Origin of the sequence: Vibrio superstes, from assembly GCF_003569005.1 — a bacterium.
Lineage (GTDB): Bacteria > Pseudomonadota > Gammaproteobacteria > Enterobacterales > Vibrionaceae > Vibrio > Vibrio superstes.
In genome coordinates, this window is sequence record NZ_BCUR01000004.1 from 782,110 (window position 1) to 839,780 (window position 57,671).

The 57,671-nt window shown below is 44.7% G+C and carries 43 protein-coding genes and 2 pseudogenes (1 of these 45 running past the window's edge); 33 read left to right on the forward strand and 12 right to left on the reverse strand.

What is annotated here, in order from left to right:
• The first annotated feature begins 134 nt into the window (after nt 1-134).
• The 5 genes from D5I41_RS11650 to D5I41_RS11670 all read left to right on the forward strand — a co-directional run bounded on the left by D5I41_RS11650 (nt 135) and on the right by D5I41_RS11670 (nt 7,820).
• Complete coding sequence (locus D5I41_RS11650; protein ID WP_119009917.1) at nt 135-2,789, forward strand: beta-N-acetylhexosaminidase; 2,655 nt, start codon at nt 135-137, stop codon at nt 2,787-2,789.
• 1,441 nt (nt 2,790-4,230) lie between these two features.
• Nucleotides 4,231-5,352, forward strand: coding sequence for a porin (locus D5I41_RS11655; RefSeq protein ID WP_119009918.1), 1,122 nt, complete (start codon nt 4,231-4,233; stop codon nt 5,350-5,352).
• A 64-nt stretch (nt 5,353-5,416) separates the two neighbouring features.
• Nucleotides 5,417-6,040, forward strand: a complete 624-nt coding sequence (locus D5I41_RS11660; RefSeq protein WP_119009919.1) for a YccT family protein — start codon at nt 5,417-5,419, stop codon at nt 6,038-6,040.
• Between the two features lie 103 nt (nt 6,041-6,143).
• Nucleotides 6,144-6,515 carry a DUF2799 domain-containing protein gene (locus D5I41_RS11665; RefSeq protein WP_017027453.1) on the forward strand — a complete coding sequence of 124 codons (372 nt, stop codon included), beginning with the start codon at nt 6,144-6,146 and terminating at the stop codon, nt 6,513-6,515.
• A 612-nt stretch (nt 6,516-7,127) separates the two neighbouring features.
• The gene (locus D5I41_RS11670) at nt 7,128-7,820 is read left to right on the forward strand and encodes an oligogalacturonate-specific porin KdgM family protein (RefSeq protein WP_119009920.1); all 693 of its coding nucleotides are present in this window, start codon (nt 7,128-7,130) and stop codon (nt 7,818-7,820) included.
• Between the two features lie 105 nt (nt 7,821-7,925).
• On the opposite strand, the gene D5I41_RS11675 is transcribed toward D5I41_RS11670, so the two are convergent.
• Nucleotides 7,926-8,750, reverse strand: coding sequence for a DUF2797 domain-containing protein (locus D5I41_RS11675; RefSeq protein ID WP_119009921.1), 825 nt, complete (start codon nt 8,748-8,750; stop codon nt 7,926-7,928).
• Between the two features lie 643 nt (nt 8,751-9,393).
• On the opposite strand from D5I41_RS11675, the gene gltX reads away from it, so the two are divergent.
• From gltX to D5I41_RS11695, 3 genes are all read left to right on the forward strand, one after another.
• Complete coding sequence (gene gltX, locus D5I41_RS11680; RefSeq protein WP_119009922.1) at nt 9,394-10,821, forward strand: glutamate--tRNA ligase; 1,428 nt, start codon at nt 9,394-9,396, stop codon at nt 10,819-10,821.
• A 105-nt stretch (nt 10,822-10,926) separates the two neighbouring features.
• Nucleotides 10,927-16,326 (forward strand): ATP-binding protein, encoded by a 5,400-nt coding sequence (locus tag D5I41_RS11685; RefSeq protein WP_235868905.1) that lies wholly within the window; start codon nt 10,927-10,929, stop codon nt 16,324-16,326.
• Nucleotides 16,327-16,598: 272 nt separating this feature from the next.
• Entirely contained in the window at nt 16,599-17,657 is a 1,059-nt protein-coding gene (locus tag D5I41_RS11695; protein WP_119009923.1) for an HD-GYP domain-containing protein, read from the forward strand.
• A 3-nt stretch (nt 17,658-17,660) separates the two neighbouring features.
• Here the strand turns inward: D5I41_RS11695 and D5I41_RS11700 are convergent, their stop codons facing one another.
• Nucleotides 17,661-19,064 (reverse strand): sensor domain-containing diguanylate cyclase, encoded by a 1,404-nt coding sequence (locus tag D5I41_RS11700; protein ID WP_119009924.1) that lies wholly within the window; start codon nt 19,062-19,064, stop codon nt 17,661-17,663.
• Nucleotides 19,065-19,579: 515 nt separating this feature from the next.
• Between D5I41_RS11700 and tig the strand changes: the two genes are divergently transcribed.
• The 7 genes from tig to D5I41_RS11735 all read left to right on the forward strand — a co-directional run bounded on the left by tig (nt 19,580) and on the right by D5I41_RS11735 (nt 28,477).
• Nucleotides 19,580-20,881 carry a trigger factor gene (tig, locus tag D5I41_RS11705; protein ID WP_119009925.1) on the forward strand — a complete coding sequence of 434 codons (1,302 nt, stop codon included), beginning with the start codon at nt 19,580-19,582 and terminating at the stop codon, nt 20,879-20,881.
• Nucleotides 20,882-20,991: 110 nt separating this feature from the next.
• Nucleotides 20,992-21,615 carry an ATP-dependent Clp endopeptidase proteolytic subunit ClpP gene (clpP, locus tag D5I41_RS11710; protein ID WP_119009926.1) on the forward strand — a complete coding sequence of 208 codons (624 nt, stop codon included), beginning with the start codon at nt 20,992-20,994 and terminating at the stop codon, nt 21,613-21,615.
• 67 nt (nt 21,616-21,682) lie between these two features.
• Nucleotides 21,683-22,960: an ATP-dependent protease ATP-binding subunit ClpX gene (clpX, locus tag D5I41_RS11715; RefSeq protein WP_017027462.1), complete on the forward strand. Its 1,278-nt coding sequence runs from the start codon at nt 21,683-21,685 to the stop codon at nt 22,958-22,960.
• A 235-nt stretch (nt 22,961-23,195) separates the two neighbouring features.
• Nucleotides 23,196-25,541 (forward strand): endopeptidase La, encoded by a 2,346-nt coding sequence (gene lon, locus D5I41_RS11720; RefSeq protein ID WP_119009927.1) that lies wholly within the window; start codon nt 23,196-23,198, stop codon nt 25,539-25,541.
• Nucleotides 25,542-25,736: 195 nt separating this feature from the next.
• Nucleotides 25,737-26,009 carry a non-specific DNA-binding protein Hbs gene (gene hbs, locus D5I41_RS11725; RefSeq protein WP_017027464.1) on the forward strand — a complete coding sequence of 91 codons (273 nt, stop codon included), beginning with the start codon at nt 25,737-25,739 and terminating at the stop codon, nt 26,007-26,009.
• A 159-nt stretch (nt 26,010-26,168) separates the two neighbouring features.
• Complete coding sequence (gene ppiD / locus D5I41_RS11730; RefSeq protein ID WP_119009928.1) at nt 26,169-28,025, forward strand: peptidylprolyl isomerase; 1,857 nt, start codon at nt 26,169-26,171, stop codon at nt 28,023-28,025.
• A gap of 146 nt (nt 28,026-28,171) precedes the next feature.
• The gene (locus D5I41_RS11735; protein ID WP_119009929.1) at nt 28,172-28,477 is read left to right on the forward strand and encodes a ComEA family DNA-binding protein; all 306 of its coding nucleotides are present in this window, start codon (nt 28,172-28,174) and stop codon (nt 28,475-28,477) included.
• Nucleotides 28,478-28,502: 25 nt separating this feature from the next.
• On the opposite strand, the gene rrtA is transcribed toward D5I41_RS11735, so the two are convergent.
• Nucleotides 28,503-29,039: a rhombosortase gene (rrtA, locus tag D5I41_RS11740; RefSeq protein WP_235868906.1), complete on the reverse strand. Its 537-nt coding sequence runs from the start codon at nt 29,037-29,039 to the stop codon at nt 28,503-28,505.
• A 6-nt stretch (nt 29,040-29,045) separates the two neighbouring features.
• On the opposite strand from rrtA, the gene D5I41_RS11745 reads away from it, so the two are divergent.
• Nucleotides 29,046-29,660, forward strand: coding sequence for a tRNA-uridine aminocarboxypropyltransferase (locus D5I41_RS11745; protein WP_119009931.1), 615 nt, complete (start codon nt 29,046-29,048; stop codon nt 29,658-29,660).
• 9 nt (nt 29,661-29,669) lie between these two features.
• Here D5I41_RS11745 and D5I41_RS11750 read toward each other — a convergent pair whose 3' ends face one another.
• Genes D5I41_RS11750 through D5I41_RS11760 form a run of 3 tightly spaced genes read right to left on the reverse strand, consistent with a single transcriptional unit; the run spans nt 29,670 to nt 32,864 of the window.
• Nucleotides 29,670-30,983, reverse strand: a complete 1,314-nt coding sequence (locus D5I41_RS11750) for an anti-phage deoxyguanosine triphosphatase (protein ID WP_119009932.1) — start codon at nt 30,981-30,983, stop codon at nt 29,670-29,672.
• A 22-nt stretch (nt 30,984-31,005) separates the two neighbouring features.
• Nucleotides 31,006-31,593, reverse strand: a complete 588-nt coding sequence (gene yfbR, locus D5I41_RS11755; protein WP_017027470.1) for a 5'-deoxynucleotidase — start codon at nt 31,591-31,593, stop codon at nt 31,006-31,008.
• Between the two features lie 56 nt (nt 31,594-31,649).
• The gene (locus tag D5I41_RS11760) at nt 31,650-32,864 is read right to left on the reverse strand and encodes a pyridoxal phosphate-dependent aminotransferase (protein WP_119009933.1); all 1,215 of its coding nucleotides are present in this window, start codon (nt 32,862-32,864) and stop codon (nt 31,650-31,652) included.
• Nucleotides 32,865-33,092: 228 nt separating this feature from the next.
• On the opposite strand from D5I41_RS11760, the gene D5I41_RS11765 reads away from it, so the two are divergent.
• From D5I41_RS11765 to D5I41_RS11790, 6 genes are all read left to right on the forward strand, one after another.
• Complete coding sequence (locus D5I41_RS11765; RefSeq protein WP_119009934.1) at nt 33,093-34,397, forward strand: isochorismate synthase; 1,305 nt, start codon at nt 33,093-33,095, stop codon at nt 34,395-34,397.
• Nucleotides 34,394-36,097: a 2-succinyl-5-enolpyruvyl-6-hydroxy-3-cyclohexene-1-carboxylic-acid synthase gene (gene menD, locus D5I41_RS11770; RefSeq protein ID WP_119009935.1), complete on the forward strand. Its 1,704-nt coding sequence runs from the start codon at nt 34,394-34,396 to the stop codon at nt 36,095-36,097. The genes D5I41_RS11765 and menD overlap by 4 nt, the downstream gene beginning before the upstream one ends.
• Before the next feature lie 18 nt (nt 36,098-36,115).
• A complete protein-coding gene (menH, locus tag D5I41_RS11775) occupies nt 36,116-36,913 on the forward strand; it encodes a 2-succinyl-6-hydroxy-2,4-cyclohexadiene-1-carboxylate synthase (protein WP_235868908.1) in 798 nt (265 codons plus the stop codon).
• Nucleotides 36,914-36,962: 49 nt separating this feature from the next.
• Nucleotides 36,963-37,958, forward strand: coding sequence for an o-succinylbenzoate synthase (gene menC / locus D5I41_RS11780; protein WP_119009937.1), 996 nt, complete (start codon nt 36,963-36,965; stop codon nt 37,956-37,958).
• Nucleotides 37,959-37,968: 10 nt separating this feature from the next.
• A complete protein-coding gene (gene menE, locus D5I41_RS11785; protein ID WP_235868909.1) occupies nt 37,969-39,396 on the forward strand; it encodes an o-succinylbenzoate--CoA ligase in 1,428 nt (475 codons plus the stop codon).
• A 129-nt stretch (nt 39,397-39,525) separates the two neighbouring features.
• On the forward strand, nt 39,526-39,726 hold the full coding sequence (locus tag D5I41_RS11790) for a hypothetical protein (protein WP_119009939.1): 201 nt from the start codon (nt 39,526-39,528) through the stop codon (nt 39,724-39,726).
• A gap of 3 nt (nt 39,727-39,729) precedes the next feature.
• Here D5I41_RS11790 and D5I41_RS11795 read toward each other — a convergent pair whose 3' ends face one another.
• A complete protein-coding gene (locus D5I41_RS11795) occupies nt 39,730-40,653 on the reverse strand; it encodes a YeiH family protein (protein ID WP_065598415.1) in 924 nt (307 codons plus the stop codon).
• 243 nt (nt 40,654-40,896) lie between these two features.
• Here D5I41_RS11795 and D5I41_RS21640 point away from each other — a divergent pair.
• The 4 genes and pseudogenes from D5I41_RS21640 to D5I41_RS11810 all read left to right on the forward strand — a co-directional run.
• Nucleotides 40,897-41,277: pseudogene (locus D5I41_RS21640) on the forward strand (Tim44 domain-containing protein); the annotation flags it as partial.
• Nucleotides 41,278-41,322: 45 nt separating this feature from the next.
• Nucleotides 41,323-41,772: pseudogene (locus D5I41_RS21645) on the forward strand (Tim44 domain-containing protein); the annotation flags it as partial.
• A 288-nt stretch (nt 41,773-42,060) separates the two neighbouring features.
• Complete coding sequence (locus D5I41_RS11805) at nt 42,061-42,303, forward strand: GlsB/YeaQ/YmgE family stress response membrane protein (RefSeq protein WP_119009941.1); 243 nt, start codon at nt 42,061-42,063, stop codon at nt 42,301-42,303.
• A gap of 92 nt (nt 42,304-42,395) precedes the next feature.
• Complete coding sequence (locus tag D5I41_RS11810) at nt 42,396-42,689, forward strand: YkgJ family cysteine cluster protein (RefSeq protein WP_119009942.1); 294 nt, start codon at nt 42,396-42,398, stop codon at nt 42,687-42,689.
• A 59-nt stretch (nt 42,690-42,748) separates the two neighbouring features.
• Here D5I41_RS11810 and pta read toward each other — a convergent pair whose 3' ends face one another.
• A complete protein-coding gene (gene pta, locus D5I41_RS11815; protein WP_119009943.1) occupies nt 42,749-44,881 on the reverse strand; it encodes a phosphate acetyltransferase in 2,133 nt (710 codons plus the stop codon).
• A 94-nt stretch (nt 44,882-44,975) separates the two neighbouring features.
• The gene (locus D5I41_RS11820; protein WP_119009944.1) at nt 44,976-46,172 is read right to left on the reverse strand and encodes an acetate kinase; all 1,197 of its coding nucleotides are present in this window, start codon (nt 46,170-46,172) and stop codon (nt 44,976-44,978) included.
• 331 nt (nt 46,173-46,503) lie between these two features.
• On the opposite strand from D5I41_RS11820, the gene yfbV reads away from it, so the two are divergent.
• The 5 genes from yfbV (at nt 46,504) to malZ (ending at nt 52,135) form a co-directional block, all read left to right on the forward strand.
• Nucleotides 46,504-46,956 carry a terminus macrodomain insulation protein YfbV gene (yfbV, locus tag D5I41_RS11825; RefSeq protein ID WP_026012921.1) on the forward strand — a complete coding sequence of 151 codons (453 nt, stop codon included), beginning with the start codon at nt 46,504-46,506 and terminating at the stop codon, nt 46,954-46,956.
• 310 nt (nt 46,957-47,266) lie between these two features.
• Nucleotides 47,267-48,232, forward strand: coding sequence for an ABC transporter substrate-binding protein (locus D5I41_RS11830; RefSeq protein WP_119009945.1), 966 nt, complete (start codon nt 47,267-47,269; stop codon nt 48,230-48,232).
• Nucleotides 48,233-48,461: 229 nt separating this feature from the next.
• Nucleotides 48,462-49,379: an ABC transporter permease gene (locus tag D5I41_RS11835; protein WP_119009946.1), complete on the forward strand. Its 918-nt coding sequence runs from the start codon at nt 48,462-48,464 to the stop codon at nt 49,377-49,379.
• A complete protein-coding gene (locus tag D5I41_RS11840; protein ID WP_119009947.1) occupies nt 49,376-50,170 on the forward strand; it encodes an ABC transporter ATP-binding protein in 795 nt (264 codons plus the stop codon). Before D5I41_RS11835 ends, D5I41_RS11840 begins: the two co-directional genes overlap by 4 nt.
• Before the next feature lie 123 nt (nt 50,171-50,293).
• Nucleotides 50,294-52,135, forward strand: coding sequence for a maltodextrin glucosidase (malZ, locus tag D5I41_RS11845; protein ID WP_119009948.1), 1,842 nt, complete (start codon nt 50,294-50,296; stop codon nt 52,133-52,135).
• A gap of 87 nt (nt 52,136-52,222) precedes the next feature.
• Here malZ and dusC read toward each other — a convergent pair whose 3' ends face one another.
• The gene (dusC, locus tag D5I41_RS11850; protein ID WP_119009949.1) at nt 52,223-53,179 is read right to left on the reverse strand and encodes a tRNA dihydrouridine(16) synthase DusC; all 957 of its coding nucleotides are present in this window, start codon (nt 53,177-53,179) and stop codon (nt 52,223-52,225) included.
• A 143-nt stretch (nt 53,180-53,322) separates the two neighbouring features.
• Here dusC and D5I41_RS11855 point away from each other — a divergent pair, with 143 nt between their 5' ends.
• Complete coding sequence (locus D5I41_RS11855) at nt 53,323-53,925, forward strand: YecA family protein (protein ID WP_119009950.1); 603 nt, start codon at nt 53,323-53,325, stop codon at nt 53,923-53,925.
• Between the two features lie 176 nt (nt 53,926-54,101).
• Here the strand turns inward: D5I41_RS11855 and dsbB are convergent, their stop codons facing one another.
• Together dsbB and nhaB are read right to left on the reverse strand one after the other, a co-directional pair.
• On the reverse strand, nt 54,102-54,626 hold the full coding sequence (gene dsbB, locus D5I41_RS11860; protein ID WP_119009951.1) for a disulfide bond formation protein DsbB: 525 nt from the start codon (nt 54,624-54,626) through the stop codon (nt 54,102-54,104).
• A 141-nt stretch (nt 54,627-54,767) separates the two neighbouring features.
• Nucleotides 54,768-56,363 (reverse strand): Na(+)/H(+) antiporter NhaB, encoded by a 1,596-nt coding sequence (gene nhaB / locus D5I41_RS11865; RefSeq protein ID WP_017027980.1) that lies wholly within the window; start codon nt 56,361-56,363, stop codon nt 54,768-54,770.
• A 636-nt stretch (nt 56,364-56,999) separates the two neighbouring features.
• Between nhaB and fadR the strand changes: the two genes are divergently transcribed.
• Nucleotides 57,000-57,671 carry the 5' portion of a fatty acid metabolism transcriptional regulator FadR gene (fadR, locus tag D5I41_RS11870; protein ID WP_119009952.1) on the forward strand. 168 nt of this gene lie beyond the right edge of the window, so 672 of the gene's 840 nt are visible here — the first part of the coding sequence; its start codon is at nt 57,000-57,002; its stop codon lies off the right edge, out of view.

Genomic DNA, 57,671 nt, shown 5'->3' on the forward strand with positions numbered 1-57,671 from the left:
GTATTTATTTCGGGTTTTACTCATATTTGTCCTTGATTCACTAAATTTGCAATGCGAATTAACTCGTTTTAGATTATATGCAGACCTACTCATTAGCTGATTTAGAAAAATTAAAATACCAATAGGGACTTATCATGTTGAAAAAGAGTTTGATTGCTACCTCTGTAATAACGGTACTGGCTGGGTGTTCTTCAATGCAGGATTCATCACAGACTACAGTGGACCAACTCGCTAACAATCTGGATATTAAATACCAAGTAATGACCAATCATGGTGCTGAAGATGGCTTAAAATGTCAGGACTTAGGTGCAGAATGGGCTTCATGTAACCAAGTTAAAATGACTTTGGTTAACGAGGGTGAAGCTGTTGATTCAAAAGACTGGGCTATTTATTTCCATAGCATTCGTTTAGTTCTTGAGATTGATAGCGATCAATTCAAAATCACTCGTGTAACAGGCGACCTACATAAATTAGAACCAACAGATAAATTTGATGGTTTTGAAGCTGGTGAGAAAACGGAAATATTGCTGACTAGCGAATACTGGCAGTTATTTGAAACTGATTTCTTCCCTGGCGCATTTGTGACTGCTGATGGCGCTGAACCAAAGAAAATCGTTTCTTTAGATACTGAAGATGTTTCAAGTTTTGTTAGCGGTTTAGAAGGTGACAACCTTAAGCGTCACAGTGGTGATAACAACATCATTGCTACAGCGGCTTCGCGTTTTGATAAGAACAGTGACGTGGCACGCGAAGACGTAACAGCTGCAATCATTCCTTCTCCTTCCCTTACCCAAGTTGGCGAGGGTTCAATTGATATCTCTAAAGGATTGAAACTCGAAGGAACGGCTTTTGAAGCGGATCAACTGGGTGCTCTTCAAGAACGCGCTAAATTACTAGGTGTTAACCTAGAGGGCGAAACGCCAGTTAGTGTCGCTATTGCACCTACTGAGTTTGATAAAGAATTCGCAAAAACGGGTGCGTATACTCTAGATATAAATGATAAAGGTATCGCAATTAAAGCGTTCGACCAAGCTGGCGCATTCTATGCAATGCAATCAGTGTATGCGCTAGTAGATATCCAAAACCCAACAGAATTACCACAGTTAATGATTAAAGATGCGCCGCGTTTTGATTACCGTGGTGTTATGGTTGATGTGGGTCGTAACTTCCACTCAAAAGAAGCTATTCTTGCGACCATTGAGCAGTTATCTGCATACAAGATGAATAAGCTACACCTTCACTTGAGCGATGATGAAGGTTGGAGACTTGAGATCCCAGGTCTTCCTGAGTTGACAGACATTGGTTCAAAACGTTGTTTTGATATGGAAGAAGAAACGTGTCTAATGCCTCAACTAGGTTCTGGTCCATATTCAGATAACAATGGTTCTGGCTTCTTTAGCCGTGCTGACTACATCGAAATCTTACGTTTCGCTAAAGCAAATAATGTAGAAGTTATTCCTGAAATTGACATGCCAGCTCACGCAAGAGCTGCGGTTATGTCAATGGAAGCTCGTTACAACCGACTTAGTGAAGCTGGTGATGAACAAGCTGCCAACGAGTACCGTTTGACCGATCCACAAGATACATCAAACGTAACCACAATCCAGTTTTACGATAAGCACAGCTTTATCAATCCATGTATGGACTCATCAGCTCGCTTTGTAGATAAAGTGATCTCTGAGGTTGCAGCAATGCACGCGGAAGCAGGCGCACCGTTAACTACTTGGCACTTCGGTGGTGATGAAGCGAAGAACATCAAACTAGGTGCTGGCTTCCAAGATCTTTCTGCTGAAGAAAAAGTAGCATGGAAAGGTAATATTGAGCTAGACAAACAAGATATGCCATTTGAGCAATCGCCACAATGTCAGGCATTGGTTGCTGACGGCACTGTGAGTGACTTCGGACACCTTCCAAGTCACTTTGCAGAAGAAGTGTCTAAGCTGGTTGCAAAGAACGGTATTGCAAACTTCCAAGCTTGGGAAGATGGTTTGAAGTCAGCTGAAGGCGCACAGTCTTTCGCGACAGAAACAACCCGTGTTAACTTCTGGGAAACATTGTACTGGGGCGGTGCTGCTAGCATCTATGAGTGGGCAAACAAAGGCTATGATGTAATTGCATCGAACCCTGATTATGTCTACATGGATTTCCCATACGAAGTTGATGCTAAGGAGCGCGGCTACTACTGGGCAACGCGAGCAACTGATACACGTAAGATGTTTGCTTTTGCACCAGAAAACATGCCTCAAAACGCCGAAACTTCTGTCGACCGCGATGGCAACGGATTTACGGCCAAAGGTGAAGTTGAAGCTAAGAAACCATTCCTTGGTTTGTCAGCTCAACTTTGGTCTGAAACTGTACGCACTGATGAGCAGTACGAGTACATGGTATTCCCACGTGTAGTTGCCGCTGCTGAGCGTGCATGGCACGCAGCTAGCTGGGAAAATGAATACCAAGCAGGCGTTGAGTACTCTCTAGAAACTGATCTTGTAGATAAAGATGCACTTCTTGCAGATTGGACTCGTTTTGCCAATGTAATGGGTCAACGTGAATTGGCTAAGCTTGAAAAAGCGGGCATTGATTACCGTTTGCCAGTACCAGGAGCTGAGGTTGTTGATGGCAAGCTTGCTATGAACGTTCAATTTCCAGGTGTAGAACTGCAATACTCAGTAGATGGTGAAAACTGGGTGACCTATCAAGACGAGCAACGTCCATCAGTTTCTGGTGACGTATGGATTAAATCAGTATCCGCTAGCGGTGAAAGGGAGAGTCGAGTAACACAAGTTAAGTAAACTACGTAGGGTTTGTTTATTTCCTCTTGGCCAGCACTAGATGCTGGCCCTTTTTTTGCCTCGAATTAAGTACGCATATTTGAGATTCAATGCCAATAGTGATGCTAGCCATCAGTCGCCACTTGCAGTGGCTGTTGTTTTTAGTCTCTAGCGACTTAAGGGGGGGACATCCTGCATTAGCCCTGTCTACTCTTTCCTTTCTACACAATTAACATAAGACACGTTATTGCTGGAGTCTCTTATCGGCAATCTTATGGGGTGTTTAGATCCCCGACCGGAATGCCGGCCCAGAAAACCACTCGGGGATGACAGAGTCTAGAAATACTGATTTAGCTAAAGCATTGATATGAATTCGAAATTCACAATCTAGGGACTCTAATAGATGCTTGCTGGCCCAAGTACAAAACTCACCAAAACCCGTCATACTCGAGTGCTCCTATCGAGTATCTGCTATTGTTGGTATCCCACAATGCCACGCCGAGATCTCAGATAGGGGCTTTAAGATATATGTGCGACCCAAGTACAAAATTCACCGAACCCCATCATACTCGAGTGCTCCTATCGAGTATCTACTATTGTTGGTATCCCACAATATCACTTCGAGATCTCCGATAGGGGCTCTAAGGTATGTGTGCGACCCAAGTACAAAACTCCCCGAAACCCGTCATACTCGAGCGCTCTTATCTAGCATCTACCATTGTTGGTATCCCACAATGTCATTCCGAGATCTCCGATAGGGACTCTAAGAGATGTTTGCTGGCCCAAGTACAAAATTCACCGAAACTCGTCATACTCGAGCGTTCCTATCGAGTATCTACTATTTTTACACCCCGCAATGCAGCTCAAGCTCAGGGATCATTACTTCAAAACAAAGCTGAGCGAGAGAGTATCCGCTGCAGTTCTTGGCCAAATCTTATAACCACTCTCTTTTATTAAGCTTTCTTGAGCGAAAGTACGCCTATTTTTACCTTCACATCCCTACCAATATACTCAACTTAATTCACATTCTTAATTTAGATTGTGTGGTTTGCCGTTAAAAATGATTTAACGGGAGGTTTGTAATCTCTATATGCAGTTCTTTCAATTGCTTAGCTTAAACTTAGATCACATTTCCTGTGATTATTTTGAACTTCTGTAAATTGAAATCTAAATCCAGTATGACCCACTTCAACTTTTCCTCGTAATTCAGAGCTGAAAGTCGTCTTATTGTGACGACTTTTTTCTTTATTGATTGAATTTGACGATTTTGACGTTACATAACCTACTGAAAGTATTGAGTTAATTATCTTTAGGTTTTTTGATAGTGAACTTGCTCAAACAAATCCCTCACACTTATTTCGTGTTTGAAAAAATCTGCAAGAATTATCCCAGTAAACAAAAACGGCACCGGAAGTGCTGATTACTCAAATAAAATAATTTATAAAATACAAGGGGTTCCTTCATGTCTCTGTTCAAAAAGTCTTTAGTAGCGGTCGCGTTATCCAGTCTTTCACTAAGTGGCGCAGCACTAGCTGCGGGTATCCAAGGTGAGAATGCCGCAGAAAAATTTTTAACAAAGAGTGATTTTTCATATGAGGTATACGGCATCATCGCTTTGCAAGCAGCATACCGTGATTACGATAGTGGTGATTCAGCTACAGACGACAACTTAAGTGGCATGCAGTTGAACAACGAGTCCCGTATTGGTTTTCGTGGCAAGAAGCAATTCAAGAACTTTGGTCCAACATTCTTGTGGCAAATTGAAGGTGGTTATGTAGATCCAAGCTTTGGCGGTTCAGGTGCTGGTCTTGGTGAGCGTGATACCTTCGTTGGTTTTGAAAGTGAAGGCATGGGTCAAGTTCGTTTAGGTCGTGTTTTGACTCCTATTTACGAACTGATTGACTGGCCAGCATCTAACCCTGGTTTGGGTGATGTATACGACTGGGGTGGTTCAATTGGTGGTGCAAAATACCAAGACCGTCAATCAAACACGATCCGCTGGGATACTCCCAAATATTTTGATGCGTTATCTTTTGACCTAGCGGTTGGTGCGGGTGATGAGGCTGCACTTGGTGCAGGTGATGATTACTGGTTTGGCGGTGCTGCGCACTACAACGTGGGGCCTTTCCAATTTGACCTAGCGTATGAGCGAAATGATAACTTCAAATCGGAAGGTGCAGTGTGGACGAACGATACTTACCTAGCTGGCATTCAAGCATGGTTTGAGAATGGTATTTCATTCTTTGCTCAGTACAAACACATGGAAGCCTCTACAGATCAAGGCACAGATGAGACACAAGGCGCTATGTCTACAGGCCTTATCTACACCACGGGTGATTGGCAGTACAAGCTAGCTTATGCAATGAACTTCGAGCTTGAGCGTGATGGACAAACTATCGACAACTCAGACGATAACGTAATCTCTGGTCAGATTCTGTACTTTGTTGACCCATCAGCTGTTCTGTACGCACGTGCACGTACTCTAGACTTTGGTGATAAAGTTGTTGCAACGGATAGTACAGACCTTCGTTGGAAGTCTGATGACTTCATGGAATTCTCAGTAGGTGTTGAATACTACTTCTAATTCAGTCAATTTAATAAGGGCGCCTCGCGCCCTTTTTGTATTTAAATTTATAGGAATTATTTTTATGAAAAAGTCTTGTTTAGCCCTGGTGACTGGCCTTTTAATCAGCTCTACCGCATTTGCTGACAGCTTGCTTTCTTTTCAAACTGAGATAGTTCCTCAGGTCGTTAATAATAAAGCGGTCGATAACGGTATCTTTACCGATATTGACCAAATTAAAATCGCTGCAGGTAGTAACCAAATTGGCGTAACTGTCGGTCAAATTGTATTTGAAGACGCTAAACGTCGTAAATTTGATTCAAGCCTGATGCTGATGACGTTTAAAGCTGACGATGAAGACAGTTACCAGTTATCTTACAAAAAGATGCGAACAATGGAAGAAGCCAATAAGTTCGATAAATCTCCAGAGTTTACTTTGACAGATGGTTCGGGTGAGGCAATAGACTTTGAATTAGTGGTGTTACCAAAAAGTGGTTTTCAAGGCTTCAACGACTATGAAAAACAAGTGGTTTCGTACAATAAATTAGTCAATAGTGGCACAACTTCAGCAACGGCAGTTGCAGCGGTTTCTGCAGCACCAACCACTGATGGCACTGAGGTATCTGAGGGCATTAAGGCTCAGTTCTCTAATCTTTCTCGAGATGAGCAACAGCAGTTCATGCAATGGGCGATGCAGAATCTTAAATAGAAAAAGTTCTTTCTCGTCTGAAATTTAATCTGCAGTTTCTCTTTCTACCGTATAGAGGGTGGTCAATGGGTAGACATCACTTTGGTGATTGAGAGAGGAACTTATGAGATTACTATTAACCGCTGTATTTGCCAGTCTATTGACAGCATGTGCAGCGACGCCATCTAACTCTTCTTGGCAAGAGATCGGGTATAAGCAAGGTGCTAAAGGGTTGCCGATGCAAACCACTGCCAATCTAGAGCAACGCTTTGACCTTGATATGGTGAAAGAGGGTGAATACACCGAATACCTTGCTGGCTTTGAACAAGGTAAGCAGAAGTTTTGTAACCCAGTTCAAGCGTACGAGTACGGAACGTGGGGCAATAGATATAAAGGGCAATGCAGCGGACTCCCGGAAGAAGCATTGATCGCTGAGCAGATGAAATTAGGTTACGAAAGATACATATTTAGTGATAGCGAAGGCTATTACCCTTAACGTTACCTCAAATTTTTAAGGCTCCTTGGTACTTTTCATGTTGAGTATCTAGGGGCTTTATTTTTCCCGTGAAAATACTCTGTATTTCTATCCAATCTAACACCCTATCAATTTTTATAAGCAGTAAAAGTACGGCCACTTTGCGTGACTTTCGTCACTTTTTTCTGTTTTTGTCCAGATTGTTGCTTCAATTTATCTAAATCTACTTTGATTCAAGTCCCACTCAACCTATCCATATTCGATAGTTATCGTGATCATAGTCACCTTTTGTATTTGTTGTTGAATTCTCTATAAAATTTACATTTTAATTAAGTTGTTGTTTTTATTGATTTAATTAACTTTTATTTTTTTTATAAGACAAGTTGATGTGATATATGTCGCACTGCTGATAGCTTTATTTTTCTTTGCGAATTAACTCAAGCAGGATGCATCCAAGTCATGGAGACATTGTAGCTACTGAAAACGAGTTCGAATTCGAATCCGAAAGTGCAGTACTACTGAAGCTGAAAAGGATTTGCTCTTGGTTCTAGAAGGGTTGCCAAGAAAATCATTAGAAGAGCTTGTGAATTGAAGCTCTCAATAAATTCTAGTTTGACAAATGTAGGTATAAACATGAAAAAAGTTATCGGGTTAAGTGCACTGGCATTGGCTGTTTCTTCTCCAGCATTCGCATCTTCTTACGTTACAGGTAATGTTCAGTTTCACGATGACGGTCGTATCCACGGCTCAAAATCAACTTCGACACTAGAAGCGGGGCATACTTTTGAAAACAGTTTAGGCGGCCTGACTCTTTACACTGAGTTTGACGGCATTCAGCTTGGTGAGATTGTTACTGAAAATGGTGGTGCAGGTAATACTACTCCAGCTATCACTGTTGGTGGTGAGCAAGCATTTAACCTAACCGATCACCTGTGGGTTGCGGCAGGTTACCAGCACTTGATTTCTGCGGGTGACTCTATTCAGTACCGCCCATTAATTAAGATTGGCTACAACTTCGATAACGGCCTTTCTATAAGCAACCGTACTCGTGCTCATATTGATGCAACGGATGCAGACGCTGATACTGATTACCGCATGGATAACCGCATTGCTTATGACTTTGCAGACATGGACCTTGCTCTAAGTTACAACAACGTTTACATGATTGAAGGCGAGACAATGGATCACGAGATCCGTGCAACCTGGACACGCAACGGTGTTCAGCCTTACTTCGAGTTCCGTAGCCAAGCAAATGGTCTTGATAATGCGCAAGGCGATAGCCTAGTAAACAATGCCTTCGTATTTGGTGCCTCTTACGGTTTCTAAGCTTATTTCCTCGTAGGGCGTTTACCTTTTTTGCCCAGTAAACACACCGAAGGGTGTTAATTGTTTGATTTGCCGAGCTGGATTGTCAGCTCGGCTTTTTTGTTTTTAATACTCGGCGGTGATCTCGTAGGAAGTGAATTTACGCAGGTTAATTACGCCGGTATCAAAGTATAAGTATTGGCCTTTGATGCCGAGTAGAGTGCCGCCTAAACGTGGTGTTTTATCAAAGTTCAAGGAGCTGATCTTGGTTGGGTATTCGGTTACTGGGTAGTCGATCTCAACAACGTCAGCGTCTAGACGTTCAATAGCGTCTGCGCCGAATCTAAGCTGAAGTTCTGATAGCTTTTCTTCTATCTGAGGAATCAACTCTTGCGATCTCTGCTTTAGGTCTATGTTGTCTGCTTTGCCTTTGAGCATGTTGCGCCAGTTGGTCTTATCCGAAATAAACGCTTTTAATGCCGTTTCAACCAAACCCGATTGAAGGCGAGAGCTGACTTTGAAAATCGGTAGGGCTTGATTGGCTCCCTGGTCTATCCAGCGCGTAGGTATTTGTGTATGACGAGTAATCCCTACTTTGATAGCTGTAGTGTTTGCCAAATAGACGTAGTGGGGTACAAAGCAGTTATCCTCGCCCCATTGCGGCTCCCGGCAGGTGCCTTTATCAAAATGACAGGTTTCTGGTTTCATTATGCACATGTCGCATTTGGCAAGCTTGGTCATGCAAGGGTAGCAAAACCCTTGTGAATAACTTTTCTTGGTTTTCTTGCCACACTCTTGGCAATGGATGTTGCCCGAATGCTCTAAAGTGAGCTGCTTACCAATCAAAGGCATAAGATCAAGCAACTGATCATCTAGTGGTAATTGATAGGTGACTTGTCCATCTTGTAGAGTGGAGGTCATCTTGCGGATATGGCCAGTTATTTGAGTCATGCTTTGCGTATTCCTTTGTATTTCGCAACCGTTCGCTAGGGTCAACAGACTCTAGTATACCTAACAAAATTGTGACTGTGCTCGTAAAGTTGTTAATAGCGAAAAGAGGGGTTTTAGTTGCTGATTTAGTTACTCTTTGTTGCTTTTACTTACGCATTACAGTTGTAACTTACCTCTCAAAAGTGTGATGTGCGTCATCTTTAACCTATAAATATTGCAATGTGTCATAATACTGCAACATTAATGTTGTTAAGGGGCGTTAGATGGCGCATATTGAAAGGGTGTTAAACATTATCAAGGAAAGCTTATGCATCACCCATCTATGATTGAACATTCTGAATTTGGTCTTATCAGCCGTATCGCTCTATTTTCATTGGCTTCACTGATCTGCGTAGTAAGTTTCATATTATGAATACTCTAAGCTAGGGGAGTATCTGCAAAGCTACATCGGTTATACCAAATACTCCCCGCCCCCGCGTCATTTCACTATCTTAAATTTCACTCTAAATTACCTTACTTAAGGCTTACTCAGCCCCTCTTTAACTAGTTTCAGCTGGATCTCGTTGTACATTTGTACTTCGGTGCTAAAATAGCGACAAATTTTACGCTTATCCAAGCGACTGGACTGTTAAAGGTAAATTCAATGACGGTAAAAACTCGTTTTGCCCCAAGCCCAACTGGCTTCCTACACGTAGGCGGTGCTCGTACTGCACTTTATTCTTGGCTTTACGCAAAAAACCAAGGCGGTGAATTTGTACTGCGTATCGAAGACACCGACCTAGAACGTAACTCTCAAGAAGCAGTAGACGCTATCCTTGAAGGGATGCAGTGGATGGGACTGGATTGGGATGAAGGTCCGTACTTCCAATCTAAACGATTTGACCGCTACAACGAGTGTATCGACCAACTACTAGTAGAAGACAAAGCGTACAAATGCTATGCGTCTAAAGAGTTGCTTGAAGAGATTCGCGCTGACCAAGAAGCTAATAAAGAAGCACCTCGCTACGATGCTAATCACCCTAAAGTTGTTGCAGCAAATGCGGCAGCTAAAGACGGTGACGATTATGTAGTGCGCTTCCGTAACCCGAAAGAGGGTAGCGTAGTATTTGAAGACCAGATCCGTGGTCGCATTGAGATTGGTAATGACCAGATGGATGACCTTATCATTCGTCGTACCGATGGCGCGCCTACATACAACTTTGTGGTTGTAGTGGATGACTGGGATATGGGTATCACTCACGTAGTTCGTGGTGAAGACCATATCAACAATACGCCTCGTCAGATTAACATCTACAAAGCATTAAATGCTCCAGTTCCAACCTTTGCACACTGTGCAATGATCTTGGGTGACGATGGTGCAAAACTGTCTAAGCGTCATGGCGCTGTATCAGTAATGCAATACCGCGATGAAGGTTACTTGCCGAATGCACTAAACAACTACCTAGTTCGTCTAGGTTGGTCTCACGGCGACCAAGAGATCTTCTCAAAAGAAGAGATGATTGAGTTCTTTAGCCTGAATGCTATCTCTAAATCAGCCTCTGCGTTCAATACTGACAAGCTGTTGTGGCTAAACAACCACTACATCAAGACTTCAGAGCCTGAGTACGTTGCTAAGCACCTACAATGGCATTTGGATCAACAAAACCTGAACATAGACAACGGTCCTGCAATCACTGAAGTGATCAAACTAGTCGGTGAGCGTTGCAACACGCTTGTTGAACTCGCTGAGCAAGTTCGCTACTTCTATGAAGACTTTAGCGAGTTTGAAGCGGGTGCAGCGAAGAAGCATCTGCGCGGCGTAGCAAAAGGCCCTCTAGAGTTGGCACTGGCTAAAGCTGAAGCACTGACCGATTGGTCTACTGACTCGATCAAAGATGGCGTAATCAAAGCCGTTTGTGACGAGCTAGAGATCGGCATGGGTAAAATCGGTATGCCACTTCGTGTTGCTGTAACAGGTGGTGGTCAATCCCCTTCTGTAGATGCAGTAATGGAGTTGATTGGTAAAGAGCGCGTTATTGCTCGTATCAAACTGGCACTTGAGTTTATTGCTCAACGCGAAGCAAACGCATAACTAACGTTTCTTATTTAAGCTTATAGTTATTCAAACCGCTAACTTTCAGTAAGTTAGCGGTTTTTTTGTATTATAGTTATGGGAATGTTCTGATGACTCTCGGGTGTGTCCTTGATAACCGTTCTATTCCAATCTGTAAACTCAATAAAGCTTGCGTGTTCGCTGATGCTTTGGGCCGTCTTGTCATCTGGAGCATTGGCCGAGATTGAGTTTACCGAAGATGAACAAGCTTGGCTTAGAGAAGGTCAACGAATTAGAGTTGCGGTATTCGATAGCCATTATCCGTTTATTTACCTTAACGATCGCGGTGACTATGCCGGTATCGTTAAGGATTATCTACAATACATAGAAAAATCGACCGATATTGATTTTATAGAAGTTCCTATATTGACCTTGCAAGAGGGCTATGATGGTATTCAGAGTGGCAAAATCGATCTCTATCCAATGACCTTCAATTTTCAGGGTTCTAAACTCAACCTAGCTTATTCCGCTCCTTATCTTCCATACCACTACTTTGTTTTCACCAACTTTGATCACGCATTATCTTTAGAGATTGACCCAAACAAAATGGATCCCATTAAGCTTGCCGTCATTAAAGGAGGAGCGATTGACCGATTCCTTATGACTCGAGACTTCTCACTAGATATTCAATACTTTGAAAGTGACAGAGAAGCATTGAAAGCGTTAGATAGTGGTGAGGTGGAAGGGTTTGTTGGTGAAAAGGTCTCATCTCAGAGGATAGTGAAAGGACTTAATCTTAAAAATGTTAAGTCCTTTAGACCAGCGAGAGAACTTTATGGGTTGAGGTTACAGATGGCCACTCATCCTGATTCAAAGCAACTGCAGTCTGTCATCGATAAGTCATTGAAGAGTATGCCCTATGACATTCAAAATGGCATCATGGCTCATTGGTATGATAATGAACCCTATAAGAACGAATTAAGTGGCTATACCTACTTTAATCGGACTCCCTATATGTTCGTTCCAGAATCTGCAGTGGGTTTAGAGTTCTCGATCTTACAACATCTCTTTGAATCAATGGGTTATGAGATAGGAACCTTGTTGCAGGGTGATCCAAACTTCAATTATTCCGAAAAGCTAACCTCTGATGATTTAGATTTTGTGACGACACAAGTTTTGAGTAATTCACCTGATGAAACGCTGAATAAAGATAACCTTTTCTACTCCGAACCTTATCTATATCAAGAATACCGTTTGGTCTCTCGGGTCGGAGAGAAGATAGATTTAACACAGGGAAATCAGAAAACAATTGGTACTGTGCTAGGTGTTGATGACATTGCTACGGTGCATGCTGCTAGACAACTGAAAGAGCGATTTGGACGAGAAGTAGATAACAAGTATTTAAAACTCGAGCGTGGTTTAGGTGCCTTGGAAGTCGGCAAGGTAGATTACCTACTAGTGGACTCTCGAGAGTTGGCAGTGTTCTTGAGTAAGGTGGTGAAAATACCGCAGATTAATTCTACTCACGACCACAAAACTCGTTTTTTTGTTCCTTTAAGAATAGGGTTTCGAGGTCCTATTCTTCGCGACAAATTTAACGCAGAGCTTGCTGTATTTAAGCGAAGTGCTAAGTCACGGCGCTTAGAGAAGTTCTATGAAAATGCCGTATTTCAAGCCAAAGCGCAGAGTGCAGCTTTGTTAACGGAGATTGTGGCGTACTTGGTCTCAGTTGAGCGGGTACAGTTGCTGGAGAGAGTGTTTGAAGCCTTTAATTTCTCAGATAGCTTTGAGGCGATTAACCTTCAAATAGGTGACAACCCTAATCAGGTGAGGAACTTTATAAGCACTAACGGGCAACTACGAAAAGTTGATGCATTTAGCCGACAAGGACTTATTTCTATAAGGCAGCCCTTGATTCAAGGGCAGGGCATAGAGCAAACAATTCTCGGTGAGTTAACCATCTATTCTGAGTTGGGTAACAGCGCCTCATTCAATAAAAATTACATCCCTCCCTTGAGTATATTTGAAGGCTTTAGTGTCATTGACTACGAGAGCATTAGAAATATCTATGAACGCGCAGATTTGCATGTCTTCACCCTAAACCTGACCGAGCAAGAGCTAAACTGGATAAAAGAAAACCCGGTAGTCTCCATAGGTATTGATCCTACAGCCTTACCTTATGAGGGCGTGGAGAACGGTGAATACATAGGTATTGTTGCTGATGTATTGAAAGATATGAGCTCTAAGGTAGGGATACAGTTTGAACCTGTGCTGGTGGATTCTTGGCAAGAAACGGTTGATGAAATAGAACAGCGGAAAATACCCATGGTGTCCGCTGCCATGGAAAACAAAAGCATGTTCTATGACTACGTTACGACTTTACCCCTATTTACAGACCAATTGGCTGTCGCAGGTCGAAGTGGATTAGATTATGGGCAGGGCTTGGGCAATATGGGCGGCAAGCGTATTGGCGTTCAGCGTGGTGCCTCTAACACGCCTATATTGATGGATAACTACCCTGAGATAGAGTGGATTCCAGTAGATAGTTCAGCGGTTGGTTTAGACATGCTAGCCCATGAAAAACTCGATGGTTATGTAGACACAACGTATGTGATCAACTACATCTTTAATCAACATTCCTACCGTAATTTGTCGATTGTCGATCGCTTAGACTATACGGTGACACCTACCTTTCATATCCTGAAAAATGAGCCGATATTAACCTCGATTGTGACCAAGGCTGTGCGGTCAATCAGTGCGAGTCAGAAGCAAAAGATAATTAATAACTGGGCATCAAGTCATGTAGTTGAAAAAGTAGACTATCGAATGGTCATACTTGTCTCTGGCTTTTCATTGATAGTCTTGTTGGTGTTTTATGTTTCCAACAGAAAACTGAAGAAGCAAATAGAGGCGACAACAAAGGCTCAACAAGAAGCGTTGGCCAGCCGCAATCAACTGTTCGACATTCTGAACACCTCAAGTATCGCCGCCATCATAGTGCAAAGAGAGAGAATTGTTTATTCAAACAATCGAGCCTTAGAGCAATTTAAACTGAGTAGCGATGACTCGTATGGGTATTTTATTTCGCGGATATATGCTGACACGGTTGATAGAGAAAGTGTGTATAAACAACTTGAATCAAGTGGCAAGGTAGTGGATCGCGAGATGGTATTTCAGCGTGATGATGATACACAGTTTACGGCTTTGTGTAGCTATTACTTGATTGATTATAGGGGAGAACCCGCGGTCTTATTTTGGAGTTATGATATCTCAGAAATTAAGAACCTGAATAAAGATCTTGCAGACGCGACTATAGCCGCCAATATCGCAAACCAAACCAAGAGTGACTTCTTGGCAAATATGAGTCATGAAATACGCACACCAATGAATGCAATTATCGGTATGTCGTATTTAGCATTGGAAGAGAACCTAAACAGAAAGGCTCGTAACTACATTGGTAAAGTACACCAATCAGCTCAATCTTTACTCTTGATCATCAATGATATTCTCGATATATCAAAGATTGAATCAGGTAAACTCGAGCTAGAACAACGTCCATTTTCATTGAGAGAAACTCTGAGAGATATCGCCAATGTTTTGGGCTTCAGAATCGCTGAAAAAAATGTAGACTTCATTTTTAATATCGACCGAATGACCCCCAGAATGGTGATTGGCGATGAGCTTAGGTTGTCCCAAGTGTTAATTAACCTCGGAAGTAACGCTTCTAAGTTTACAGATAAGGGAGAGATATTGATCGGGCTTAAAGCGCATCCTGTGGCGGAGGATGAAAGGTTTTATCGCTACCATTTCTATGTGCAAGATACCGGTATTGGTATCGCGGCAGACAAGCTAGACAAGCTATTCGAATCCTTCCAGCAAGCAGATGCATCAACAACGCGTGAATATGGTGGTACCGGACTAGGGCTTAGTATTAGTAAGCAGATCATTGAATTGATGGGGGGGCGATTCTGGGTAGAAAGTGAATTAAATGTCGGAAGTACGTTCCATTTTGAGATTCAGTTAGAGGTCGCACCAGAGGATCACCTACTCCATGAGCAGATGCAGCAGAATATAAATCTATGGCAAGACATGCCATTCTTTGTTCTCGAACCCTCAAATAAGGGCGTTGATGCATTAAATACGGCCTTAGCGGATATCAATATCGAGCCGATGGTTTTTGACAACTACACTGGTTTAATGGACGCAGTGCGACGAAGTACGTCTGATTTAGAGCCATTGTTCTATCTGTCAGACTTTGCTCTCTCTAGTGACCCCTCGGTATTTCAACATCAATTGCGACAGCTAAAAGACATTGGCCGAGTGATTCTAAGTAGCGCCAATGAAGATAGGGTTACCCTAGCCAAAGAAGAGAAGATTGAAATATTGCCTCGGCCTTGGCTGCCCTATGAGTTTATTCGTCAGATCAGTGGCCTAAATGGCGATGAAAATACGCCTTCAGCAGATGACGCTATCGACCATGCAGAGTTGTTGCGTGGTTTGAGAGTATTGTTAGCTGAGGATAATGAGTTAAATCAAGAGTTGGTGCTTGGTTTGCTCGCTCCGTTCCACCTTGAAGTCGACGTGGTTGAAAACGGCTTTCTTGCGGTAGAAAAAGCCAAGTCTGAAAACTACACCATTATTTTAATGGATATCCAAATGCCTGTGCTTGGTGGGTATCAGGCTACGGAACAAATCAGGCAGTTTGATAAGACTACGCCCATTGTTGCTATGACCGCGAATGCCATGGTCGGAGATGAGGAGAAGGCGACGGCGGTCGGCATGGACGATTACTTGGCTAAACCGATTGAGGTGCCTCGTCTTATGCAAGTCCTAGTGGATGCCGCACAAAAATCACGAGGGGATTCCTCTGCCTCACTGCTGGCATTACAGACCTCAATGCCATCGGTTGAGCATGACGATGCGCAGCTGTTTTTAGTTGAACGAGGCTTACAGACCTGCAATCAGAATAGAGATCTTTTTTTACGGTTGATTGATAAGTACCTTGCCAACTCTTCAAGTCGTGTCGAAGATTTTATTGCTGCTCATGATGGCGGTGATTGGGAGGTTGCGATGCGAGAAATTCATACTCTTAAAGGGACATCGGCAAGCATAGGCGCAATGCTATTGAACCAACTCTGTGTTCACTATGAACAACACCTACACTCAGAGAATAAAGAATTGACTAGTCTACAAATAGCACGCTTACGTTCGCTTACTCAGGAAACCCAGCAGGCAATTCAGACGTACCTAGACAATAGCCAGCGAGCAGAAATAAAAGGCTCAGAGAATGAACAAGCGATCGTTCAGCCAGATGGCAATAAGAAAAGTAATCAAGAGCTCGTTCCTGCCTTGAAGGAACTAAAAAATTTGCTAGAGGACTATGATATTCAGGCTTTAGAGGGACTGCAGGCACTTAGAGTGCAAAGCTTACAGCCTGAACTATCTGCATTACTTGATACGATTGAGGGAGCACTCTCTAACTATCAGTTCGATGAAGCTTTACATGCGATGAATACCTGGCTTGAACACAATGAAAATAACTAGGGTCTGTTGATCTTTTGAGTTTATTTTTGTAGCGATTTGTTGGGTATTTAAACAAGGCAGTCACTTTTAGGTGTGGTGGTTCCACATGAAAAGGGACTAACGCCGTAGAAATGCCCAACAAACGCTACCCGAAGGGCTCGGCTAGAAACCATTTACTCGTCGTTGAGCGTCTTTTGCTTAGATGACTAGGCGGCAAGCCCCTCGCCTTGATTAAATGGTTTCTAGTCGAGCAAAATTTAATCGCAAAAGGTCAACAGACCCTAGGGATAAAAATGCATACTGACACAATGGTAACGATCTCAGAGCAAGATAAACCCCTATTGTTGATTGTTGATGATACGCCGGAAAACATTGATGTATTGGTCGGCTTGCTTAAAAACGACTATCGAATTCGAGTTGCGACCACTGGTGCACTGGCCCTTAAATTGGCACAGTTAAATCCGCTACCCGATCTCATTTTGCTCGATATCATGATGCCAGAGATTGATGGTTTTGAGGTGTGTCGTAGATTGAAGGAGCAAAGCCACACTCAGCCTATTCCTATTATTTTTGTTACCGCCAAAATCAGTGCCGATGACGAAATAAAAGGACTCCAACTAGGGGCGGTGGACTACATAGGAAAACCTATCGTTCCTCCTATCGCCAAGCAAAGAATTGAAACACACTTGGCATTGTCAGATCAAAATAAGCAGTTGTACCTAAAGGTAGAAGAACAAACAAAGGTCATAAAGCAGACTAACGTTGAGTTGCTTAAGAGACTAGGAAGGGCCGCGGAATACAAGGATAACGAAACCGGTATGCATGTTTTGCGCATGGCGAATTATGCCTATGTTTTAGCGAAGTCGTGCGGTATGCCTGATGAACATGCTGATATTTTAAAAGAAGCGGCACCAATGCATGACATAGGAAAGATCGGCATACCTGATGGTATTTTACTGAAGAAGGGAAAATTAGACCCTGAAGAGTGGGAGGTAATGCGTACTCATGTGCAAATCGGTGTAGACATTCTAGGTGATAGTGAAGATTCTAAGCTGATGGAAATGGCTCGTATCGTTGCCTTAACTCATCACGAAAAATGGGATGGTACAGGTTACCCAAATGGCTTGGAAGGAGAGCATATTCCTTTAGTTGGACGCATCTGCGCTATTGCTGATGTATTTGATGCCTTGACCTCCATTAGGCCTTATAAAAAAGCTTGGTCTGTGGAAGAGGCACTACAGTTTTTGGGTGAGCAAAAGAATAAGCACTTTGATGCTACGCTGGTGGATCTGTTTTTAAGCCAAGAGCCTAAAATACGGGAGATCATGCGCAAATATGCTGAGCCTGATTAGGTCCTAGTGATTACTGTTTTTGTCGAGCGCATTGATAGTCTCTATTTCCGCTCGACGAAGGCCCTTAAGCTGTCGCTTGAGGGCCTTGTTTTTATACATATTAATGTCTGCTTCAGACAGCAAGTGATCAAAAGTGATGCTCTTATCATGGTACAAGCTATAACCAATGCTGACTTTGATATTGACGAAGGCACCTTGCACCAGATATTGACCTTGCTCAACTCTAGATTGGATGGAATGTACCAATTGCGCTAACTCTTCTTCGTTCTTAATTCGAGAAACAATAATAAGGAATTCATCGCCGCCCACACGGGCAATCGTATCGTTGGCGCGGACACTTTTTCGTAATCGCTTAGCAACTTGTTTCAATATTAGGTCGCCACTGGCATGACCGTAGTTATCATTGATCTGCTTAAAACCATCAAGGTCTATATTCATCAAGGCAAATCGTGTCCCCGAATGCTTAGCGTTGCCTATGATATTTTTGAGGGTGTAAATAAAGTAGCGACGGTTTGGAAGGCCTGTCAATTCATCTTGCATAGAGCGCTGCCTAGCTTGCAGGTAAAGCATTGAGATGATGGCAAACATGGCGAGAATGATGGACAGTATTAAATAGCCGTACCATCTGACCGGGTTTATTAGGTACCAAAAGGCTGGATTGGCATCCGGCTTTTCAGCAATGAACACCTCCCAATCACCGTAGTTAATTTCAACATCATTCACCAGCAGTGGCTTCTTAATCGCCTGCAGATCACCAAACACTTGTGTAGGGTCTTCTTTGTGCCTTACAGCAATAGAATAAACGCTATCCAATAAGTGAGAGTCTTCTACGACTTTCTGTATGTTAACCAACAGAAGAATGTGTCCTTGGTAAGTGCGACTGCCGATATCTCCTGCGTAAATGGGACTGCGCAGTATGTACAACTCGGGTGCATCTTCAACCTTGTGTACCGTACCTTGAGCCAAGGCCAGAGGGTTACTTTTAAGCTTTTGTATCTGAGTTCTAACTGCCGGAGATTCTGTGGTATCGCGCCCAACAGCGGCGGCGTAGAGCAATTCTGGATAGACATATGTGATGACGTCATCGATAGCGATTCCAAGCCCCATGAGTTGACTGTCGTGATTGAGTAGGCTTTGACTTATTTTTTGTAGTTGTTGATTAGTGATGCTCGGCTGAGTGCTAATGATGTTGGCTAACGTATAGGCAGAGTAGATTTTTTTCTGCAAGGATAAAGACAGCTCAGCTGAAACCTCGGCCACTTTATTTTTCGCGTCAGAAAAGCGGATGGTTTTTAATTGATTTTGTTTAAGGGTGTACTGATTCTCTATGAAATAGGTTCCAACTATTCCACATAATAGTATTGCAGAGGTGATGAGGGCTTTTTCTAGCCTTGATGTTAGTTGCACATTTTCCCACCGGTTCGCATTGCGAATGCATTCACAGAGATTACTTTTGACTGAAGTATAAATAGCATAGTGAATTCTCAGCAGTAATGTAGGACTATTCTTCTGTGTAACAATACGTCGACCTGTAAAGTGAGTGAAGTTTGAGGGAGATCTCGTTTTTTGTACTTATATGGCATTTTTTATTTTAGCCGTTGATTTTATCAAACCTGCCCCCATTGTATCTTTCTGTGAGATTTCTAAAATATCTCGCCACCAATATTGAAGAGTGTTTAGGGGCACGTCTCGACACAGCTGGTCTATGTCGGTAGAATGTCGCGTCAATTTATTACTCTGAGATTAATTGGAGATGTCTTGGCTTAAGATATCGCTAATTGATTCGTTGTTGCTTTGATAGCAACGGCACTCTTTTTTGTATTTAGGTGTCTCTTTGAGGCGCACACTAGGATGTTGTCACTCTCTATAAGAGTTGTGACGCCATGCTCAGGAAACTGAGCTTTTGTTGAGGTTTAAAAATAATGCAAGCTACTGTTGAAACTCTAGAAGGTCTTGAGCGCCGTCTAACTATCACTGTTCCTGCTGCTAACATTGAAGATGCAGTAACAGCTGAACTACGTAACATCGCTAAAAACCGTCGTTTTGACGGCTTCCGTAAAGGCAAAGTGCCTATGAAAATGGTAGCGAAAATGTACGGCAAAGCGGTACGTAACGACGTTATGGGTGAAGTGATGCAGCGTCACTACATCGAGGCTATCGTTAAAGAAAAGATCAACCCAGCAGGTGCTCCAACTTTCGCACCAGTAGAAACAGCTGAAGGTCAAGATCTTGTATTTACTGCAACTCTAGAAGTTTTCCCTGAGATCGAACTTAAAGGTCTTGAGAACATCGCTGTTGAGAAGCCAGTAGTAGAAGTTAAAGATGCAGACGTAGACAACATGATTGAAACTCTACGTAAGCAACAAGCAACTTGGACTGAAGTTGATGCAGCTGCTGAAGAAGGCATGCGTGCAACTATCGATTTCTCTGGTTCTATCGACGGTGAAGAGTTTGAAGGCGGTAAAGCTGATAACTTCCCACTAGAAATGGGCCAAGGTCGCATGATCCCTGGTTTTGAAGACGGTATCGCAGGTAAGACTGCTGGTATGGAATTCGACATCGACGTAGCTTTCCCAGAAGACTACCACGCTGAAAACCTAAAAGGTAAAGACGCTAAGTTCTCTATCAAAGTGAACAAAGTTGAAGCTCGTGAGCTTCCTGAGCTAACTGACGAGTTCGTTGCTAAGTTCGGCGTTGAAGAAGGCGGTGTTGACGCGCTTAAAGCTGAAGTACGCAAGAACATGGAGCGTGAACTTAAGCAAGCTGTTAAGACTCGCATCAAAGATCAAGCAATCGACGGTCTTGCTAAAGAAAACGATATCACTGTTCCTTCTGCTCTTATCGAGCAAGAGATCGGTGTTCTTCGCCAGCAAGCTGCACAACGTTTCGGTGGCAACACTGACGCTGCTGACCAGCTTCCTCGTGAACTGTTCGAAGAGCAAGCTAAGAAGCGCGTAGTTGTTGGTCTTCTTCTAGGTGAAGTAATCAAAGCTGAAGAGCTAAAAGCAGATGATGAGAAAGTTAAAGCTCTTATCACTGACATGGCGACAGCTTACGAAGACCCAACTGAAGTTATTGCTTACTACGAAAGTAACGAAGAAATGATGAATAACATGCGCAACGTTGCTCTAGAAGAGCAAGCGATTGACGCTATCATCGCTAAAGCACAAGTGACTGACAAAGAAGAGTCATTTGATGCAATTATGAACCAACAGCCTGCTTAATGGCGTTGTGTTCACGTAGAAGGTTGACTTTTAAATAACACTTCTACTAATAATGGTCCGTATGAGATAATCATTCGGGCCATTTATTTTAGGGATAGGGATATAACACTATGAGCTACCAAGAAAAAAATGTAATGTCGCCGATCGTCGATGCACTCGTACCTATGGTGGTAGAGCAGTCTTCGCGTGGCGAGCGTTCTTACGATATCTATTCTCGCTTGCTTAAAGAGCGAATCATTTTCTTGACTGGACAAGTCGAAGATCACATGGCCAATCTCGTAGTGGCCCAGCTGTTGTTCCTAGAATCAGAAAATCCAGAAAAAGATATTTTCCTATACATTAACTCCCCTGGTGGTAGTGTAACTGCAGGTATGTCTATTTATGACACAATGCAGTACATCAAGCCGAATGTGAGCACGGTATGTATGGGTCAAGCCTGTTCTATGGGTGCATTCCTGCTAGCTGGTGGTGCACCAGGTAAGCGTTTTGCTCTTCCTAACTCTCGCGTGATGATTCACCAACCGTTGGGCGGATTCCAAGGACAAGCTTCAGATATTCAAATCCATGCTCAAGAGATTTTGACTATCAAGAACAAACTAAACACGATTCTAGCTGAGCATACTGGCCAGCCTATGGAAGTGATTGAGCGCGATACCGATCGCGACAACTTTATGTCTGCAGACGAGTCAGTTGAATACGGCTTAGTAGACTCAGTGTTGTCTCGAGGCAAATAAGCCCGTCGGTTCAAGTTTTTTGATGTAAACTTTATTAGATTAAAGTTTAAAGCTAAGAGGTTAGCGAATGACAGATAAAAGCAAAGAGAGTGGCAAGCTTTTGTACTGCTCTTTCTGCGGTAAAAGTCAGCATGAAGTTCGCAAGTTGATCGCGGGCCCGTCCGTTTACATCTGTGACGAGTGCGTTGATCTTTGTAACGATATTATTCGTGAAGAGATCAAAGAGGCTCTGCCGAAGAAAGAGTCAGAGGCGTTGCCGACTCCACGAAATATTCGTGAACACCTTGACGATTATGTAATCGGTCAAGAGTATGCGAAAAAAGTGCTTTCAGTAGCTGTATACAACCACTACAAGCGCCTGCGTAACGGTGATAAAACCGCTGATGGTGTTGAGCTAGGTAAGAGTAACATCTTGCTGATTGGCCCAACGGGTAGTGGTAAGACACTGCTTGCAGAAACGCTAGCTCGTTTCCTAGACGTACCGTTTACTATGGCGGACGCTACAACACTAACTGAAGCCGGTTATGTGGGTGAAGATGTAGAAAACATCATCCAGAAATTGCTTCAAAAATGTGATTATGATGTAGCAAAAGCTGAGCGCGGCATCGTTTACATCGATGAGATTGATAAAATCTCTCGTAAGGCTGAAAACCCATCTATCACCCGTGATGTATCAGGTGAAGGTGTTCAGCAGGCACTACTTAAATTGGTTGAAGGTACAATCGCTTCAGTTCCGCCTCAAGGTGGTCGTAAGCACCCTCAACAAGAGTTCTTGCAGGTTGATACCTCGAAGATCTTATTTATCTGTGGCGGTGCATTTGCTGGCCTAGATAAAGTGATTGAGCAACGAGTTGAAACAGGTTCTGGTATTGGCTTTGGCGCGGAAATCCACGCTAAAGACGAGAACAAGAGCATCAGCGACATGTTCAAGCAAGTAGAGCCTGAAGATTTGGTTAAATACGGCCTTATCCCTGAGTTTATCGGTCGTCTTCCGGTAACGACTACTCTTACTGAACTTGACGAAGCTGCCTTGATTCAGATTCTTAGCCAGCCTAAGAATGCACTGACTAAGCAGTATGCAGCCTTGTTTGACATCGAAGATGTAGAACTTGAATTCCGTGAAGATGCACTAAACGCAATTGCGAAGCGTGCAATGGAGCGCAAAACAGGTGCTCGTGGTCTTCGCTCAATTCTTGAGAACGTGCTACTTGATACCATGTACGAACTGCCTTCAATGACAGATGTAAGCAAAGTGGTTATCGACGAGTCTGTTATCAATGGAGAGTCTGAACCACTGATGATCTACAACGGCGGTGACAACCAAGCGGCGATTGCAGAATCGTAAGGTTGAGCCTTAGAAAATAAAAAGCGAGCAGTAGCTCGCTTTTTTTGTGTCTGTTGATCGCATATTTACGTATGAGGTGACTTGTATTCCACTGTTTTACATTCTATTTCAGTCAAAACAGCGAAAAACGAGCACTATTTGAGTAAGTTAGCTGATTCTTATTGTTACAAGTATTGATTCTATTTAAAGTGACCTTATATAAAGACCATAAGCCGAAAACGGAAGAGAGAGAACTATGAACTTGGAGCGTTCCGAGCGTATTGAAATACCCGTTCTACCATTACGAGATGTGGTCGTTTACCCACATATGGTCATTCCTCTGTTTGTGGGTCGCGAAAAGTCGATCAACTGCCTTCAGTCTGCGATGGATAATGACAAGCAAGTACTGCTTGTTGCTCAAAAAGAAGCGGACACCGAAGAGCCGACCAAAGATGATTTATTCCAAGTAGGTACCGTCGCCACCATACTGCAGCTTCTCAAATTGCCAGATGGTACGGTTAAAGTGCTGGTTGAAGGTCAGCAACGTGCGCAAATTCACTCTGTTCGCGAAGACGATTTCTTTATCGCGGATGCTGAATTCCTAACCACGCCGGTAATGGATGATAAAGAAGAAGAGGTGGTTGTACGCAGTGCTATCAACCAATTCGAAGGCTTTATTAAACTGAACAAGAAGATACCGCCAGAGGTATTAACCTCTTTGAATGGTATTGATGATGCCCCGCGTCTTGCGGATTCAATTGCTGCTCATATGCCTCTGAAACTTGCTGAGAAGCAACGAGTACTTGAGATCATCGACGTTAATGAGCGTCTTGAGTTCTTGATGGGCAGCATGGAGTCTGAGATTGATATCCTGCAGGTTGAAAAACGCATCCGTGGTCGCGTCAAAAAACAAATGGAAAAATCCCAGCGCGAGTACTATCTGAACGAGCAAATGAAAGCGATTCAGAAAGAGCTTGGCGATATGGATGACGCGCCGGATGAGTTTGAAGCGCTCAAGGCAAAGATCGAAGAATCTAAGATGCCTACAGATGCTCGCGAGAAAACAGAGCAAGAGCTGCAGAAGTTGAAGATGATGTCACCTATGTCAGCAGAAGCGACAGTGGTGCGCAGCTACATCGACTGGATGGTGGGTGTACCGTGGGCTAAGCGCTCTAAGGTGAAGAAGAACCTAGCCAAAGCTGAAGAAGTACTCAATGCCGATCACTACGGCTTAGAGCGCGTTAAAGAGCGTATCCTTGAGTATTTGGCGGTACAAAATCGTATCAACAAGCTGAAGGGACCTATCCTGTGTCTTGTTGGGCCTCCAGGTGTAGGTAAAACCTCTCTAGGTCAATCTATTGCAGCTGCAACAGGTCGTAAATACACACGTATGGCACTGGGTGGAGTACGTGATGAAGCAGAGATTCGTGGACATCGCCGCACTTACATTGGCTCTATGCCAGGCAAGCTTATCCAAAAGATGTCTAAAGTAGGGGTGAAGAATCCACTGTTCTTGCTCGATGAGATCGACAAGATGTCGTCTGACATGCGCGGTGACCCTTCATCTGCCTTGTTGGAAGTGCTGGATCCAGAGCAAAACAACGCCTTTAACGATCACTATTTAGAGGTTGATTACGACTTATCTGATGTGATGTTTGTAGCAACGTCGAACTCTATGAATATTCCAGGTCCATTGCTTGACCGTATGGAAGTGATTCGTCTATCGGGTTATACGGAAGATGAAAAGCTGAACATTGCCAAGAATCATTTACTTGAAAAGCAGATCAAGCGCAATGGCTTGAAGCTTCAAGAGATCGAAGTTGAAGACTCTGCCATTGTTGGCATTATTCGTTACTACACTCGTGAAGCTGGCGTTCGTAGCCTTGAGCGTGAGATTTCGAAGATCTGCCGTAAAGCAGTGAAGAACATTTTGCTTGATAGCTCTTTGAAGAAAGTCGTCGTCAACCAAGACAATCTGAAAGAGTACTTGGGTGTGCAGCGCTTTGACTATGGTAAAGCTGATGACAGCAACCGTATTGGTCAGGTAACGGGTCTTGCATGGACTGAAGTCGGCGGTGATCTACTCACCATCGAAACAGAGTCTATGGTAGGTAAAGGCAAGCTAACACAAACCGGTTCACTGGGTGATGTTATGCAAGAGTCTATCCAAGCCGCGATGACGGTTGTGAGGAGTCGTGCAGAGAAGTTGGGTATCAACCCAGATTTCTACGAAAAGCGTGATATTCACGTTCATGTTCCTGAAGGCGCAACACCAAAAGATGGCCCAAGTGCAGGTACCGCTATGTGTACGGCGTTGGTTTCAAGCTTAACGGGTAATCCTGTAAGAGCGGATGTTGCGATGACAGGTGAAATCACTTTGCGCGGTGAAGTTCTGCCTATCGGTGGCTTAAAAGAGAAGCTGTTAGCGGCGCACCGTGGTGGCATCAAAACAGTACTGATCCCTAAAGATAACGAACGTGATCTGGAAGAAATCCCTGAAAACGTTAAGAAAGATTTAGTGGTAAAACCAGTACAATGGATTGATGAAGTATTGACCGTTGCACTACAGAATGACCCAAGCGGCGTGTCCGTAGAAGGGTAAAAGAGTGATAAGTCGCAAATATTAGTACGTAAATTAAGCTGATGAGTACAAAATACTTGTCAGCTTTTTTATTGGGCGCTACTTTAACTAATGAGGCTGTAGCCCTTTCCTAATAAGGGTTACAAGCTAGATTCATAAAAACAATGGAATTGACCTACCTAAACTTTCACTCAGGTAGTAATAGGGGAATATATAGTGAATAAAACTCAACTTATCGAAAAAATCGCGGATAACGCAGATCTTTCTAAAGCTTCTGCTGGTCGTGCTCTAGATGCAGTGGTTGAATCAATCAGCGACTCACTACAAGGTGGCGATCAAGTGGCTCTAGTGGGCTTTGGTACTTTCAGCGTCCGCACTCGTGCTGCTCGCACTGGTCGTAACCCAAAAACTGGTGAAGAAATTCAAATTGCAGAAGCTAAAGTACCTGCATTCAAGCCAGGTAAAGCACTTAAAGACGCAGTTAACTAATAAATTGCTCTCAAGTCACATCAGATAACAAATTATCGTTATCAAACCTTGTATTTATGCGCATCCTACTGGTGCGCATTTCTTTTTCTGATATCATCGGGTGAATGATTTTTAGAGCCTGAGTTCAATACAGGCCGCACTTCGGAGTTTCACACTATTATGATGGAAAGATTACGCGAAGGCGTAAATAGCATCGCAGTTAAGATCATTCTAGGTCTGATTATTCTCTCTTTCGTTTTTACCGGCGTAAGTGGCTATTTAGGTGGCGGGAACAGTACTGCTGCTAAAGTGGGAAATGCTGAAGTTTCTCGCGCAGAATTTGAAATGGCTTACCAGAATGAGCGCAATCGTGCCCAGCAGCAAATGGGCGATTATTTTACTAGCCAGTTAGGCGACCCTGCATTCGTGCAGTCGTTCCGTCAGCGTGTGTTGGACCAAATGGTTAATCAGGTGTTGCTTGAGCAGTACGCTGAATCAATGGGCCTTCGCATCAGCGACAAACAGGTTCGAGAAATGCTGCTAAGCATGCCTCAGTTCCAAAGCAACGGTCAGTTCGATCAAGAGGTTTACCAAGCTTCTTTACGTCGTGGCGGTTACAACGCAGAAAGCTTTGCCGAGTACCTGCGTAGCGACCTTGTTCGTCAGCAAATCTTAAGTGCTATCGAGCAGAGCGAATTTGTACTTCCACAAGAAGTTGCTCAAGCATCAATGCTACTGACGCAAAAGCGTGACATCCGCACCATCACTATTGACCCAAATGAAATGGCAAAGAGTGTTGAACTAACGGATGAACAGCTTCAAGAATTCTACCAAAACAACCCTGAGCGTTTCACTCGTCCAGAGCAGTTCAAGGTGTCATACGTTGAGCTATCTGCTGAGAAAATGAATCAGAGCGATGCGGTTACTGACGAAAAAGCTAAAGATTTCTACGAGCAGAACATCGACCGTTACTCTACTCAAGAACAACGTAGCCTTAGTCACATCCTAGTTCAAGATGAAGCGAAAGCTGATGAACTATTGACGGAACTAAAAGCAGGTGCTGATTTCGCTCAAGTAGCGAAAGACAGCTCAGAAGACTTTGGTTCTGCTGAAGACGGTGGCGCACTAGGTTGGGTTGAAAAGGGCGTGATGGACCCAGCGTTTGAAGAAGCCGCATTTGCTCTACAAAACACGGGCGATTACACCGAAGTCGTTAAGTCTGATTTCGGCTACCACATTATCAAGCTAGACGACCTAAAAGCGGCGCAAGCTAAGCCGTTTAGTGAAGTAGCAGCAGAAATCAAGACAGAAGTTGCTGAGCAGCAAGCTGTTGACCGTTTCTACGCACTACAGAACAAGCTAGAGACCGTCGCGTTTGAATACCCGGATTCATTGGATGACGCTGCAGAAGCGGTTGGCCAGAAGGTGATCACTACAGACTTCGTTTCTGTTGCAGACGCACCTGAGGTGCTGAAATCTCCTGCTGTAATGCAAGAGCTACAAACACCGGAAGTTCGTGAAGATGGTCTAAACTCTGCGGTTGTTGAAGTTGACCCTGAGCACATCATTGTTGTTCGCATTGAAGATTCTCGCCCTCAAACTGTACTTCCATATGAAGAAGTAGCGGCACAAGTTAAAGAGCAGCTGCAGCAGGTTGAAGGTCGTAATCAAGCGAACGAACTGGCTGCTCAAGTGGCTGAAGCGCTTGAAGCTGGCGACAAGACTTTGCTTGCTGAAAACAACTTAAACTTTAGTGAAGTACAAAGTGTTGACCGCGGTTCTGATCTTTCGCGCACCGTATTTGCAATGCCTCGCCCTAGCGAAGGTAACCTGCACTACGCGAAATCAATCGACGCTACGGGTAACATCGTGATTATTGAGCTAAACAAAGTGGTTAGTGAGATTGACGACCAGTTCAATGCTCAAATCAGTGAACAGTTACAAACAGGACATGTACAACAAGACCTTATGGGCCTAGTACAGACACTGCGTAACACGACTGATATCGAGTACTACATCTCTGGAGATGCGCAGTAATAATACCGCCGCATTTGCATTAAGAAACGGGTCGCTTTTAGCGACCCGTTCTAGTTTCTGCTGGTGTTGATTCCAACTATGAGCCCTTTTTCCTAGCTTGAGTAGGGCACGTTTGTGCCTAATTGACTTAAGGGAAGGAGAAAGAGATGGGATTAACGATGATAAAGCGTTTGTGGGTTATTGCACTTTTAGCGCTAGTACCAGCGATGGGGTATGCAGCAGATGAAATGAAGGGCGACAAATACGAAGGTATTGAGATTGAAGTGAATATCAATACCGCCTCTAGTGATGAATTGGCGACATTGCTGCTTGGGGTAGGAGCAACCAAGGCAAAACAAATCGTGGCCTATCGCGAGGTGCACGGTGAATTTAAAGATGCAGATGAGTTGCAGCAGGTGAAAGGCATTGGTCAAGCAACTGTCGACAAAAATCGAGCCCGTATCCGGTTATAAATACAAGGATAACGTCAGGTCAGAACTATTGCTTTAACAACTTACGGGCTAGTAGCGCGATTGCTAGCCCAGACAATGAGCCAATCAGATGAGATTCAGTAGATACCCTAGCATTGATAAGCTCAGCGGTAGATAAAGTCACGAATCCACTGTTTTCAGCGAGTAACTTCAGTCCTAACCCCGCCAACAAAAACCAGCTGCTATGCTTTCCTATGGAGACTTCTTGATAGGCGTATAGGGCAAACAGCCCGTGCAGTACGCCCGATAAACCATAGTAGATTTGCGTCTGCGTAAACAGCAACCCAATACCGATAAAGGTCGAGATAAGGGCGATATAGATGATCAGTTTTTTCCATCGCGCATGAAATAAGTAGCTGATGATCCAGAGTCCAGCGAGGTTCATCAGCAAGTGATACGCATTAGTGTGGGTAAAGTTACCTGTTAATAGTCGCCACCATTGGTGTGTTGCGATAAGATCGTGCTCCCAACGCAGCGCAGTTGATACCGCTGGAATCATAAATGTCGCTAAAAGTAAGCTGAAGGCAATTAGGAATTTATACACGTAACTATGTCCCGATACTGTGAAAGGTGTGGCCGCGCCAAGAAAGCCTGTTTGTGTCAATGGATTCAGGCTGTTGAAAGCTCTATTGAGGTGGTTATTTTGCAGCACCCTAGTGAGGTGAATCAAGCGAAAGGTACCGCCAAGATTATAGAGTTGAGTGTCTCACCTAGTCACCTTTTGGTTGGAGAAGATTTTTCTGCTCATCCAATGCTTAATCAATGGTTAACTGAGCCCAATACGCTTAATCTCATCCTGTTTCCCACTCAAGAATCTGTGGAGCTGAGTGGCATAGTTGATACCGTAGCCCATTATCACAAAACACGCTTATTTCTGATTGATGGCACATGGAAAAAAGCCTTCAAGATGTATCAGTTATCCAGCAACCTTCATTCGTTGCAGCAGGTACATTTACCAAAGGATTTAGAGGGGCGCTATACCATACGTAAAGCGCCTAAAGAGAATGCTTTATCGACTGTTGAAGCCGCCTATCACGCGCTTACCTTAATGAGCGCCTGTGATGCAAAGCCTCTAATAGACGCCTTCGATAATATGATTGAGTTTCAGATCTCTCAATTGCCTGAAGGCACTTATGATAAGTACTTTGGTGGTCGCAATAGATAATCAACAGCGCTAGCTTGCAAACATCTTTGAGTGCATCTTTTGTGCATAACCATCGGTCATGGCAGAGATGTAGTCGCAGATAACTCTAAATCCTTGATCTTGCTGATCCCTCGCCAGTCTCCATTTGTTCTTGGTTGCTTCTGGAAGCAACCTTTCTGGGTCACCACTGAGCGCCTCAAAAAGGTCTATGACTATTTGCTGCCCCTTATACTCAATCAGCTGAACCTCAGTAGCTTGAATAACATAGTGGCTGACAAAACGCTTAAACACCTCTAGTACTTCGAGCATCGGAGGATGAAGGGTGGCGTTGAATCGAACAAGAGGGTGACTAAACTCACTGTCGGTGACTTCGGTAATTTCCGCACTGGTGAGCAAGGCATTAACGATACTACCAATCGCATCTTTTCGCAGATAATGCTCACCGGAAAAGAGTTGCTCGCTTAAGCGGTTTATCTCAGCGATCATCCAAGGGTGACCACAATCTGCAAGTTTGCTGGCGGCAGATTCGAGCCATTGCTGTTTAGAGACCAATCCTAGAACAATGGCATCTTCCAGATCATGCACGCCATAGGCAATGTCATCGGCCAGCTCCATAATGGAACAATCAAGAGACTTAAAGCGGGTCTTCTTGGTGGTATATCGATTGCCCGCGTGTTGCTTAAGGCTACAAAATGGTTCTATGTCCTGTGATGGAAGCCCTTGAAGGACCCATTCAAAATACGAGTTGTCGATATCAAACACACCCTTCGCAGGTGTCCAGCGGCTCGCCTTAAGCTGTCTTGGGTTGTCTATGCCATCGGGTATGGAATCACGCTCTACTTTGCTCAGCAGCGATGGGTATTTGAGAAGCCCAAGCAAAGTGCGTCGGCACAGGTTCATGCCATGATGCTGAGTGTAGGGCTCTAGTTGGCTGACGATCCTAAAGGTCTGAGCGTTGCCCTCAAAGCCGCCATGCTCACGCATCATATAATTGAGCGCAACCTCACCGCCGTGTCCGTAGGGTGGGTGGCCAATGTCGTGAGCAAGGCATAGCGTCTCAATCAAGCTGGTCGTAGGAAGTATTGAAAGAAGATCTGGATGCTTAGATTGCAGCTGGGCGAGAATGCCAGAGCCAATCTGCGCAGCCTCCAGAGAGTGTGTCAATCGCGTTCGATGAAAATCATTACCGCCAGCGCCATGCACCTGTGTCTTGGCCTGCAAGCGCCTGAAGGCAGCAGAATGCAGCACTCTAGCCCTGTCTCTTTGATAAGGGTCGCGGTGATCATTAAGACGTGCTTTATTTTCTTCGTTTATACGCTGTTGCCAGAGGTTTTCTACTTCCATGTGATTCAACTACTTTGTTAGATTAACTGATCTCATCAAGGGTCAACTCGAAGCTCGCGGAGAAGGTTTTTAGGAAATAACACATTTCCGGAGAGTCCCTCTCTTGCAGTGTTTGCTCTAAACGTCGCTTTGCTGCTGCAAACTCATGATTACCGGCTGAAAGCTCTTCCAGACACTTTAGATAGGCACAAATGCAGTCAGCTTGCTTTACTAGCGAGTGCTCTTCGTCTGTGGCTTCTCCGCTAATAAGAAATGGCTTAAAGTCATCGACTAATTCTTCTGGAACCATAGACAGAAGCTTCTCTTCCGCTGCGGCCTCGATCTTTTTGTATTCCTTGGCAATGTAAGGATTGTAGTATTTGACTGGGGTAGGGAGATCGCCAGTCAGAACCTCACTACTGTCGTGATACATGCCGAGTACTGCAATGTGTTCAGGGTTGACATTACCACCGAATTTTTTGTTTTTGATGATAGCAAGTGCATGAGCAACAAATGCGACCTGAAGGCTGTGCTCTGAGATGTTTTCCTTAGAGACAGAGCGCATCAATGGCCAGCGCTGAATAAGCTTCATTCTAGCTAAGTGGGCAAAAAAGTGGCTTTCTTTGTGCATGCTAATCAACCTTGTAGTAAGACAAAAAAAGAGGCACTAGGCCTCTTTAACGTAAGTTATTGTGTGTACTGCGTAATGAAGCGCTCGAAGCGTCCTATCGCCACTTCGAGGTCTTCGATATGCGGCAAGGTGACAATCCTAAAGTGGTCAGGTTTAGGCCAGTTAAACCCTGAACCTTGAACCAATAGCACCTTCTCTTGTTTCAAAAAGTCTAGCACCATTTTTTGGTCATCATGGATTTTGTAGATCTTGGGATCTAATTTAGGGAACAGGTACAGTGCACCTTTGGGTTTGACACACGACACGCCGGGTATAGAGGTGAGCATGTCAAACGCTTTGTCTCGTTGCTCCAGAAGTCGACCACCCGGCAGTATCAACTCATTGATACTTTGATAGCCACCTAATGCGGTTTGCACGGCATGTTGCATAGGTACGTTGGCGCACAGTCGCATAGACGAAAGCATGTCTAAGCCATCAATATAGCCTTTTGCAAGGTGCTTGGGACCGGTGATGAACATCCAACCACTACGGAAGCCACAAATACGGTAGGCCTTTGATAGACCATTGAAGGTGACCATCACCACGTCGTCTGCCAGAGTGGCAATAGAGGTGTGAGTAGCTCCGTCGTAGAGGATCTTGTCGTAGATTTCGTCGGCAAAGATAATAAGGTTGTGCTCACGAGCAACCTCAATAATTTGCAGCAATAGATCGCGACTGTAGACCGCTCCGGTAGGGTTGTTAGGGTTGATCAGAACCAAACCACGCGTCTTGGGTGTGATCTTAGACTTGATATCTTCGATATCAGGGAACCAATCAGATTGCTCATCACATAGATAATGAATTGGGTTACCCCCAGATAGGGATACTGCTGCAGACCACAAAGGATAATCAGGCGCAGGTACCAGTAATTCGTCGCCATTATTTAGCAAGGCTTGCATCGCCATTACGATTAACTCAGAAACACCGTTACCCATGTAAACGTCTTCAACGTCTAATGAACGTAGCCCTTTTCTTTGATAATACTGAACCACAGCCTTACGAGCAGAGTAAATACCTTTAGAATCACAGTAACCCTGAGAGGTTGGTAGATTTCTCAGTACATCGACTAGAATTTCATCAGGGGTATCAAAACCAAACGGGGCGGGGTTGCCGATATTTAGTTTAAGAATTTTATGCCCTTCTTCTTCCATGCGTTTAGCATGTTTGAGTACGGGACCACGAATGTCGTAGCATACATTATCGAGTTTTGATGACATCTCGATATTTTTCATTGTTAACCCTTAGAGTTTATCGATGTTAATAGTGTCAAATTACACCAAATTGGTAATTTTGAGTAGAAAAATCTGTACCCAAACCATTGAGTTACGCCCATTTCAGAGCTTAAATTTATGTTTGCTCTACAATTGTAGTTGTCCTGCTTGATTTGGCTAATCAGTCGCCCTAGAGTATGCGCATGAACAGGGTAAATCTTAAGAGAAAATAGAGAGTTAGAGGTCACATTGTCTCATCTTGCAAATGCTATTAAACAGCTCGCCCAACAAGTTGAATCCGCACCGAGAGATGTCTGCCGTGTAGAGGTGGCCATTGAAAAGCTGTGTGCCGATTCTGTTCTGCCATGGATGGGAAACCAATCTCTGTTTCCAAAATTCTATTGGCAGTCTCGTGATACCACCGAAGAAGTGGTCGCATTGGGCCAAGCTAGAACGTTTAACGAGATCAACCCTGCCTACTCGGTACTCAATCAGGACCAGAGAATTTGGGGGGGGTATGCCTTCCCTTATAAAGAGAATAAAGGGCGTTGTCTGAGTTCATTCTTCTTTTTACCTCATATTGAACTCGTCCGAAGAAAGCAGGATTGGTTCTTAGCGGCTAACTTGATGGAAGATAGAGATGCCGTGCGCCGTGCTGTCTATCGTCTCAATGGCGATACAATGTCGCTTTCTGAGCACATGCCAGCAGTTAGTGACGTCTTACATACCCCAAATAAAGAATTATGGAATGATAATGTCGAACTGGCATTGGAGACTATCCATAACAGTGATTTGAAAAAAGTGGTTTTGGCTCGCCAAACGACCATCAAGCTAGACTCTGCGCTGCAGGGCATCGAATTACTAGCCTTGAGTCGTAAACAAAACCGCCACAGTTTTCACTTTCTATTCCAGCTAGAAGAGGGCCATTCGTTTATTGGTTCGACACCCGAGCGATTATACAGTCGCCGTGGTCAACTGATTGAAACCGAAGCACTAGCAGGCACCATTGGTCGACACAGCAACCCAGCACAAGATCTGCAGTTGGCGAATTGGCTGATTAACGACAAAAAGAACCTGCAAGAGAATCAGTATGTAGTGGATGATATTGTCGAAAGTTTGGCACCCTTTTGCTCAAACATTGAGGTAGAAGGTGAAGCTCGCTTGGTTCGCCTTCGTCGTGTTCAACATCTAAAGCGTCATATACAAGCAGAGCTAACCAAGCACGCAGACAGAGGAAGACTTCTGCAAGCGCTGCAGCCGACAGCGGCAGTCGCAGGACTACCTAGACGTCTAGCCCTAGAGTTTATTGAACGTCATGAACCATTCTCGCGAGCTTGGTATAGTGGCTCTGTAGGCTATATTAGCGAGCAAAGTGCAGAGTTTTGTGTGGCTATTCGTAGTGCTCTAGTGCAAGAGGATAACCTGCATTTGTTTGCGGGTGCTGGCATCGTCCCAGGCTCTCAAGCTGAACATGAATGGCAAGAATTAGATAAGAAAATGTCGACGCTACTTAGCCTCATCACAGAGCAAAGCGTATTGGAACAGGCTTCATGAGTCGGCTGTCCCTTGATGGCTTATCTCAAGCACAAGTAAACAGAGTTTGGTCGGCAGTTCTACTTGAAGAAGCGACCCGTTTTGGCGCCAAGCATGTGTGTATTGCGCCAGGATCTCGCTCCACACCGCTAGCCCTTGAGTCTATCCAACAAAGCAATCTCACTCTGCACACTCATTTTGATGAGCGCGGCCTGGGCTTTTTTGCTTTGGGCCTTGCTAAGGCAACTCAAACCCCGGTTGTTGTTATTGTCACCTCTGGAACCGCGGTTGCCAACTTATTGCCTGCGGTTGTTGAGGCAAACCTTACTGGCGAAAAACTCATTTTAATGACCGCTGACAGGCCAATACAACTGGTTGGGGTCGGCGCGAATCAAGCGATAGTTCAACAAGGCTTGTTCTCAACTCATGTCGTTTCTGCATTAAACCTGCCAAGTCCAAGCGCTTTGGTAAATGTGCGTTGGTTGCTCTCTCAGTTTGATGAAGTGCTGTCTACACAGCGAGAGAAGGGGGGGCCTGTACATATTAACTGTCCGTTTCCTGAACCTCTCTATGTAGAAGATTGCCCTTCGTTGTCACAGTTAGAAGATCTGCCTGTGAATTGGCTCAACTCCCGCGAAACCTTTGTGCAAAAAGAGCCCAGTGCTCGCTCTAACGTCTTTGCTGAGTTTCTAGATGCTCATATAGACCTCAAAGGGGTAATTATTGTTGGCCGACTCTCTTATGAGCAGTCACTGAAGGTCAAACAACTGGCTCAGCAATTAGGTTGGCCGCTGTTGTGCGATCCTCAATCAGGTATTAGCTCTGAGTGGCAAGGCTATGATGTATGGCTTCATAATGACAGAGCAAAAGCTCAGTTAGCACAATGTGAACTGGTTATTCAATTTGGTGCTCGGCTAGTGTCAAAGCGCTTATTGGCGTTTTTAAAGCAGCGGGTTCTGGAGCAGGATTTTGCGGCGTATGCATTGCTCAGCGATGAGGCTGGTTCTTTAAACCCTGACTATCTGCCCATGCAGCGATTTTCAGCGCAATGGCATGTGGATAAACGGCTTTCCTCGCTAAACCAGAATTGGGCTGATGATTTGAAGTCCTACTCCGCGCAGGTTGCCAGTCAGGCTGGTAACCTATGCCGTAGCGACATTACTGAATTAGAGATAGCGCATCGACTCTCGGATATAATCGATGGCTATCAGCTGTTCCTTGGTAACAGCCTTGGCGTGCGCCTTATTGATATGGTTTCTCAAAACTTAAATGTCGAAGCCTATTCAAATAGGGGAGCATCAGGGATTGATGGCATTATTGCCACTAGCGCTGGAGTGGCGGAAGGCTCAAGCAAACCCACCCTAACGTTTATTGGCGATACCTCTCTACTGCATGACCTTAATTCCCTCTCATTGATAGCAGATAAGGGCTGTATCGTATTGGCACTGAACAATGATGGCGGCGCTATCTTTGATATGTTGCCCGTGGATGAAAACCACAAGCAGCGCCTATATCAGATGCCTCACGGTTATCAATTCAAACACGCTGCCCACCAGTTCGGTATGCGCTATGAGCAACCTAAAAACTGGCATGAGCTGGAGCAAGTTGTTGCAGATTTCGATGCCTCAGGCTCTCGCTCTGTGCTGATTGAGGTCATCACTCCACCTAATGAGGCCTCTAATCATATAAAAGCGTTGGTTACTGCTTGCAAAGGGCACTGATTGCCCTTGTCTAGTAAAATGTCATCATTATCCCCATTTAAGGCTTTAACAAGTACACCGACGGCGCGCCTAGTCTTTGTACATGGTTTTTTGGGAAGCAGTGCTGATTGGAAACCTGTAATTCAATATCTTCCGGATAGTGTCGATGTGTATGCCTTAGACCTTCCCGGACACGGCAGTGCTAAACAGATACGTCCCAAAGACTTCAAGGGCTTTGTCGATGCTATAAAGGGACAGCTACGATACCTGCCTGACGACGGCATTCCTTTGTTCTTAGTCGGGTATTCCCTTGGAGCGCGATTGCTGATGCATTTGGCTGTCAAGCTTGATGCCGATGAATGTTCGATTGCCGGATTTGTGATCGAGGGCGGAAACTTTGGCCTGCAACAAGAGTCAGAGAGAGAGTCACGATGGGAAAATGACGTCCACTGGATTACTCGTTTTAGAGGGCACCCCCTCAACGAAGTGCTCAGTGATTGGTATCAGCAGGGCGTATTTTCGTCACTTACTTTTGAGCAAAGACAGGGGGTGATTGAAGAGCGCTTAAACAACAGTGGCGAGGCATTAGCTGAGGTACTGTCGGCGACTTCGCTGGCTAAACAAGACTACTTGTTACCATTACTGCAAAGCTCAAAGCATAAGATCTACTATATTGCAGGAGAGAATGACGAGAAGTTTTGTCGGTTGTATGAGTCTAGCAAGGTTGATTATGAAGTAGTTTCGGGGGCCGGACACAATGCTCATAAGGATCAACCTAACAAATATGCCAGAAAATTGACTCAGCTCTTATCCCTTAGAGACACAGACTCGTTATGATGCCCCCCGATTGGTGCTTCCACCAATGTTGGCTTAGGAAACAATAATTATGAGAAAAGCTAATTTATACCGTTATCAGTTAGAGATGGATAGCGGTGTTATATTGCGTGAACAACGATTGACCCAACGAGAAGGTTGGGTTGTAGAATTATTTGAAGATGGCCGTGTTGGCCATGGTGAGGTTGCCCCCCTAGCTGGATTTAGTCATGAAAGCATGGACCAAGCGTTTGTCGAGATCGTCGCTCGACTTGAAAAGTGGATTGCAGGTGAGCCTCTAAATAGCACCTGTCATTATCCTTCTGTAGCATTCGGTTTATCTATGGCCGAGTATGAACTGAAAGGCTTACTGGGTGAAGAAGGAAACTATCAAGCTGCGCCATTGTGCAATGGCGATCCTGACGACTTGATCCCAGCGCTTGATGCGATGCAAGGTGACAAGGTGGCTAAGATCAAAGTGGGCCTGTATGAGCCTATTCGTGATGGAATGCTAGTCAGTTTGTTTTTGGAATCGGTGCCTGATTTACAACTTAGACTTGATGCTAACCGAGCTTGGGATTTGGATAAAGCAAAGCAGTTTGCAAAAAAAATCAAGCCATCACAGCGCTCGCGTATTCAGTACATTGAAGAGCCCTGCCGTGCCCCCGGAGAAAGCTTAACTTTTGCTATTGAAACGGGTATTGCTATTGGTTGGGATGAGACACTACAAAACGGTGTAATGAACCCAGATTTCAATCTAGAGTTTTTAACTGGCGCTAAAGCCATTGTGATCAAGCCAATGCTGATTGGCAATATTGAGCGTTGCATTCAGTTGATTGAAAAGGCACAAGCTGCAGGTCTAATGGCGGTGGTAAGCTCAAGTATCGAATCGAGCTTAGGGCTCGATCAGTTGGCGCGTTTTGCTCATCAATTTACCCCAATGACAACACCGGGTTTAGATACCTTACAACTGTTTAAAGAGCAGCTCCACACGTCGTGGCCTGGCAGTGAACTGCCAGTGAGAAGTCTTAGCTCTCAAACCCTAGTTTGGCACCAGAGCGCGGAATAGCCCTTTGTTAGTGTCTAACTTCGAGCTGTGCTCACCTCTTTCCTATTGGAGCAACTCGCCTGATGGGGAAGGGGTAGTAAATCCAACTACTGCAAACACGCCTTCACTACAGACTGCCTCTCATGACTATACTTGGAATCAGTTAGCTGGCTATGTTGCCAGTGTTCAAAAACAGTTTTTTTCTCAAGGCTTAGAAAGCGGCGATGTGTTATTGGTGGTGACTGCCCACAGTTCCTTTGAGTGCTTAATCGTTTATCTAGTTGCTTTGGAAAGTGGCATCATTGTGGCTTTTGTACCCGCCCTTCCCCTTACGGAGCTGATGAAACGAAGCGCGATACTAAGCAGTTCGGCTTGCTTTTTTTGTCCTTCTATTCAAGACCACTCCATTGTACTTCCAAACACCCTTGTTATTGATTTCTCTGAACCGACAGATGAGAAGAAACCGCGTCACGGTCAATTTTGTTCATCGAACATTGCGAGTTTGATTTTCACCTCTGGCTCGACGGGTGATCCCAAGGCTGTAGCGCATACGGCGCAGAGCCACCTTGCTTCTGCTTGCGGGTTAAAAGACGAATTCAGTTTTGATCACAACAGTACTTGGCTTCTATCTCTGCCCCTTTTTCATGTCTCTGGTCTTGCTATAATCTGGCGATGGCTACTGAGCGGTTGTTGTCTGCGTTTGAAACAAGGAAAAGGATTGGCTCTTGATGGGGTGACTCATACCTCGATGGTGCCAACGCAATTGCTGAGGGTGCTAGAGGAAAACAAAACCATTGAGCTAGAGCGTGTTTTGCTTGGCGGATCCATCATACCGCATCAGTTGGCGAGTTTAGCCAAGGAACATGGAATTGATACTTGGGCAGGCTACGGTCTTACTGAGATGGCGTCCACAGTGACAGCTAAGCGTGTGGATGAGAATGATACGACCGGTAACATCCTTAACCATCGACAACTTAAGGTGCAGGAGCAGCGAATATTCGTTCGTGGAGAGACCCTAGCTGCAGGGTACTGGCGAAAGGGCAAATTATATCCGCTTTCGTTAGTTGACGGCTGGTTTGATACCAAAGACCTTGGACAATGGTGCAATGACGAGTTAGTCATCCTTGGACGAGCGGATAACCAGTTTATTTCTGGTGGTGAGAACGTCCATTGTGAAGAGATTGAGAGAGTCTTACTCAAGCACCCGTATGTCCAACAAGCCTTTATTGTGCCGGTTGCGGATAGGGTCTTCGGGCATCGACCTGTTGCCACTCTCTCACTTGATGGAACAGAGCTAAGCGCTTCCTTCGAGCTTGAACTTAATACGCTGTGCCAATCTCACTTGCAGGGCTTTAAACGCCCAATTGCGTATTACACCATCCCTGCGCAATTGCTTGGGCAAGGCATTAAGGTCTCTCGGGCACAATTGAGAGACTGGCTTCTTCGTACATGGCAATAATCATCACTTAACATCATTTTGTTATGACTTAGAGCAAAAGGTGATTTTTTAATCTTCTCGCATAGCGTCATAATTCTATTCCAGTAAACAAGGAATCGAAGGACCTCCCTTCGCTAAATGGAATGAATTATGTATGCATTGTGGGCTCTAGTGGCTTTATCCCTTGCTATCGCACTCTTCGACAATGGCCTCGTCGGCTCAATCGCTGTGGCAGTAGGCTTCGTCTTAGTGCTCAGTATTGCTATCAAATTTGGTCGTACTAATGCCCAAAAAAGCAGTCATCGTATGTTGTCTCGTGTTAAACCGAGCCACTATGACAAGGTGCTTTAGCTTTTAGTAAAGTAACCATACAAGCGTACCAATAGAAATTGCCAGCCATAGCCCTACACCGAATAATAAAGGTTTCAACCCTGCCTCTTTAACTTGCTCCAAGGAGATTGCAGAACCAATCAAGAATAAACACGCGACCAGTGTTTGCTTAGCGACAGAGAAGGTCATCTGATAAAGAGTCTCAAACTGAGGCAAAAGATCACTCACAACCACCGCTGCAATGTATAGAAATATAAAGGTTGGGATTTGTAGCTTCTGTTTTCCTTTTCCAAAGTACCATGCACTGCCAAGAGCGACAGGGATGATCCACAATGCGCGAGCAAGTTTTAGGGTTGTAGCTGTTCTTAGCGCTTCTTCGCCGTATGCGCCAGCAGCACCCACTACCGAAGATGTATCGTGAATAGCAATGGCAGCCCAAACCCCGAAGGTGTGCTGATCTAGATTCAGAGCATGGCCGATGACAGGAAATACGAACAGCGCCACAGAATTGAGAACAAACACAACGGCGAGCGCTAAGCCAGTTTGGTTTGCATTGGCATTGATTGCAGGCGAGACTGCGGCAATCGCACTACCACCACAAATAGCGGTACCACTAGAGATTAGGTAACCCGTTTTCTTATCTAGGCCTATCTTGATAGCGATCCAGGTGCCCAGTATCAGCGTAACAAAGATGGTGGTCACGATGAGGCCGATCCCGCTGGAGGTTGCTTTAAACGCTTCAGAAAGGGAAATCCCAAAACCGAGTCCAATAATTGAATAACTCAGCAACTTTTTGGTCCACTTGGCAATAGGAACATTGGTCGGCACCCAACCGAGCTGTGAGAGAATTAATCCTAAAACGAGGGCTGAAGGGGATTGCAACCACGGAGTGAAACAAAGGACTAACACCACAAAAAATGGGATATGGGACTTAGAGAACTGCTGCATGGATTCGATGTCTTGAAAATTCAGTTCTTTATGATAACCAGCGCCACTAAATTTCGCGAATTAATGTGCTTTTTAGTACTCAAAGTTCTATACAAAATAACGTATATTCCATGTGGTGATTAAAAAGAGTGTGATCCAGTGCGATATTGCAATAAACTTTAACAACTCAATGTCGAAACTAAGTTCAAATTTTGAACTCTAATAGGTAATATTGAGCAGATTCTTAAAAACAAAAGAGAGAATATGAAACGCATTTTTTCGATTATGGCTATGTTGCTCGTGACAGTATCTATGGTGTACACACCAGTATCTGAAGCAAAGCGATTTGGCGGCGGTAAGTCATTTGGTAAGAGCTTTAAAACAGCTCCTGCGCAAAGGGCTCAACCTACAAACACTAATTCACTGAACAACAAGGGCACACAAACTTCTCGCAAGGGTGGTTTAATGGGTGGCTTGATGGGAGGACTACTTGCGGGTGGTCTTCTTGCTGCGTTCTTTGGTGGAGCATTTGAAGGTATCCAGTTTATGGATATCTTGATCATGGGTTTGATTGCATTCTTTGCATTTAAATTCTTGCGAGGCATGCTGGGCTCGAAAGCCAGTAGTATGAATCAGCAACGCGCGGCATACTCAAACGGCCCACAGAGCAACACTCAGTTCAGACAGGAAGCAGAGCCTCAACCGTTCTCACAGCCTGCTCCAGGTACTGGATTTGGTAGCACTGCGCAATCTGATGTGCCACACAACTATCCGCCGGGTTTCGACCATGCAGCGTTTGTGAACGGCTCACGTGAACACTACCGCATCCTTCAGGGCGCATGGAACCATAATGAGCTTGAGACGATTCGTGAATATGTATCGGCAAGTTTGTTCGATGACCTGAAATCTGAGCGAGCTTCACTGCAAGGTGAGCAACACACAGACGTGATGTTCGTGGATGCTGAAATTGTTCGTGCAGACTACGATGCTAGCAAGGCACAGCTTAGCCTGCAGTTCTCTGGTCGTTATCGCGACACCATTGAAGGCGTGGAAGAAGATATCAACGATATCTGGCACCTTGAGCGTGATCTGACAGAGCAAAACGCACCTTGGTTGATTGTTGGTATTCAAGCTAACTAATTCCACTAGCGTCAACGTGTTTTCAAAGGCCTGAGCTATGCTCAGGCTTTTTTTCGTCTGGATATTGGTGTTGTTACTGGGCTCGTGGATGTCCGTGATTGGTATAAGATTCGAGCTCAAGGCTGGAATGACGTCTTTAACTTCCGTTGTACCACTTCGTCATGCTGGAAGCCACAAGGCGGCTATCCTGCGTCTTCAATACGAACACACGCCAAATTTACCTATTTTCCATCCCAGCAATCCTCAACTAACCTTACAGTCTGATTCCATCAAGAGGGTATGCACGTTATGGGCTTTATTCTGTTTTTGTTGATAGGTGCGTTAGCTGGCTGGTTGGCTGGCAATTTTATGAAGGGCGGCGGCTTTGGTTTAGTTGGTAATATTGTGGTCGGCATCCTTGGCGCAATCTTCGGTGGCTTTATCTTTAAGATCTTGGGCTTGACCGCAGGTGGCCTAGTGGGATCTTTGGTTATGTCTACCGTAGGTGCGGTGTTGCTACTGTACATTGTTGGCTTAGTGAAAAAGGCTTAAAGGGCCTTTAGTGCACCTTACATCGGCAGAACATTTCGATATCACAGTGCAATTGACGTATGATGCGGCAAGATTTTTAGAAGTAGAGTGCCATGGATACTATCCCAGTTAAGCAAGAGTCTGAACCAGAAGTCAGTTGTAGCACTTGTCGCGCTTGTTGTTGTCGATTAGAAGTAATGATCATTACCGATACAGGCGTCCCTGAAGAGCATATAGCAAGGGATAAGTGGGGAGGGGAGACCATGCTTCGTCTAGATGACGGATGGTGCTCTGCAGTGGATAGAGAGACACTCATGTGCACTATCTATGAAAACCGCCCATGGATTTGCCGCGAATTCGAGATGGGTTCGTATGAGTGTCGCAACGAATGGCAACCTAGAGATTAGCTTCCAATAAAAAGGGTCGGTTTATACCGACCCTTTTTCATTTCAGCAAACAGTAAAAATTACTGAGTTGCTTGAATTGCTGTTAGAGCAACAGTGTAAACGATGTCGTCTACTAGTGCACCGCGAGACAAGTCATTAACTGGCTTGCGCATGCCCTGAAGCATTGGACCGATAGATACTAGGTCAGCTGAACGCTGTACTGCTTTGTAAGTTGTGTTACCAGTGTTTAGGTCTGGGAATACAAATACAGTTGCTTTACCTGCTACAGGAGAGTTAGGTGCTTTAGAAGCCGCTACGTTCTCCATGATCGCTGCATCGTACTGTAGAGGTCCGTCAATGATAAGATCAGGACGTTTCTCTTGAGCAAGCTTAGTGGCTTCACGTACTTTATCTACGTCTGCACCTTTACCTGACTCACCAGTAGAGTATGAGATCATTGCAACGCGTGGGTCGATACCGAATGCCGCTGCTGAATCAGCAGATTGAATTGCGATTTCAGCCAGTTGTTCCGCATTAGGATCTGGGTTGATTGCACAGTCACCGTATACCAATACTTGATCAGGCAGAAGCATGAAGAAGATTGAAGAAACGATAGACGCATCAGGTGCCGTCTTGATGATTTGGAACGGAGGAACGATAGTATTTGCTGTGGTATGAACCGCACCAGATACAAGGCCGTCAACCTCGTTGTTCTCAAGCATCATAGTGCCTAGGAATACTGAATCTTTAAGCTTCTCACGAGCAACAACTTCAGTCATGCCTTTCGCGCCACGAAGCTCTACTAGGCGAGCAACGTAGTTTTCACGTACTGCTGCAGAGTCGATGATCTCAACGCCAGCACCAAGCTCAACACCTTGTTGTGCTGCAACGCGACGGATTTCGTCTGGGTTACCAAGAAGCACACAAGTCGCGATACCGCGCTCAGCACAGATAGACGCAGCTTTAACTGTACGTGGCTCATCACCTTCAGGAAGAACGATACGCTTGTTAGCACGACGAGCATATTCTGTTAGCTGGTAACGGAATGCTGGTGGGCTTAGGCGACGAGATGCAACAACACCTTCAGTTAGAGAGTCGATCCATGGGCCGTCGATGTGGCTTGCCACGTGCTCGTTAACGAACTCGATACGCTCTTTATCGTCTGCAGGTACTTCAACGCTGAAGCTTTGCAGGTTAAGAGACGTCTGCCAAGTGTTGCCCTGTGCCTTGAAGATAGGTAGACCAGTATCGAATGCTGGCTTACATAGACCTTGAATTTCTTTCGGAATGTCGTAACCGCCCGTCAGAAGTACAGCACCAATTTCAACACCGTTCATTGCTGCAAGAGCTGCAGCTACGATTACGTCTGGACGGTCTGCTGAAGTTACCAGTAGAGAACCTGGTTTGAAGTGCTCGATCATGTTTGGTAGAGAGCGCGCACAGAAAGTGATGCTCTTGATACGACGGCTAGAGATTTCACCTTCGTTGATGATATCAGCGTTAAGGTGCTTAGCCATGTCGATAGCACGAGTCGCGATAAGCTCAACACTCCAAGGCACGCAACCTAGTACGCGTACTGGGCTAGTGTTGAAGATTTCCATCGCTTGGATGTTTGCTTGATGCGCTGCATCTGAATCATCAAAGATTTCAGATAGATCAGGACGAGTACGACCTGCTTCATCCACTGGAGCGTTAAGTTTGTTGATGATAACGCCAGAGATGTTTTTGTTTTTCTTGCCACCGAAGTTAGATACTGCAACTTCGATACGTTCTTTAAGCTGAGATGGATTGTACGTGCCAGGGGTTGCAACGAATACGATCTCTGCGCCAAGAGTCTTAGCAATTTCTTCGTTTACTTGGTTTGCAAACGGGTGCTTACGAGTTGGAACAAGACCTTCAATCAGGGTCACGTCTGCATCGTTAATTTCGTTGTAGCGTGCAACGATTGTTTCTAGTAGTACATCCATTTGCTCGTTACGGATAAGCGCTTGCGCTTCATCCATAGGAGTTGGAGTACCGATTTTGATATCGTTTGCTGATTCAAGAATGGTAGACGTTAGGTCAGGTTGGCTGCCACCAGTACGTGGCTGAGCGATAGGTTTGTAAAACGAAACGTTTACACCCTTGCGCTCCATTGCGCGGATAACACCCATGCTAACACTAGTAAGACCAACACCAGCGCTGATAGGGACAAGCATAATGGTACGAGACATAGTCTGAAGACCTCGAAATGTAATAAAAAGTCACAGCTGGGGGACAGCTGAACCAAAACTAAACGGATGAGGAAGACCTCACCCGTTTAAAAGATTAAAGACCAGCTAGACGCGCTGTGTCTTCTGCAATAACTAGCTCTTCGTTAGTAGAGATAACCATTGCTGGGATGCGGCTGTCAGCAGAAGTGATAGTACCTTCGCCACCGAAGCGAGCTTTAAGGTTTGCTTCACCGTCTACTTCAATACCGAATACGCCAAGACGGTTAAGAACCATCTCACGAATTGGAGCAGAGTTTTCACCGATACCACCAGTGAATACGATAGCGTCTAGACGACCTTCTAGAGTTGCAGTGTAACCAGCAACGTACTTAGCTAGGCGGTGACAGAATACGTCCATCGCACGAGTTGCTTCTTCTTTCTCACCGTAGTTGTCTTCAACGAAACGACAGTCAGAAGTCACTTCAGTTAGACCTTGTAGGCCAGACTCTTTAGTTAGCATAGTGTTGATTTGATCAACGGTGTAACCTAGAGAGTCGTGTAGGTGGAAAATGATAGCAGGGTCGATGTCACCACAACGAGTACCCATTACTAGACCTTCAAGAGGTGTTAGACCCATAGAAGTATCTACAGACTTACCGTTCTTGATTGCACAAACAGAAGCACCGTTACCTAGGTGGCAGTTGATGATGTTTAGTTCGTCAGCTGGTTTACCTAGTTGCTCTGCTGTTTCGCGAGCGATGAACAGGTGAGAAGTACCGTGCATGCCGTAGCGACGGATGCCGTGCTCTTTGTACAGGTTGTACGGAAGAGCGTACAGGTAAGCTTCTTCAGGCATAGTCTGGTGGTAAGCAGTATCGAACACAGCTGTCATTGGAAGTGCTGGGAATGCTTTTTGAGCAGCCTTGATACCAACGATAGCAGCAGGGTTGTGCAGAGGTGCAAGAGCTGCACAGTCTTCGATGCCCTTAACAACGTCATCAGTGATAAGTGCTGATTCAGTGAATTTCTCACCGCCGTGAACAACACGGTGGCCGATAGCACCAAGTTGCTCAGATAGTTCTGGTTTAGAAGCTAGGATAGTGTCTACGATAAAAGTTAGCGCTTCATCGTGAGCCGCACCGTTGCCAAGTGCTGCTTCGTGTTTGCCGTCCAGTTTCCACTTGATACGAGCTTCAGGAAGGTGCAGACACTCTGCAAGACCAGTAAGATGCTCTTCGCCGTTGTCCGCGTCAACGATAGCGAATTTAAGGGAAGAACTACCGCAGTTTAAAACTAAAACTAGCTTTGACATGTTTGTTTACCTGTATTTCATCTGATTATTCAGAAAGAATGAATTTAGTCTTCAAGAGTAGTCGAATTTCGGTTTTGAAAGACTACTCTGTTTTTAATTGCAACAATTTCCCTTTGTTGACCGTATATACCTTTCAGGATACGTTTTACAATCCTTGCTAACACGCCTTGCTCTCGCCTAATATGTAGTTAGGCATGATGCTATGGACGAGACGCTGACAAGGATAGCGATATTAGGCAAATATAACAAAAAAAATTGAAATTTCTTTATCTTTTATCAATTTTTTGTGGTTATTTTTTAAATCTTCAACTTTTTTTTAGCGGTTTTGGGTATGGTTGAGAAAGTCGGAATGCTTCACAGATTGAAAGACGGTCAGACGTACATGGATCTTTGGCCCATGCGAAAAGAGCTTTCGCCAATGTTTCCTGAGCATCGCATTATTACAGCCACTCGATTTGGCGTAAGAGTTATGCCTGCGGTTGCTGCTATTAGTGTCTTAACGCAACTGACCTTCCAGAATGGTTCAGGATTGTCGCAAGCGATCATCGTTGCTCTGTTTGCGATTAGTTTGCCGGTTCAGGGTTTCTGGTGGCTTGGGACTCGCTCTAATACGCAATTGCCCCCAGCACTTGCTAACTGGTATAGAGAGATCCATCAAAAGATCTTAGATTCAGGGGCAGCGCTCGAGCCACCCAAAGCAAAACCTCGTTACAAAGAGTTAGCTCAGCTTTTGAATCGTGCATTTAGACAGCTCGATAAAAACGTATTAGAGCGCTGGTTCTAGGCTCTCTTTTTAAACGGCTTTTTCTTCCCTACTAGAGTGTGCTTTTTGATGAAGTGCGCTCACCTCGTTTCATATCCCTTTCCTCAAATTGCTTTTTTACGTGACATTTCCTTAACATTTCCACAAATAAGAGAGCTAGGTCACTTTGTTAGCTTTTGTTTTCGAACTCTTACTGGTAATAATAGATGTCTAGAGTGCTATGTTTTGATTAAAGAAACATCGAATTAACTGTTATTTGATGCTTGTTTGTACATTTTAGCCTCTAAAAGGACATTTAATTCAGCTCTATTTGCTGATTCAAGGAGTGAAAATGAAGACAAATAAGATGATTGCCACCGCATGTTTAGTCGGTGCTGCGCTTCTATCTAGTACCAGTGTTATGGCAAAAACAGCTAAGGTGGCGGTCTCTCAGATTGTTGAACACCCAGCATTAGACGCAACGCGACAAGGCCTGCTCGATGGTTTAAAAGCCAAAGGGTATGAAGAAGGTAAAAACCTTGAGTTCGACTATAAGACCGCGCAAGGTAACCCAGCCATCGCGGTGCAGATTGCTCGCCAGTTTGTGGGTGAAAATCCTGATGTCTTAGTGGGCATCGCAACACCAACGGCTCAAGCGCTGGCGTCTGCGACGCGCGATATTCCTATTGTGTTTACCGCTGTTACTGATCCAGTAGGGGCTAAGCTGGTTCCGCACTTAGACAAACCAGGCAAGAATGTGACGGGGTTATCTGACCTTTCTCCTGTGGCTCAGCACGTCCAGCTAATCCAAGAAATATTGCCTGGTGTACAGACCATTGGTGTGGTGTACAACCCAGGCGAAGCCAACGCAATGAGCCTAGTTCAACTGCTAAAAGCGGCGGCAAAAGAAGAAGGCTTAACGGTTATCGAGTCTACGGCTCTGAAGAGTGCAGATGTATTGTCTGCAACTCAAGCCATTGTTGCGGATGCTGATGTTATCTATGCACCAACGGATAATACGGTCGCGAGTGCCATTGAAGGGATGATTGTCGCTGCTAACCAAGCCAATAAACCCGTATTTGGCGGAGCAACGTCTTATGTTGAGAAAGGCGCAATTGCTAGCTTAGGTTTTGATTACTACCAAGTTGGTGTGCAAACTGCAGATTATGTTGCAGCAATCCTAGACGGCAAAGAACCTGGCTCACTAGATGTAAAGATTGCCGAAGGATCTGATATCGCAATCAGCGAAACGGCAGCTAAAAAACTAGGTATTAACATTCCTCAATCTGTTGTAGCTCGAGCTACCCAAGTTAAATAAGTAAGTTAGCCAGCCTCAGGGCTGGCTTTTCCACTTTGTGGGGTTTATACCAATCGTCGTAAATAACGGGTCATCCTAGCTTGTTAAAGCACTCGATAAGGGCGTTAGAATTTTTGATTGTAGAATAACTACTTATCAAAAAGTTGTGCCTTGTTATCCCGCGTTTTTTCTACGCTATTTCTGACCACTTATTTGCTGTGATTGGTATTAGAGCAGCGAAGGAGTATGTATGTCTGCTTTTGCATTTTTTGGGGCACTTGAACTTGGGTTGGTGTACGGCCTTGTTGCATTAGGTGTTTACCTTACCTTCCGCGTTTTAGATTTTCCCGATCTGAGCGTAGATGGTTCTTTTCCTATGGGTGCTGCAGTCGCCGCTACTGCGATAGTCTCGGGTATCAACCCTTGGCTGGCGACAGGAATGGCCATAGTGGCGGGTTCTATGACCGGGTGGGTAACGGCTTTTCTTGCAGTACGTTGCGGCATTTTACATTTGCTTGCTTCCATTCTTACCATGATTGCTGCCTTCTCAATCAATATCCGCATTATGGGCAGACCTAACGTAGCCCTGCTGGGGGAAGAGACTATCCTTACCCCGTTTGAGAGTATTGGCGATCCTATGTTGATTCGCCCTTTAGTGGTGGGCGTCCTCGTTCTTATTGCCGCCATGTTTATTATCCGACTGTTGAATAGTGATTTTGGCCTTGGCCTTAGAGCGACAGGCGTAAACGCGCGTATGGTACGTGCACAAGGTGGAAGTACTTCTTTCTATACCTACTTTGGTCTTGCTTTGTCTAATGGCTTTGTCGGCTTTGCTGGCGCACTATTTGCGCAAACCAATAGCTTTGCTGATGTGACATCTGGAGTGGGAACCATAGTTGTGGGCTTAGCGGCGGTAATTTTGGGGCAAACTCTTATCCCAGGGCGAAGAATCTGGGTAGCGGTAACTGCAGTTATTGTTGGCTCTGTCTTGTATCGTTTGGCGGTGGCTTTTGCGCTAAGTTCAGGCATGTTTGGGCTACAAGCGTCTGATCTCAACTTAGTAACGGCTGTTTTGGTTGCTGTGGCATTGATTGCGCCGAAGATGAAGGCGAAATATAAAGCGAAACAGAAATTGCAACAAGCGCGTACTAGTAAGGAGGTGGCATGATCGAATTAAAAAATATCCAGGTCGCCTTTAATCCTGGCACTATTCTGGAAAACCGAGCACTGCGCGGAGTCGATCTTGTCGTACCTGAGCATGAGTTTTTAACTGTTATTGGCTCAAACGGCGCAGGGAAGTCAACACTGCTCGGGGCGGTAACCGGTGAAACTCCAATGATAGGAGGCAACGTTGTTATCGATGGTCTTGATGTCACGCGCCGTTCGGTAGACCAAAGGGCGAGTCTATGCGCTCGAGTATTCCAAGACCCTTTAGCGGGCACTTGTGGCGACCTCACGATTGAAGAAAATATGGCTCTTGCCTATCGCCGAGGACACCGACGTGGTTGGAGCTTGGCTTTATCAAGCAAGCGCAGAAAATTATTCCAAGATCGTATCGCTATTTTAGGATTGGGATTAGAGGATAGGCTTGGCGACAGCATTGGTCTTCTCTCCGGCGGGCAACGTCAAGCGGTAAGCCTGATTATGGCCACGCTATCAGGCAGCAAACTTTTACTGCTGGATGAGCACACTGCAGCGCTTGATCCTCGAATGGCCGCTTTTGTCATAGACCTAACCAAGAAGGTAGTGAAGGAGTTCGACCTTACCGCGATGATGGTAACGCACTCAATGAAAGATGCTTTGGCTTGTGGTGACCGCACGGTAATGCTACACCAAGGTGAGATTGTATTGGATGTCGCGGGCGAGCAACGAGCTAATATGGGCGTTCCAGATTTACTGGAAATGTTCAGTAAAGTTCGCGGTGAAGAGCTTACTGATGATGGGTTGTTACTCAGTTAACCGATAACTCTACTCTATTATCTCTACAAAGCGTGATCTCGCCTTGATATGCGGTGGATCGCGCTTTTTTATCCCTTATTAATTCACTAATTTGTGGGCAAATCGTTCCGTTTCGGAGTTTGTATGCAAAGCCCATTTCTGTTTCATCCTCAATCGAGTGATAGCCTCACCTTTGATGGTACTCATTTAACCGCAACACTGTTTGTTGAGCCTATTGATAACATACAGCAAGTCGTCATCAGGCATGAGCCGGACAATGAGCAGTTTTATATCCCAATGTCTCAGATTAAAGACGCTGATAAGGGACGACTGCAGGTATGGCAGGCTCGCTTTCCTATTAATGAAGATAGAGATGTCTCACACTATGTGTTCAAGGTTCAGACCAATACAGCTCAGTATTGGTTAGATGCGCGCGGTGTTTCTAATCGTATTCCACCAAAGGAAGTTCATTTCAAATTCAACGCCCAGCATCGCCCTGCGGATTGGGTGCAGAGTCAGGTTTTCTATCAGGTATTCCCAGACCGCTTTTGCAATGGTAATCCAGACATTGGCGTTTCCAGTGGCGAGTACAGCATCAAAGAAGGGACGGTTCCTGCGGTTGAATCTGAATGGGGCACGCCCATCAACAATGGTGAGTCAATGTCCGTTCAGTTCTTCAATGGTGACATTGCAGGCATTTACTCTAAGTTGGATTATCTGCAGGATTTAGGCGTGACAACCCTATATCTCAACCCTGTATTTAGCTCTCTTAGTAACCATAAATACGATACGACAGATTATTTTAATGTTGATCCGCACATTGGCGATAATGAGCAACTTGCTGAGTTATGCCAAGAGGTTCATCGCCGTGGCATGAGAATTGTGCTGGATGCGGTATTTAATCATACCTCTGCTGAACACCCTTGGTTTGATAAAAGCGGCAAGGGCACAGACGGGGCGTACCATAACCTTGACTCCAAGTTTCGAGACTATTACTTCTTTGATGGGCAATCACAAAACTACGAGGGATGGAACGGCGTTCAAAACCTGCCAGTACTTAACTTCGAGCACCCAGAAGTGCGCGACTATATTTATGACTCTGACTCTGCTGTTATTAAGCATTGGCTACGTCCACCTTACAGTATCGATGGTTGGCGCTTTGACGTTATTCACATGCTAGGAGAGGGCAAGGGCGCCTATAACAATGCGCACTATGTAAAAGCATTCCGTGATGCCACCAAACAAGAAAACAGCGAAGCACTTGTTCTTGGTGAACACTTCTTTGAAGCTACCTCATGGCTGCAAGGGGACCAAGAAGATGGTGCAATGAACTACTATGGGTTTGCTCATCCCGTACGCGCATTTTTCGCCAACCAAGATATTGCGTATGACCCTATTTCCTTGTCTAGTAACGAATTCCAACAATGGCTGCTAGAAGCAAAAGCTAAGGTTCCTTGGCACAATCAGTTGGCACAATTGAACCAGCTAGACAGCCACGATACAGCGCGCTTTATTACCTTGTTAAAGGGTGATGAGGATAAAATGCGCCAAGCAGGTCTATTCTTGATGACGTACATCGGTGTGCCGTGTCTTTACTATGGCACCGAGGTGGGCCTTGAGGGTGAGAACGATCCCGATAACCGCCGCACCTTCCCTTGGGAGCGTGTTGAGCATTCGCAGTGGGTACCATTCTTCAAGCAAATGCTGGCATTGAGGCACAAGTACAAGGCGCTACAAAGTGGTGATTTGCACTTCTTTGAAAACCAAAATGAGCAACTAGCCTTTGCGCGAAGCTTTGGTGCTGAACAGCTGGTGGCGTTATTCAATAATAGTGACAAGCCAAGCGAGTTTCGTGTGCCAGTGTGGCAATTGGGTTTGGAAGACGGCGTGGCTGAAAGCGTGCTTTCTCAAAAAAATGTAGCTATTGAAAAGGGTGAGCTTGTGGTGACTCTGAGTGGTAAAGGGTGCGACCTAATCAAGCTATAACACCTTGAACACTATAAAGAAACGGCCTTTAATATTCATAATATTAAAGGCCGTTCAATGAATCTTTAATTCTAGATCAGGGTGGTATTACGCGTTGGCTAGCAACTCTTGATGGTAGAGCTGAATGTACTCCACGATAGGTTCGGCCTTGTTATAAGTGCGTATGCTATGGAACAGCTCTTTCGCCTCAGGGTATTGCTGGCGAAGATACGAAAACCACTGCTTTACACGATTCGGGTAATACAGCCCTTTATCGCCTTTCATCTCATATTCGGAATATCTTAATAGCAGGGATACCACTTCATTCCACGGCATAACGGTTTGGTTGTGCTTAACCACATTGCCAAGGTTTGGCACGTTAAATGCCCCGCGACACACCATTAGAGAATCAATACCTGTTGTTTCAATGCAGCGCTGTCCGTCTTGGTAGTTCCAGATTTCTCCATTAGCAATCAGTGGCATCTTGGTATGTTGACGAATCTTATTGAGATAATCCCAGCGGATCTGATCGGCGCGATAACCACCTTCTTTGGTGCGTGCGTGTACAGTTAACTCGCTGGCCCCTGCACTTTCTACGGCGTCTACGATCTCAAAGCAATCTTCTGGGTTTTCCCAGCCAAGACGGATCTTTGCGGTAACAGGGATCTCGCTTGGCACGGCCTCACGACACGCATTGATGATCTGATACATGAGCTCAGGCTCTTTTAACAGAACCGCGCCACCTTTGCTCTTATTGACTAGGCGAGCAGGGCAACCAAAGTTTAGGTCGATTCCCGCAGCGCCAAGAGTAAAGGCTTTATGGGCATTTTCTGCCATCCACTGCGGATGCTGACCAAGAAGTTGCAAGTGTATAGGTGTTCCTGACTTTGTCTTGGAGCCTTGCAGGAGCTCAGGGCAAAGCTTGTAGAATGAACGGTCTGGCAATAATTGGTCGCTGACGCGCACAAACTCAGTGACGCATAGGTCAAAGTCGTTGATGTCAGTGAGGATTTCTCGCATTAAGTGGTCGAGAACGCCCTCCATAGGGCCAAGTACGAGACGCATTTTATTCTACCTTTGTTTGCAGGAGGGCGGATTTTAGTGGGTTTTGAGCAAAATGTCACCGACAAAGTTTTCTGGCTAATGGCACTGTAGCAGCCTAGGACATTTTCACTCATACTAGAGGAAATTTTTAGAGAGTAGATATCATGAGTGATTTGATTGGCTTACCGGAGAATGTTCCAGAGAGTAGTTACTTTTGGGAAGGTGCTATTTTAGCCGCCAATTTGACGGTGAAGCCACTAGAGCCAGAAATGTGGGCTTCAGAATTGTGTGGTGAAGAGTTTGAGGTAGTCAAGCCGACTATCATTGAACATATCAATGCCCAATATGGCAAACTCAAAGCCAACCAATACTCAGTACTTGAGCTAACGAATAATGATTCTGAACACCTTGCCGACTTAGCCGAAGGTTTTCTAGCAATATGGCCTATTGTTGAACAAGAGTGGCTGTCTACAGAGGTTGCTGACGGCACGGCAAGAATGCTATCGGCCTTGCTAACGACACTATCGCTATTGGTTGATGAAGAACAAACCCATCAGCAGATGAAAGAAGCTGGCTATGAAGAACTGCCTCAAATTAACGATCTTCAGCCACAGCTTGATTTGATGGTTAATGAGGTCGCACAAGCTGCCGATGAGCTTATGGTGGGCAATAAGAGCCAAACACTCAATCCATTTAAGGATGTGGGTCGCAATGACTTATGCCCTTGTGGCAGTGGTAAGAAATTCAAGAAGTGTTGCGGTGCTTAGCGTCTGTTGTGCTATCGATAAACAAAAACGACTGCCAATGTGCAGTCGTTTTTGTTTCTAATCTAGGTGCAGTTATACCAATCGTAGTAAATAACGGGTCATCCTAGCTTGTTAAAACTCTCGACAACGGCGTTTTCCCTACGCTATTTCTGACCACTAACTTACTGTGATTGGTATTAAGCTGACGTTTTCTTTAAACCAACGAATTGGAGCAAAGTAAATAGCACTGCCACACCTAAGCTTGCGCCAAAAATAATCACTAACCATTGTGGCATGGAAAGACCAACAAATTGCCAGACGATCTTGCTACATTCACCATAAGCCTCAAACATCCATGGTGCCCATTCATTCAATGGCGCCCAGCTTGGGAAGTTAACGAAGATATCGCATGTCTTAAATGGTGATGGATTAAATTGATAATCGACGTGCTCGAGAGCAAGCATCAAGCCTTGGAAACTGGACGCAATCCAACCCACTAAGCCTAAGCCACGTAAGAGAGGGTTTTGAGGTTGACATAATCCAACCGCTGCCGAACCGATAATACCCATCATAGCAACGCGCTCATAGATACACATTACACAGGGTGCAAGTAGCATTACGTGTTCAAAATACAGGGCACAGAGTTCAAAGGCGATAATTGCGAGCAAAAGTAATAGCCACGACAGGCGTGAGCGAGAGAATTGATACAGGTTCTCGAGCATGAATTGATTTCCTTATACGCACATCTTCCATGCGCAAAAAAGCCGGCGATAACTGTCGATCACGCCGGCTGATAACAGTCTGTTAGTTTTACCCGTTTAAAGCAGGCAAATCAATAGACTACATACAATCCTATTGGTTCCTTAATGATGCCCAGCAGAGCTAGAAGCCTCGACGGCTTGCATCGGTGCATCAGAGACCCAACCAAAATCATAGAACATTGCGGTGACAGGTTCTAAGAAGAACATGATACCAATCAATCCCACAACCGCTAGTACGATGGTATATGGGAAAGCCATAATAACCATACGGCCATAAGAAAGACGAATCAGTGGTGCCAATGTTGATGTTAGTAGGAATAGGAAGGCTGCTTGACCATTTGGCGTTGCTACCGATGGTAGGTTTGTACCTGTGTTGATGGCAACGGCTAGTAAATCAAATTGCTCACGACTAATTACACCTTGTAGCAATGCGTCTTTAACTTCGTTGATGTATACCGTACCGACAAATACGTTATCAGAGACCATGGAAAGCATACCGTTAGCAATATAAAACAGAGCCAACTGTGTGCCTTGGTCTTCTACTGCAAGTACCGCATCGATAATAGGAGCGAACAGGTCTTGTTCAATAATCACCGCAACGATGGCAAAGAATACCGCAAGTAGAGCGGTGAAGGGCAGAGCTTCTTCAAATGCTTTACCCATAGAGTGCTCTTCAATTACGCCTGTAAACGCGGTCGCTAAAATGATGACTGATAAACCAACTAGACCCACAGCGGCAACGTGTAACGCTAGGCCTGCGATAAGCCAAACCGCGATTGCACCTTGTATCCATAGTTTTGCGACATCTTGCTTAGTACGACGTTTTTTCTCTTCTTGGTTGTAGTCTTCCAGTATTTGGCGAACATGAACCGGTAACTCAGAACCGTAACCAAAAACCTTTAGCTTTTCGACTGCCACCGTTGTTAACAGACCCATCACAAGTACAGGTAGGGTAACGGGTAGCATGCGCATGATGAATTCACCAAACAACCAACCGGCTTGATCGGCAATAATTAGGTTTTGAGGCTCGCCTACCATGGTCATTACACCACCTAGCGCAGTACCAACACCGGCATGCATTAGCAGTGAGCGTAGGAATGCTCGGTATTCATCAAGGTCATCACGAGTCAGTTCAGTTAAATGCCCATCTTGGGTGTGATCATGGTTGCTTGCGTGGCCCTGACCCGAAACAACCTTGTGGTAGATCGAGTAAAAACCCACAGCAACGCTGATAACAACAGCAATAACCGTTAGAGCGTCGAGAAATGCCGATAGAAATGCCGATGCAGCACAAAATGCGAGAGACAGCATCGCCTTAGAGCGAATACCTAGCAATATCTTGGTAAAGATATACAGCAGAAGTTGCTTCATGAAGTAGATACCGGCAACCATAAAGATCAACAGTAATAGCACTTCTATGTTAGCCACCAGTTCATGCTTCACCATTTCAGGGCTAGCCATGCCTATGGCAATCGCTTCTATTGCGAGCAGACCGCCGGGCTGTAGCGGGTAGCACTTAAGTGCCATAGCCAGTGTGAAAATAAATTCCACCACCAGTAGCCAGCCCGCCAAGAAGGGGTCTACAAAGAAAAAAACCAATGGGTTAATAATCAAAAACGCAACAATGGCCACCTTGTACCAATCAGGGGCCTTGCCAAGAAAGTTCTTGATGAAGGCGTTTCCTAGGCTTAAAGGCATAATGCTTCTCTCTATAAGTATTGAAATCCTGTTGAGTAGGGCAAATTGCGCTTCATCCCAAGTCAATTAGATTCCAGCAAATGGATAAGCTTAAGATATAAAATTTTGCTGTGGGATGGAGTACGTATATTTGCTAGTAGAGAGCCCCAGTTTCACTGGTAACATCTCGTAACACTCATTTTATCGGCGCATCTTTACTCGTATCAGGGTATTAGTCAAATTTATAGTGTGATTTAGATCTTGTTTGCAATAAATACAGCTAAAAATACCCATTTATATAACTCTAACTTGTTGTTGGTGGCCATTTGGTTATATCAGGTGGGTTTATTTGTATGAGAAATAGTTTATGTAATTAACTTGTTGTTTTTTATTGTTTTATTTTTTTATTTAGCATAGGAAATTATTTTTCAAACGTCGATATATCTTATTTCATATTTTAGCTCATGTGATTTTCAATCAGCATTTACCTGAACATAGGTTTTTACTGTTTTTTTGGTTTTTATGGGATGGTATTTAGTTAAAAGCAATGGGTTTAGGTCGAAGTTCACAAGTTATTTTGCGCTGATTTTTGTAATTCAGAATTAGGTGGTATGATGAGTAATATTTGAATGAAATTTGAGTTGGAATATCCAATCTATGGTTATTAAGGCAAAAAGCCCAGCTGGCTTTGCAGAAAAGTACATTATTGAAAGCATTTGGAACGGTCGCTTTGCACCTGGTTCCATCCTACCCGCTGAGCGTGAGCTATCTGAACTCATTGGTGTAACTAGAACGACGTTAAGAGAAGTTTTACAACGACTTGCACGTGATGGTTGGTTAACTATCCAGCACGGCAAACCGACTAAGGTAAATCAGTTTATGGAAACCTCTGGTTTACATATCCTTGATACACTGATGACGCTAGATGCGGACAACGCTACCAGCATCGTTGAAGATCTATTGGCAGCTAGAACCAATATCAGCCCTATCTTTATGCGTTATGCATTTAAGGTAAACAAAGAGCAATCCGAAGAAACCATTAAGCGCGTCATCGAGTCTTGTGAGGCTTTGATGAAGGCGGATTCATTTGCAAGCTTTATGGAAACGTTCCCTTATGCAGACAAGATTGCGCAGAACGTAAAAGAAGACAACGAGAAAGATGAGCAGAAACGCAGCGAGATCTTGATTGCGAAGACGTTCAACTACTACGACTACATGTTGTTCCAGCATCTAGCGTTCCATTCCGGAAACCAAATCTACGGCTTAATTTTCAATGGCCTGAAGAAGCTCTACGATCGTGTGGGTGCGTTCTATTTCTCAAGTCCAGCT

Excerpts from the sequence above, each read along its gene's own strand:
- D5I41_RS11650 (WP_119009917.1), top strand. The coding sequence starts at position 135 with ATGTTGAAAAAGAGTTTGATTGCTACCTCTGTAATAACGGTACTGGCT.
- D5I41_RS11655 (WP_119009918.1), top strand. The coding sequence starts at position 4,231 with ATGTCTCTGTTCAAAAAGTCTTTAGTAGCGGTCGCGTTATCCAGTCTT.
- D5I41_RS11660 (WP_119009919.1), top strand. The coding sequence starts at position 5,417 with ATGAAAAAGTCTTGTTTAGCCCTGGTGACTGGCCTTTTAATCAGCTCT.
- D5I41_RS11665 (WP_017027453.1), top strand. The coding sequence starts at position 6,144 with ATGAGATTACTATTAACCGCTGTATTTGCCAGTCTATTGACAGCATGT.
- D5I41_RS11670 (WP_119009920.1), top strand. The coding sequence starts at position 7,128 with ATGAAAAAAGTTATCGGGTTAAGTGCACTGGCATTGGCTGTTTCTTCT.
- D5I41_RS11675 (WP_119009921.1), bottom strand. The coding sequence starts at position 8,750 with ATGACTCAAATAACTGGCCATATCCGCAAGATGACCTCCACTCTACAA.
- gltX (WP_119009922.1), top strand. The coding sequence starts at position 9,394 with ATGACGGTAAAAACTCGTTTTGCCCCAAGCCCAACTGGCTTCCTACAC.
- D5I41_RS11695 (WP_119009923.1), top strand. The coding sequence starts at position 16,599 with ATGCATACTGACACAATGGTAACGATCTCAGAGCAAGATAAACCCCTA.
- tig (WP_119009925.1), top strand. The coding sequence starts at position 19,580 with ATGCAAGCTACTGTTGAAACTCTAGAAGGTCTTGAGCGCCGTCTAACT.
- clpP (WP_119009926.1), top strand. The coding sequence starts at position 20,992 with ATGAGCTACCAAGAAAAAAATGTAATGTCGCCGATCGTCGATGCACTC.
- clpX (WP_017027462.1), top strand. The coding sequence starts at position 21,683 with ATGACAGATAAAAGCAAAGAGAGTGGCAAGCTTTTGTACTGCTCTTTC.
- lon (WP_119009927.1), top strand. The coding sequence starts at position 23,196 with ATGAACTTGGAGCGTTCCGAGCGTATTGAAATACCCGTTCTACCATTA.
- ppiD (WP_119009928.1), top strand. The coding sequence starts at position 26,169 with ATGATGGAAAGATTACGCGAAGGCGTAAATAGCATCGCAGTTAAGATC.
- D5I41_RS11735 (WP_119009929.1), top strand. The coding sequence starts at position 28,172 with ATGGGATTAACGATGATAAAGCGTTTGTGGGTTATTGCACTTTTAGCG.
- D5I41_RS11745 (WP_119009931.1), top strand. The coding sequence starts at position 29,046 with ATGTCCCGATACTGTGAAAGGTGTGGCCGCGCCAAGAAAGCCTGTTTG.
- D5I41_RS11750 (WP_119009932.1), bottom strand. The coding sequence starts at position 30,983 with ATGGAAGTAGAAAACCTCTGGCAACAGCGTATAAACGAAGAAAATAAA.
- yfbR (WP_017027470.1), bottom strand. The coding sequence starts at position 31,593 with ATGCACAAAGAAAGCCACTTTTTTGCCCACTTAGCTAGAATGAAGCTT.
- D5I41_RS11760 (WP_119009933.1), bottom strand. The coding sequence starts at position 32,864 with ATGAAAAATATCGAGATGTCATCAAAACTCGATAATGTATGCTACGAC.
- menD (WP_119009935.1), top strand. The coding sequence starts at position 34,394 with ATGAGTCGGCTGTCCCTTGATGGCTTATCTCAAGCACAAGTAAACAGA.
- menH (WP_235868908.1), top strand. The coding sequence starts at position 36,116 with ATGTCATCATTATCCCCATTTAAGGCTTTAACAAGTACACCGACGGCG.
- menC (WP_119009937.1), top strand. The coding sequence starts at position 36,963 with ATGAGAAAAGCTAATTTATACCGTTATCAGTTAGAGATGGATAGCGGT.
- D5I41_RS11790 (WP_119009939.1), top strand. The coding sequence starts at position 39,526 with ATGTATGCATTGTGGGCTCTAGTGGCTTTATCCCTTGCTATCGCACTC.
- D5I41_RS11795 (WP_065598415.1), bottom strand. The coding sequence starts at position 40,653 with ATGCAGCAGTTCTCTAAGTCCCATATCCCATTTTTTGTGGTGTTAGTC.
- D5I41_RS11805 (WP_119009941.1), top strand. The coding sequence starts at position 42,061 with ATGGGCTTTATTCTGTTTTTGTTGATAGGTGCGTTAGCTGGCTGGTTG.
- D5I41_RS11810 (WP_119009942.1), top strand. The coding sequence starts at position 42,396 with ATGGATACTATCCCAGTTAAGCAAGAGTCTGAACCAGAAGTCAGTTGT.
- pta (WP_119009943.1), bottom strand. The coding sequence starts at position 44,881 with ATGTCTCGTACCATTATGCTTGTCCCTATCAGCGCTGGTGTTGGTCTT.
- D5I41_RS11820 (WP_119009944.1), bottom strand. The coding sequence starts at position 46,172 with ATGTCAAAGCTAGTTTTAGTTTTAAACTGCGGTAGTTCTTCCCTTAAA.
- yfbV (WP_026012921.1), top strand. The coding sequence starts at position 46,504 with ATGGTTGAGAAAGTCGGAATGCTTCACAGATTGAAAGACGGTCAGACG.
- D5I41_RS11830 (WP_119009945.1), top strand. The coding sequence starts at position 47,267 with ATGAAGACAAATAAGATGATTGCCACCGCATGTTTAGTCGGTGCTGCG.
- D5I41_RS11835 (WP_119009946.1), top strand. The coding sequence starts at position 48,462 with ATGTCTGCTTTTGCATTTTTTGGGGCACTTGAACTTGGGTTGGTGTAC.
- D5I41_RS11840 (WP_119009947.1), top strand. The coding sequence starts at position 49,376 with ATGATCGAATTAAAAAATATCCAGGTCGCCTTTAATCCTGGCACTATT.
- malZ (WP_119009948.1), top strand. The coding sequence starts at position 50,294 with ATGCAAAGCCCATTTCTGTTTCATCCTCAATCGAGTGATAGCCTCACC.
- dusC (WP_119009949.1), bottom strand. The coding sequence starts at position 53,179 with ATGCGTCTCGTACTTGGCCCTATGGAGGGCGTTCTCGACCACTTAATG.
- D5I41_RS11855 (WP_119009950.1), top strand. The coding sequence starts at position 53,323 with ATGAGTGATTTGATTGGCTTACCGGAGAATGTTCCAGAGAGTAGTTAC.
- dsbB (WP_119009951.1), bottom strand. The coding sequence starts at position 54,626 with ATGCTCGAGAACCTGTATCAATTCTCTCGCTCACGCCTGTCGTGGCTA.
- nhaB (WP_017027980.1), bottom strand. The coding sequence starts at position 56,363 with ATGCCTTTAAGCCTAGGAAACGCCTTCATCAAGAACTTTCTTGGCAAG.